The 57,456-nt window shown below is 68.9% G+C and carries 54 protein-coding genes (2 of these 54 running past the window's edge); 35 read left to right on the top strand and 19 right to left on the bottom strand.

What is annotated here, in order from left to right; genetic code table 11:
• Positions 1 to 328, top strand: the 3' portion of a protein-coding gene (gene nrdI / locus G6N49_RS14285) for a class Ib ribonucleoside-diphosphate reductase assembly flavoprotein NrdI (protein ID WP_011559216.1). Its footprint begins 131 nt before the window's first position; 328 of the gene's 459 nt are visible here — the last part of the coding sequence; its start codon lies off the left edge, out of view; its stop codon occupies positions 326 to 328.
• Positions 295 to 2,463: a class 1b ribonucleoside-diphosphate reductase subunit alpha gene (nrdE, locus tag G6N49_RS14280; protein WP_082947857.1), complete on the top strand. Its 2,169-nt coding sequence runs from the start codon at positions 295 to 297 to the stop codon at positions 2,461 to 2,463. The genes nrdI and nrdE overlap by 34 nt, the downstream gene beginning before the upstream one ends.
• 7 nt (positions 2,464 to 2,470) lie before the next feature.
• Here the strand turns inward: nrdE and G6N49_RS14275 are convergent, their stop codons facing one another.
• Positions 2,471 to 3,724 (bottom strand): MgtC/SapB family protein, encoded by a 1,254-nt coding sequence (locus G6N49_RS14275; protein ID WP_011855254.1) that lies wholly within the window; start codon positions 3,722 to 3,724, stop codon positions 2,471 to 2,473.
• 55 nt (positions 3,725 to 3,779) lie between these two features.
• Positions 3,780 to 4,166 (bottom strand): DUF5997 family protein, encoded by a 387-nt coding sequence (locus tag G6N49_RS14270; RefSeq protein ID WP_064875545.1) that lies wholly within the window; start codon positions 4,164 to 4,166, stop codon positions 3,780 to 3,782.
• Between the two features lie 28 nt (positions 4,167 to 4,194).
• Between G6N49_RS14270 and G6N49_RS14265 the strand changes: the two genes are divergently transcribed.
• Positions 4,195 to 4,908 (top strand): LysR substrate-binding domain-containing protein, encoded by a 714-nt coding sequence (locus tag G6N49_RS14265; RefSeq protein WP_011855256.1) that lies wholly within the window; start codon positions 4,195 to 4,197, stop codon positions 4,906 to 4,908.
• 3 nt (positions 4,909 to 4,911) lie between these two features.
• Here G6N49_RS14265 and G6N49_RS14260 read toward each other — a convergent pair whose 3' ends face one another.
• Both G6N49_RS14260 and G6N49_RS14255 read right to left on the bottom strand, forming a co-directional pair.
• A complete protein-coding gene (locus G6N49_RS14260) occupies positions 4,912 to 5,457 on the bottom strand; it encodes a hypothetical protein (protein WP_041925018.1) in 546 nt (181 codons plus the stop codon).
• A gap of 116 nt (positions 5,458 to 5,573) precedes the next feature.
• On the bottom strand, positions 5,574 to 6,371 hold the full coding sequence (locus G6N49_RS14255; RefSeq protein WP_011855258.1) for an SDR family NAD(P)-dependent oxidoreductase: 798 nt from the start codon (positions 6,369 to 6,371) through the stop codon (positions 5,574 to 5,576).
• Positions 6,372 to 6,549: 178 nt separating this feature from the next.
• Here G6N49_RS14255 and G6N49_RS14250 point away from each other — a divergent pair, with 178 nt between their 5' ends.
• From G6N49_RS14250 to speB, 3 genes are read left to right on the top strand one after another with little or no spacing between them, the layout of a single operon-like run.
• Entirely contained in the window at positions 6,550 to 8,112 is a 1,563-nt protein-coding gene (locus tag G6N49_RS14250) for an ABC transporter substrate-binding protein (protein ID WP_011559223.1), read from the top strand.
• Between the two features lie 5 nt (positions 8,113 to 8,117).
• A complete protein-coding gene (locus G6N49_RS14245; protein WP_011559224.1) occupies positions 8,118 to 8,729 on the top strand; it encodes a TetR/AcrR family transcriptional regulator in 612 nt (203 codons plus the stop codon).
• A 35-nt stretch (positions 8,730 to 8,764) separates the two neighbouring features.
• Complete coding sequence (gene speB / locus G6N49_RS14240) at positions 8,765 to 9,862, top strand: agmatinase (RefSeq protein WP_011855259.1); 1,098 nt, start codon at positions 8,765 to 8,767, stop codon at positions 9,860 to 9,862.
• A 74-nt stretch (positions 9,863 to 9,936) separates the two neighbouring features.
• Here speB and G6N49_RS14235 read toward each other — a convergent pair whose 3' ends face one another.
• Complete coding sequence (locus G6N49_RS14235; protein WP_011855260.1) at positions 9,937 to 11,118, bottom strand: NAD(P)/FAD-dependent oxidoreductase; 1,182 nt, start codon at positions 11,116 to 11,118, stop codon at positions 9,937 to 9,939.
• A gap of 142 nt (positions 11,119 to 11,260) precedes the next feature.
• Between G6N49_RS14235 and G6N49_RS14230 the strand changes: the two genes are divergently transcribed.
• The 4 genes from G6N49_RS14230 (at position 11,261) to G6N49_RS14215 (ending at position 14,130) form a co-directional block, all read left to right on the top strand.
• Positions 11,261 to 12,001, top strand: coding sequence for a TetR/AcrR family transcriptional regulator (locus G6N49_RS14230; protein WP_011559227.1), 741 nt, complete (start codon positions 11,261 to 11,263; stop codon positions 11,999 to 12,001).
• A 137-nt stretch (positions 12,002 to 12,138) separates the two neighbouring features.
• Entirely contained in the window at positions 12,139 to 13,101 is a 963-nt protein-coding gene (gene nrdF, locus G6N49_RS14225) for a class 1b ribonucleoside-diphosphate reductase subunit beta (RefSeq protein WP_011559228.1), read from the top strand.
• Positions 13,102 to 13,196: 95 nt separating this feature from the next.
• Positions 13,197 to 13,697, top strand: coding sequence for a nitroreductase/quinone reductase family protein (locus tag G6N49_RS14220; RefSeq protein WP_041309560.1), 501 nt, complete (start codon positions 13,197 to 13,199; stop codon positions 13,695 to 13,697).
• A gap of 103 nt (positions 13,698 to 13,800) precedes the next feature.
• Positions 13,801 to 14,130, top strand: coding sequence for a hypothetical protein (locus tag G6N49_RS14215; protein WP_011559230.1), 330 nt, complete (start codon positions 13,801 to 13,803; stop codon positions 14,128 to 14,130).
• Positions 14,131 to 14,174: 44 nt separating this feature from the next.
• Here the strand turns inward: G6N49_RS14215 and G6N49_RS14210 are convergent, their stop codons facing one another.
• Entirely contained in the window at positions 14,175 to 14,639 is a 465-nt protein-coding gene (locus G6N49_RS14210; RefSeq protein ID WP_225892008.1) for a hypothetical protein, read from the bottom strand.
• A 173-nt stretch (positions 14,640 to 14,812) separates the two neighbouring features.
• Here G6N49_RS14210 and G6N49_RS14205 point away from each other — a divergent pair, with 173 nt between their 5' ends.
• Positions 14,813 to 16,204, top strand: coding sequence for an MFS transporter (locus G6N49_RS14205; RefSeq protein WP_011559232.1), 1,392 nt, complete (start codon positions 14,813 to 14,815; stop codon positions 16,202 to 16,204).
• A gap of 10 nt (positions 16,205 to 16,214) precedes the next feature.
• Here G6N49_RS14205 and G6N49_RS14200 read toward each other — a convergent pair whose 3' ends face one another.
• Positions 16,215 to 16,700, bottom strand: a complete 486-nt coding sequence (locus G6N49_RS14200) for a hypothetical protein (protein WP_234786922.1) — start codon at positions 16,698 to 16,700, stop codon at positions 16,215 to 16,217.
• Positions 16,697 to 17,032: a hypothetical protein gene (locus tag G6N49_RS14195; RefSeq protein ID WP_225892007.1), complete on the bottom strand. Its 336-nt coding sequence runs from the start codon at positions 17,030 to 17,032 to the stop codon at positions 16,697 to 16,699. The genes G6N49_RS14200 and G6N49_RS14195 overlap by 4 nt, the downstream gene beginning before the upstream one ends.
• A gap of 296 nt (positions 17,033 to 17,328) precedes the next feature.
• Between G6N49_RS14195 and G6N49_RS14190 the strand changes: the two genes are divergently transcribed.
• Entirely contained in the window at positions 17,329 to 18,288 is a 960-nt protein-coding gene (locus G6N49_RS14190; RefSeq protein ID WP_011855261.1) for an alpha/beta hydrolase, read from the top strand.
• Between the two features lie 70 nt (positions 18,289 to 18,358).
• Here the strand turns inward: G6N49_RS14190 and G6N49_RS14185 are convergent, their stop codons facing one another.
• Positions 18,359 to 19,411 (bottom strand): NAD(P)-dependent alcohol dehydrogenase, encoded by a 1,053-nt coding sequence (locus tag G6N49_RS14185; RefSeq protein ID WP_011855262.1) that lies wholly within the window; start codon positions 19,409 to 19,411, stop codon positions 18,359 to 18,361.
• A 112-nt stretch (positions 19,412 to 19,523) separates the two neighbouring features.
• Positions 19,524 to 19,799, bottom strand: a complete 276-nt coding sequence (locus G6N49_RS14180; protein ID WP_041309562.1) for a YciI family protein — start codon at positions 19,797 to 19,799, stop codon at positions 19,524 to 19,526.
• Positions 19,800 to 19,950: 151 nt separating this feature from the next.
• Between G6N49_RS14180 and G6N49_RS14175 the strand changes: the two genes are divergently transcribed.
• The 4 genes from G6N49_RS14175 to atzF are packed head-to-tail and all read left to right on the top strand — an operon-like array spanning position 19,951 to position 26,862.
• Positions 19,951 to 20,874 (top strand): urea amidolyase associated protein UAAP1, encoded by a 924-nt coding sequence (locus tag G6N49_RS14175; RefSeq protein WP_011855263.1) that lies wholly within the window; start codon positions 19,951 to 19,953, stop codon positions 20,872 to 20,874.
• The gene (locus G6N49_RS14170) at positions 20,871 to 21,515 is read left to right on the top strand and encodes an urea amidolyase associated protein UAAP2 (RefSeq protein ID WP_011559239.1); all 645 of its coding nucleotides are present in this window, start codon (positions 20,871 to 20,873) and stop codon (positions 21,513 to 21,515) included. Before G6N49_RS14175 ends, G6N49_RS14170 begins: the two co-directional genes overlap by 4 nt.
• Positions 21,512 to 25,129: an urea carboxylase gene (gene uca / locus G6N49_RS14165; RefSeq protein ID WP_011855264.1), complete on the top strand. Its 3,618-nt coding sequence runs from the start codon at positions 21,512 to 21,514 to the stop codon at positions 25,127 to 25,129. The genes G6N49_RS14170 and uca overlap by 4 nt, the downstream gene beginning before the upstream one ends.
• Positions 25,126 to 26,862: an allophanate hydrolase gene (gene atzF / locus G6N49_RS14160; RefSeq protein ID WP_011559241.1), complete on the top strand. Its 1,737-nt coding sequence runs from the start codon at positions 25,126 to 25,128 to the stop codon at positions 26,860 to 26,862. The genes uca and atzF overlap by 4 nt, the downstream gene beginning before the upstream one ends.
• On the opposite strand, the gene G6N49_RS14155 is transcribed toward atzF, so the two are convergent.
• On the bottom strand, positions 26,841 to 27,521 hold the full coding sequence (locus G6N49_RS14155) for a TetR/AcrR family transcriptional regulator (RefSeq protein WP_011559242.1): 681 nt from the start codon (positions 27,519 to 27,521) through the stop codon (positions 26,841 to 26,843). The genes atzF and G6N49_RS14155 overlap by 22 nt on opposite strands.
• A gap of 242 nt (positions 27,522 to 27,763) precedes the next feature.
• Here G6N49_RS14155 and G6N49_RS14150 point away from each other — a divergent pair, with 242 nt between their 5' ends.
• The 8 genes from G6N49_RS14150 to G6N49_RS14115 are packed head-to-tail and all read left to right on the top strand — an operon-like array spanning position 27,764 to position 36,286.
• The gene (locus G6N49_RS14150) at positions 27,764 to 29,761 is read left to right on the top strand and encodes a dipeptide ABC transporter ATP-binding protein (RefSeq protein ID WP_011559243.1); all 1,998 of its coding nucleotides are present in this window, start codon (positions 27,764 to 27,766) and stop codon (positions 29,759 to 29,761) included.
• Positions 29,761 to 30,627, top strand: coding sequence for an ABC transporter permease (locus G6N49_RS14145; RefSeq protein ID WP_011559244.1), 867 nt, complete (start codon positions 29,761 to 29,763; stop codon positions 30,625 to 30,627). Before G6N49_RS14150 ends, G6N49_RS14145 begins: the two co-directional genes overlap by 1 nt.
• An 8-nt stretch (positions 30,628 to 30,635) precedes the next feature.
• Entirely contained in the window at positions 30,636 to 31,640 is a 1,005-nt protein-coding gene (locus G6N49_RS14140; RefSeq protein ID WP_011559245.1) for an ABC transporter permease, read from the top strand.
• A complete protein-coding gene (locus G6N49_RS14135) occupies positions 31,641 to 32,291 on the top strand; it encodes a cysteine hydrolase family protein (protein ID WP_011559246.1) in 651 nt (216 codons plus the stop codon).
• On the top strand, positions 32,288 to 33,868 hold the full coding sequence (locus G6N49_RS14130; RefSeq protein ID WP_011559247.1) for an ABC transporter substrate-binding protein: 1,581 nt from the start codon (positions 32,288 to 32,290) through the stop codon (positions 33,866 to 33,868). Before G6N49_RS14135 ends, G6N49_RS14130 begins: the two co-directional genes overlap by 4 nt.
• Positions 33,868 to 34,704: an N-acyl homoserine lactonase family protein gene (locus G6N49_RS14125; protein ID WP_011559248.1), complete on the top strand. Its 837-nt coding sequence runs from the start codon at positions 33,868 to 33,870 to the stop codon at positions 34,702 to 34,704. Before G6N49_RS14130 ends, G6N49_RS14125 begins: the two co-directional genes overlap by 1 nt.
• Positions 34,701 to 35,249: a hypothetical protein gene (locus G6N49_RS14120; RefSeq protein ID WP_011559249.1), complete on the top strand. Its 549-nt coding sequence runs from the start codon at positions 34,701 to 34,703 to the stop codon at positions 35,247 to 35,249. The genes G6N49_RS14125 and G6N49_RS14120 overlap by 4 nt, the downstream gene beginning before the upstream one ends.
• Positions 35,246 to 36,286 (top strand): isopenicillin N synthase family dioxygenase, encoded by a 1,041-nt coding sequence (locus G6N49_RS14115; protein ID WP_011559250.1) that lies wholly within the window; start codon positions 35,246 to 35,248, stop codon positions 36,284 to 36,286. Before G6N49_RS14120 ends, G6N49_RS14115 begins: the two co-directional genes overlap by 4 nt.
• Here the strand turns inward: G6N49_RS14115 and G6N49_RS14110 are convergent.
• A complete protein-coding gene (locus G6N49_RS14110) occupies positions 36,279 to 37,340 on the bottom strand; it encodes an ABC transporter substrate-binding protein (RefSeq protein WP_011855265.1) in 1,062 nt (353 codons plus the stop codon). The genes G6N49_RS14115 and G6N49_RS14110 overlap by 8 nt on opposite strands.
• A gap of 207 nt (positions 37,341 to 37,547) precedes the next feature.
• Between G6N49_RS14110 and ctaD the strand changes: the two genes are divergently transcribed.
• Both ctaD and serB read left to right on the top strand, forming a co-directional pair.
• Positions 37,548 to 39,278, top strand: a complete 1,731-nt coding sequence (gene ctaD, locus G6N49_RS14105; protein WP_011559252.1) for an aa3-type cytochrome oxidase subunit I — start codon at positions 37,548 to 37,550, stop codon at positions 39,276 to 39,278.
• Between the two features lie 37 nt (positions 39,279 to 39,315).
• Positions 39,316 to 40,569 carry a phosphoserine phosphatase SerB gene (serB, locus tag G6N49_RS14100; protein ID WP_011559253.1) on the top strand — a complete coding sequence of 418 codons (1,254 nt, stop codon included), beginning with the start codon at positions 39,316 to 39,318 and terminating at the stop codon, positions 40,567 to 40,569.
• Between the two features lie 69 nt (positions 40,570 to 40,638).
• On the opposite strand, the gene yczR is transcribed toward serB, so the two are convergent.
• Positions 40,639 to 42,087 (bottom strand): MocR-like transcription factor YczR, encoded by a 1,449-nt coding sequence (yczR, locus tag G6N49_RS14095; RefSeq protein ID WP_041925019.1) that lies wholly within the window; start codon positions 42,085 to 42,087, stop codon positions 40,639 to 40,641.
• Between the two features lie 216 nt (positions 42,088 to 42,303).
• Here yczR and yczE point away from each other — a divergent pair, with 216 nt between their 5' ends.
• From yczE to G6N49_RS14060, 7 genes are read left to right on the top strand one after another with little or no spacing between them, the layout of a single operon-like run.
• Positions 42,304 to 42,984, top strand: a complete 681-nt coding sequence (gene yczE, locus G6N49_RS14090) for a membrane protein YczE (protein ID WP_011559255.1) — start codon at positions 42,304 to 42,306, stop codon at positions 42,982 to 42,984.
• A complete protein-coding gene (locus tag G6N49_RS14085; RefSeq protein ID WP_011559256.1) occupies positions 42,954 to 43,826 on the top strand; it encodes an ABC transporter ATP-binding protein in 873 nt (290 codons plus the stop codon). The genes yczE and G6N49_RS14085 overlap by 31 nt, the downstream gene beginning before the upstream one ends.
• Positions 43,823 to 44,650, top strand: coding sequence for an NUDIX hydrolase (locus G6N49_RS14080; protein WP_011855267.1), 828 nt, complete (start codon positions 43,823 to 43,825; stop codon positions 44,648 to 44,650). The genes G6N49_RS14085 and G6N49_RS14080 overlap by 4 nt, the downstream gene beginning before the upstream one ends.
• Before the next feature lie 4 nt (positions 44,651 to 44,654).
• A complete protein-coding gene (locus tag G6N49_RS14075; protein ID WP_011559258.1) occupies positions 44,655 to 45,305 on the top strand; it encodes an enoyl-CoA hydratase in 651 nt (216 codons plus the stop codon).
• Between the two features lie 10 nt (positions 45,306 to 45,315).
• Positions 45,316 to 46,302: a class I SAM-dependent methyltransferase gene (locus tag G6N49_RS14070; protein ID WP_011559259.1), complete on the top strand. Its 987-nt coding sequence runs from the start codon at positions 45,316 to 45,318 to the stop codon at positions 46,300 to 46,302.
• Positions 46,260 to 47,474, top strand: a complete 1,215-nt coding sequence (locus G6N49_RS14065) for a THUMP-like domain-containing protein (protein ID WP_221222555.1) — start codon at positions 46,260 to 46,262, stop codon at positions 47,472 to 47,474. Before G6N49_RS14070 ends, G6N49_RS14065 begins: the two co-directional genes overlap by 43 nt.
• Before the next feature lie 22 nt (positions 47,475 to 47,496).
• Positions 47,497 to 48,195 (top strand): esterase, encoded by a 699-nt coding sequence (locus G6N49_RS14060; RefSeq protein WP_011855269.1) that lies wholly within the window; start codon positions 47,497 to 47,499, stop codon positions 48,193 to 48,195.
• Here the strand turns inward: G6N49_RS14060 and G6N49_RS14055 are convergent.
• Positions 48,192 to 49,730 (bottom strand): alanine/glycine:cation symporter family protein, encoded by a 1,539-nt coding sequence (locus tag G6N49_RS14055; protein WP_011559262.1) that lies wholly within the window; start codon positions 49,728 to 49,730, stop codon positions 48,192 to 48,194. The genes G6N49_RS14060 and G6N49_RS14055 overlap by 4 nt on opposite strands.
• Before the next feature lie 135 nt (positions 49,731 to 49,865).
• Positions 49,866 to 51,149, bottom strand: a complete 1,284-nt coding sequence (locus G6N49_RS14050; protein ID WP_011855270.1) for a BamB-related PQQ repeat family beta-propellar protein — start codon at positions 51,147 to 51,149, stop codon at positions 49,866 to 49,868.
• Positions 51,150 to 51,226: 77 nt separating this feature from the next.
• Between G6N49_RS14050 and G6N49_RS14045 the strand changes: the two genes are divergently transcribed.
• Positions 51,227 to 51,964 carry an acyltransferase gene (locus tag G6N49_RS14045; protein ID WP_011559264.1) on the top strand — a complete coding sequence of 246 codons (738 nt, stop codon included), beginning with the start codon at positions 51,227 to 51,229 and terminating at the stop codon, positions 51,962 to 51,964.
• 152 nt (positions 51,965 to 52,116) lie between these two features.
• On the opposite strand, the gene G6N49_RS14040 is transcribed toward G6N49_RS14045, so the two are convergent.
• The 4 genes from G6N49_RS14040 to G6N49_RS14025 are packed head-to-tail and all read right to left on the bottom strand — an operon-like array spanning position 52,117 to position 57,044.
• Positions 52,117 to 53,421: an HNH endonuclease signature motif containing protein gene (locus G6N49_RS14040; protein ID WP_011855271.1), complete on the bottom strand. Its 1,305-nt coding sequence runs from the start codon at positions 53,419 to 53,421 to the stop codon at positions 52,117 to 52,119.
• 32 nt (positions 53,422 to 53,453) lie between these two features.
• Positions 53,454 to 54,692, bottom strand: coding sequence for a glycosyltransferase family 4 protein (locus tag G6N49_RS14035; RefSeq protein WP_011559267.1), 1,239 nt, complete (start codon positions 54,690 to 54,692; stop codon positions 53,454 to 53,456).
• A 10-nt stretch (positions 54,693 to 54,702) separates the two neighbouring features.
• Entirely contained in the window at positions 54,703 to 56,268 is a 1,566-nt protein-coding gene (locus G6N49_RS14030; RefSeq protein ID WP_011855272.1) for a 1,4-alpha-glucan branching protein domain-containing protein, read from the bottom strand.
• Positions 56,265 to 57,044: a class I SAM-dependent methyltransferase gene (locus G6N49_RS14025; RefSeq protein WP_011855273.1), complete on the bottom strand. Its 780-nt coding sequence runs from the start codon at positions 57,042 to 57,044 to the stop codon at positions 56,265 to 56,267. Before G6N49_RS14025 ends, G6N49_RS14030 begins: the two co-directional genes overlap by 4 nt.
• Positions 57,045 to 57,250: 206 nt before the next feature.
• Between G6N49_RS14025 and G6N49_RS14020 the strand changes: the two genes are divergently transcribed.
• Positions 57,251 to 57,456, top strand: partial view of an electron transfer flavoprotein subunit beta/FixA family protein gene (locus G6N49_RS14020; RefSeq protein WP_011559270.1) — the 5' portion only. 595 nt of this gene lie beyond the right edge of the window; only the first 206 of its 801 coding nucleotides appear in the window; the start codon lies at positions 57,251 to 57,253; the stop codon falls past the right edge of the window.

Raw genomic sequence — 57,456 nt, 5'->3', positions numbered from 1 at the left:
CGTGCTCGTGCTGCCCACCTACGGCGGCGGCCACGCCAACGGGCCCGACCCCGATGCCGGGGGATACGTCCCCAAACAGGTCATCGCATTCCTCAACAACGAGCACAACCGGTCGTTGATCCGCGGCGTCATCGCCGCGGGCAACACCAACTTCGGCGCCGAATTCGGCTACGCGGGTGACGTGGTGTCCCGCAAATGCGGCGTCCCGTATCTGTATCGCTTCGAACTGATGGGGACGACCGACGACGTCCTCGCGGTCCGCGCCGGCCTTGAAAACTTCTGGAAGGAACAGACGTGCCACCCACCGTCACAGCTGCAGAGCCTGTAACCACCGGCGCGCACGCGCTTCCCGGGGAGACCGACTACCACGCGTTGAACGCGATGCTGAATCTGTACGACAAAGACGGAAAGATTCAGTTCGACAAGGACGTCCTCGCCGCTCGCGAGTACTTCCTGCAGCACGTCAACCAGAACACGGTCTTCTTCCACAATCAGGACGAGAAACTCGACTACCTGATCCAGAAGGATTACTACGAGCGCGAGGTGCTCGACCAGTACTCGCGCAACTTCGTCAAGACGCTGCTCGACCGCGCGTACGCCAAGAAGTTCCGCTTCCCGACCTTCCTCGGGGCGTTCAAGTACTACACCTCCTACACGCTCAAGACGTTCGACGGGAAGCGTTACCTCGAACGCTTCGAGGACCGCGTCGTGATGGTGGCGCTGACGCTGGCCGCCGGTGACACCACACTGGCAGAGAAGCTCGTCGACGAGATCATCGACGGGCGTTTCCAGCCGGCCACCCCGACGTTCCTCAACTCCGGCAAGAAGCAGCGCGGTGAACCGGTCAGCTGCTTCCTGCTTCGCATCGAGGACAACATGGAGTCCATCGGCCGCTCCATCAACTCGGCGCTGCAGCTGTCGAAGCGCGGCGGCGGAGTTGCGTTGCTGCTCAGCAACATCCGTGAACACGGCGCCCCGATCAAGAACATCGAGAACCAGTCCTCGGGCGTGATCCCGATCATGAAGCTGCTCGAGGACTCGTTCTCCTATGCCAACCAGCTGGGCGCGCGGCAGGGCGCCGGTGCGGTGTACCTGCACGCGCACCACCCGGACATCTACCGGTTCCTCGACACCAAGCGTGAGAACGCCGACGAGAAGATCCGCATCAAGACGCTGAGCCTCGGTGTGGTGATCCCCGACATCACCTTCGAGCTGGCGAAGAAGAACGAGGACATGTACCTGTTCTCGCCGTACGACGTCGAACGGGTCTACGGCGTGCCGTTCGCCGACATCTCGGTGACCGAGAAGTACTACGAGATGGTCGACGACAGCCGGATCCGCAAGACGAAGATCAAGGCGCGCGAGTTCTTCCAGACCCTCGCCGAGCTGCAGTTCGAGTCGGGTTACCCGTACATCATGTACGAGGACACCGTGAACCGGTCGAACCCGATCGAGGGCAAGATCACCCACTCCAACCTGTGCTCGGAGATCCTGCAGGTCTCCACGCCGTCGGAGTTCAACGACGATCTGTCCTATGCGAAGGTCGGCAAGGACATCTCGTGCAACCTGGGGTCGCTGAACATCGCCAAGGCGATGGACTCGCCGGACTTCGCGCAGACCATCGAGGTGGCGATCCGCGCGCTGACCGCGGTGAGCGATCAGACGCACATCACCTCCGTGCCGTCGATCGAGCAGGGCAACAACGACTCCCACGCGATCGGTCTCGGGCAGATGAACCTGCACGGGTACCTGGCCCGAGAGCGGATCTTCTACGGCTCCGACGAGGGTGTGGACTTCACCAACATCTACTTCTACACCGTGCTCTACCACGCGTTGCGGGCGTCGAATCGTATTGCGATCGAACGCGGTACGCACTTCAAGGGGTTCGAGCGCTCGAAGTACGCCTCGGGTGAGTTCTTCGACAAGTACACCGAGCAGCCCTGGGAGCCCAAGACCGAACGGGTCCGTCAGCTGTTCGCCGATGCGGGCATCCGCATCCCGAACCAGGACGACTGGCGGCGGTTGAAGGAGTCGGTGCAGCAGCACGGCATCTACAACCAGAATCTGCAGGCCGTACCGCCGACGGGGTCGATCTCCTACATCAACCACTCGACCAGCTCGATCCACCCGGTGGCGAGCAAGATCGAGATCCGCAAGGAAGGCAAGATCGGTCGCGTCTACTACCCGGCGCCGTACCTGACCAACGACAACCTGGAGTACTACCAGGACGCGTACGAGATCGGGTACGAGAAGATCATCGACACCTACGCCGCGGCGACCCAGCACGTCGACCAGGGGTTGAGCCTGACGCTGTTCTTCAAGGACACCGCCACCACACGCGACGTGAACAAGGCGCAGATCTACGCCTGGCGCAAGGGCATCAAGACGCTGTACTACATCCGGCTGCGCCAGATGGCCTTGGAGGGAACCGAAGTCGAGGGTTGCGTGTCCTGCATGCTGTAGGACGCGGTCACCCCACGGTCACGGCCAAGGTGATCGCGACGCCGAATGCCACGGTGGGAGCGGCCATTCCGGCGAGAAAAGCCAAGCCGAACCGCCGACCACCCGCGGTGAATGCCAGCAGAACCTTGACCACGAGGTTGGATCCCAGCGCGGCGGCGATAGCGATCAAGGCGGCATCGACGGTGACGTCGCCCTTGGCGGCCAGGCTGGCGGCCGCGACCCCGCCGGCGTGCGCATCGGCCAGCCCCGCGGCGAACGCCGCGAGGACGAGCCCGTTGGGGCCCAGCACGTCGGCCGCCCACCGGCTGACGAGCAATGCCAGGGTCAGCACTGTAGCCAGCACCAGAGCGGGCCGCAGTGCGAACGGTCGGCTTGTGGGCTCCGCCGGGGCCTCGTCGTCGTCCGCCGTGATGTGGTCTGTCCTGTTCGCGCCCCGGTACACGAACGCGGCGACGCCGACCAGCACCAGGGCGCCGATCACCACCGGAGGCCACAGGCGGCGGAGCACATCGATGTCGACCACGCCGATCACCAGGAGCAGCTGCAGGAACGTGGCCAGGCTGGCGACGAGCGCACTGGCCAGTGGGGCGCGCAGCCCCGTCTCGGTCCTGCTGAGCCGGCCCATCGACGCGGTCGTCGCACTCGCCGAAACGAACCCACCGGCCATACCCGTCACGAGCAACCCGCGTTGTGGGCCGAGCGCGCGAACGCCGATGTAGCCGACCCACCCGATACCCGTCAGCAACACCACCAGCAGCCATATCTTCGACGGGTTGAGCACGCCGTAAGGCCCCATCGGCCGGTCGGGCAGCAGAGGCAGAATCACGAATGCCACGACGAAGAATTTGATCGCGTCCTCGAGTTCGACCTCGCTGACGACCTCACGGGCGAAGCGGTGGATGCGGGACTTCGACACCAGCAGCACCACGACCACCACGGCGAGAGCGACCGCCTCGGCCGGCCGGTTGTAGGCGAGCGCGCCGAGGAGAAAGGCGACGAGGGCGGCGATCTCGGTGGTGGTGCCGGCATCATCCGTGCTGGTGCGGAAGTATGCGAGCGCCATCAGCACCGCGACACCGATCGAGCCTGCCGCCACGGCCGACGTGCCGATACTGGCGGCTACCGCGCCGGCCAGGGACAGCAGCGCGAATGAGCGTGAGCCGGCGGGCAGAGTGAGATTGTGACTGCGTTCCCGCTCCAGTCCGAGCAGCAACCCGATGGCCAGGGCCACCAGGAACGGCTCGAAGTGCTGCCAGTCCATGACGACTCCTGTTCGCCTTCACGGCCGATGAGCCGTCCGTCGCTGCGGTGGAGAATCAGCCCTCGCGTGCCTGGTCCGCGCGCAGCGCCTTGAGTCGTCGCTGCTCGCGCAGCACCTCCTGGTAGCTTTCGCGTTCGGCGACCAGCCACTCCGGTTTCTCCTCGAGCAGCGTATTGATCTGCTCGGTCGTGAGCGCATCCCCGACGCCGCCCCGCGCGAGACCCGCGATCGAGATGCCCAGCTTGGCTGCCACGAGGTTCTTCGGGTGCGGTCCGTTCTTGCGGAGGTCCTTGAGCCACTGCGGCGGATCTTCCTGCAGGGCGGCGAGTTCAGCGCGGGTGATCGAGCTCTCCTGGAACTCCGCCGGCGTCGCGGGCAGGTACACGTCCAGCTTCTTGGCCGCCGTGGCGGGCTTCATGGACTGCGCGTTGGGCCTGCTCATGGGATCAGCCTATCGGTAGCCTGAGGCGGTGAACCCGCCCTCGCTCACCCTCGGTTACGTCCCGGGTGGGACGCCCGCGAAGTGGGCCCGGAACTGGGCGGAACGCCACCCCGACGTGCCGCTGCAGTTGTGCACCGTCGCCGCGGCAGACGCCGCCGACGCCGTGCGGGCCGGCACCGTCGACGTGGCGTTGCTGCGGCTGCCTGCCGACACGTCCGGGCTGGCCGTCATACCGCTCTACGAGGAGACCACGGTGGTCGTCGTACCGGTCGACCACGTCCTCACTGCCGGCGACACGATCACCGCCGCGGACCTCGCCGGCGAGCCGGTGCTGATGCCGCTCGACCATGTGGTCGCCTGGGCAGAGGCTCCCGGCACCCTGGTCGATCACCGCCCCGAGACCACCGAGGACGCAATGGAACTCGTCGCCGCCGGGGTCGGCGCGCTCGTCGTTCCCCAGTCGTTGGCGCGGCTGTATCACCGCAAGGACCTCACGTACCGCCCGATCACCGACGCTCCCACCTGCCCGGTGGCGCTGGCCTTCCCGGACGGGCCCCAGTCGCCGCTGCTCGAGGAGTTCATCGGGATCGTGCGGGGCCGCAAACCCGGTTCGTCGCGGGGACAGGCTCAGCCGGCGCCCAAGCGCACCGCACGGGAGAAGACCCTCGCGAAGCAGGCCGCCCGCGCCGCGGCGGGTAAGGGCGCCCGCAAACCGGGCCGGGCGGGACGCGGTCGACGCTGACGCTCAGCGCACGTGATCGGACCAGAAGTCGACGGTCGCCACGGCTGACGGCTCGGCGGCTGGCGTGGTGAGCCTGTCGACGTAGTCGAACAGGTCGGCGGCGACCACGTGGATGTCGGCCTGGTAGATCGACAGCACCGGATGACCGGAGGAATCGTGGCCGGCGGGCAGATAGCAATTCGAGTGCACCGGCACCAGGCGCGGTACGCGGGCCAACTGGTAAGCCGCGCTGCGCAACGCATCCTTCATGCGGGCCGGTCGCCTGCCCCACGAGGCGTCCCAGAACTGCTTCCACTCCACGGCGAACAGGATGCCGTCCACCGGTAGCCGCAGAAGCGTCTCGAGGGTTCGGCGCCCGGCCTCGCGCCAGTTCGGCCACCCCTCGCCGACCGGCAGACATGCGGCGAGGAACTCCCGGTGATCGTCGGCGAACGTGAACGCGAACGACGATTCGATGCGGGCGACTTCGTCGTCGGACAAGCCGGGCGCCATCGGCACCACGCCGAGGGCCGCCAAGCGTTCCGCGGCGTCGGCGCCGGGTCGGGACATGGCTTCCACGCTATCGCCGGCATCGAGTGTGCGTTCCGATACGCGTGGCCCGGCGTGGCGCGGATGAAACCGCACAGTCGAGTGGGGCGGGATCCGATCGCCAGGCGCCGTCCGTGTCACTCGGCGGCGGTCGCCCCCGCGATCGAGTTGGCGCCGTCGATGGCCAACGTGGTGCCCGTGACGTAGGAGGCGCCCGGCGCCGCGAGGAACGCGATGCCTGCGGCGACCTCGGCCGCGGTGGCCGACCGGCCGATCGGCGTGGCGTTGCCGGCGACCACCTCGGAGGGGAGCTGCGCGGCGGTGGCGATCCAGCCGGGGACCACCACGTTGGCCGTCACGCCGTTGCGCGCATAGTCCACCGCCACCGACCGCGTCATCCCCAGCATCGCGGCCTTGGCCGTGTGGTAACCGACGTCGCCGGTGTAGGCGGTGAGGATCCCGGCCGTCGACGCCACGTTGACGATGCGGCCGTAGCCCCGTTCCACCATGCCGGGCAGCGCGGCCCGCGTGACGAAGAACGCGCTGTCCACGTTGCGTCGCAGCGCCAGGCGCCATTCCTCGTCGGACATCACCATCAACGGATTCGGACGCTCGGGGATGTGCACCGACGCCAGCCCGGCGTTGTTGACCACGATGTCGAGCCGGCCGAACGCCGCCTCGGTTGCCTCGACCAGTCCCCGGGCCGCCTCCGGATCCATCAGGTCCGCGACGTGCGAACGCGCCGCGATGCCCTCACTCTGCAGTTCCCGCGCGCGTTCGGCGGCGCGCTCGGTGGTCCCGGTGACCATCACCGACGCCCCGAACTGGCCGAGTAGACGTGCCGAGGCGAAGCCGATCCCGAGCTCGCTGCTCGACCCGGTGACCAGGGCCACCTGACCGGTCAGATCGAAAGCGTTCGGAACTGCTGTGGGCATTGTGTTGTTTCCCTTCGTCTTTCGCATGCTGTGCCAGAACACTAGAGCGCGTTGCGGGTCCCTGCTAGGTCAACCGACCAAAACTTGGACGTTCGTACAAAGTGGTAACCACTGCGTCACGCGGACGAAATGCACTGTGCCGACACTCATCGGTGAACCGAGGACAGGAGCCCTGCGCATGAGATGTACGCCCGCCGTTGTGACGCTGGCCGTGACCACCCTGGTGCTGGCCGCCACGGGCTGTTCCGGTTCCAGCAACAGCCCGACGGACACCGCGGCGTTGATGTCGTCGGTCCGCACCCCGCTGATGTCGGACCCGCCGCCCCTGGACCCGGACGTCTTCTATCAGCCCGAGGGTCTGCTGATCATGACGTCGGCCTATCAGGGTCTGCTCCGGTATGCGCCGGAGAGCACGGAGGTGGAGGGCCTGCTGGCGACGGAATGGACTGTCTCCGAGGACGGTCTGACCTACACGTTCACCCTGCGGGACGGCGTGAAGTTCTCCGATGGCACACCCTTCGACTCGGCCGCGGCCAAGGCCAGTTTCCAGCGGCGGATCGACATGGCCGCGGGGCCGTCCTACATGCTCGCCGACGTCCGTGACATGCAGACGCCCGATCCGCAGACGTTCGTCGTGACGCTCACCAAACCGGTCGCCCCCTTCCTGGACTACCTGGCCTCGCCCTACGGGCCACTGATGACGAGCCCGGCGGCGATCGCCGAACACGCCGTCGGTGACGACCGCGGCGCGGGCTGGTTGGCCGCGCACACCGCAGGCACCGGCCCGTACGAGCTCACCGCCGCGATCCCGGCGAACCGCTACACCCTCACCGCCAACGAGCACTACTGGGGCGAGGCGCCGCAGATCACCACCGTCGAACTGCCCGTGGTGGCGGCGACCGCGGTACAGCGGATGCAACTGGAGAACGGTCAGCTCGACATGATCCTGCACGGGCTGTCCAAAGGCGACTACGAGGCGTTGGGCGCAGGCCCCGACACCGAGGTCCGGCAGGAGACGGCGCTGGTGAAGGCGCTGGTGATGGTCGATCCGGACTCCGAGGTCTTCGGTCCTCCCGCGGCCAGGGCGGCCCTGAGCGCCGCGCTCGACCAAACCACGCTCACGACAACGGTGTTCGGCGACCAGGGCAGTCCGTCGACCCAGTTCTATCCCAGCGGGATGCTGCCCGACGGCGCGGTCCCCGACACGCACGACTTCGACCCGGCGAAGCTGGCCGAGACGGGACGCTCGGGCGGCGATGTGGAGATCGGTTACCCCACCGGGGACAGCAGCCTGCAGAACCTGGCGAACCAGATGCAGGTGATCCTGCAGCAGGCCGGCCTGACGGCGACGGTGCGGGACTTTCCGCTCGCGCAGTTCTTCGCGCTCGGCGAGAACCCCGGTCAGCGCCCCGATCTGCTGCTCGCCTCGTTCAATCCCGATGCGGCGCATCCCGATACGTGGTCGCGGATCTACCAGTACACCGATGCGCCGGTGAACCTGCAGGGCTGTTCGGTGCCGGCGGCGGACGCACTGCTCGACGCAGGCAGTGCCGAACCGGATCCGGCGAAGTCGCGGGCGCTTTACGTCGAGGCAGCCAAGGAGTACCGGGATTCGCTGTGCTGGATCAATCTCGCCGACCTGCACAACACGATCGCCGCACGCAAGGGCTATTCGGGGTGGAGCAGCCAGCCGGCCTGGATGTGGGACACCGACTTCTCGACGCTGGCCTACCGGGACTGACGCCGATGCCCACGCAAGCCGGCAACACCGCCCGCGCGGCGCAACGCCGGGTGGAGATCATCGATGCCGCGATCGAGGTCATGGCGCGTGTGGGGCTGGCCGGACTGTCGATGCGCGTGGTGGCCGCACAGGCGGGAATTCCGTTGGGGGCGTTGAGCTATTACTTCGACGACAAGTCGGACCTGGTCGCCCAGGCGTTCCAGCAGCTCTCCGACCGCGAGATCGAACGCGTGGTCCGCACCGCCGACCGGTTGGAGCCGACCATGTCCGCGGACCAACTCGCCGACGCGATGGCCGACATGATCATCGACGGTTTCACCTCACCGCAGGGGGCGATCGTCACCCGGTACGAACTGGTCACCGAGGCCAGCCGCGACGAACGTCTGCGCCCGATGTTCGAAGCGTGGTACACGGCGATGGTGCCCGCACTGAGTCGACTGTTCCGTGAACTCGGTTCCCGCCAGCCCGAACTGGACGCGCGAACCGTCATGGCGGTGATGGCCGGACTCGAGATCGACAACCTGTACCGGCCGCTCGGTCCGGTCGACAAGCGGCGCATCCGCGCCACCATCCGGCGCACGTTCCGTGCGCTGGCCGCGCTGCGCGAGCACACCTGAGCCCATTCCAGAAACTCAACGAAAGCAGAATTCCATTGGCAGCCAGTGCATTCGGACCCGACATCACTTTCCTCGGCGTCCCTCGATGCGACCTCTCCGATGCGTCGACGTACGCCGACGCCGACATCGTCATCCTCGGTGCACCCCTCGACGGCGGTACGACCTACCGCTCAGGTGCCCGGTTCGGGCCATCGGCGCTGCGCCAGGCGTGCTACCTGCCCCAGGACGGGTCGCGGCCCAGCCTGGCGCTGCGGGTCGACGGACTCAAGGATCTCCGGGTGTACGACGCCGGCGACGTCGCCCTCTACAGCGGCAACGTCGAACAGGCGGTGCAGTTGATCGAGGATGAGGTGTTCACGATCTCCGCCGCGGGCGCGATTCCCATCATCCTCGGGGGCGATCACACGATCGCCTGGCCGGACCATACCGGGGTGGCCCGCCAACACGGTTTCGGCAAGGTGTCGATGATCCACTTCGACGCCCACGCCGACACCGGCGACATCCACGCGGGTTCCCTTGTGGGTCATGGCACCCCGATGCGAAGGTTGATCGAGTCCGGGGCGCTGCGCGGTGACCGGTTCCTGCAGTTGGGGTTGCGCGGCTACTGGCCCGACGAGCCGGTGCTGCAGTGGATGGCCGCCCAGGGTCTGCGGTCCTACGAGATGACCGAGATCGTGGCACGCGGCCTCGAGACCTGTCTGACCGAGGCGTTCGAGATCGCCACCGACGACTGTGAGGGCGTGTTCCTGTCCGTCGACATCGACGTCTGCGATCCCGGGCATGCCCCCGGCACCGGAACCCCTGAGCCGGGCGGCTTCTCGGCGCGCCAACTGCTCGACGCGGTCCGCCGGATCTGCTACGAGCTTCCGGTGCTCGGCGTCGACGTCGTCGAGGTCGCCCCGCCCTACGACCATGCCGACATCACCGCACTGCTCGGCAACCGCGTGGTGCTGGAGGTCATCTCGGCGATCGCGCGGCGCCGGAAGGACGCCGCGGCCGGCACCACCTGGGATCCCAGCCAACCTCTGCTCGCGGGCCGGGAGGTCGACGAGCAGATGCGCCTGATCGCCGAGGGTGAGGACGCGCGCCGCCGCCGCGAGGGCGGTGGGCGGCCTCACCATCATCACCACTGACGCCGCCGACTGCACGGTTGTTGTACACGAATCGCGAGAAGCGGCGGCAACAACCGTGCAGTCGACGCACGAAATCAGTACTTGTGCTGTGGCCCTTGCTCTTTCTTGTACAGCGCCTTGAGCATGCGGTCACGGAAGAACGCGTTGTCGATCAACTTGATACCGGTGTTGGCGACGGCGGGGATGCCGGCCAGCTTGTGGAAATAGCGGCCGCGCTTGTACTCCCGGCCCCACGCGGCTTCCATCCGTTGCGCGTAGTTCGTGAAGTCGTCCGGCCCGCCGTTGGTCAGCGCCGCGATCGCGCATTCGCCTGCGGCCAGCCCGGACTCGAGCGCCTTGGAGATCCCCGCGCCCGACGCCGGCTTACCCGCACCGAGAGAGTCGCCGGTGAACAGCACACCCGGACGCCACGGCGGCCATGCGGTGAAGCCCATCGGCAATCGCCACGCCCGCACGCTCTTGTTCTTCTTCAGTTCCTCGATCGGCGGGAGATCCCAGTCCCGCGGCAGGGTGCGCAGGAACTCGCCGAGGAACTGCGTGGCGTTGATCGACTGCCAGTTCTTGTAGCTGTTGACGTAGCCCAGGCCGATGTTGAAGATTCCGTCGCCCATCGGGAACACCCAGCCGTAACCGGGCAGCTGATCGCCCTGGAACTGCAGCTTCAGATAGATGTCGAGGCTGTCGGAGTCGGGCCGGTTGGCGTGCATCTCCGAGCGGATCGCGATCGCCTGGTAGCCGTTGTACTGCGAATCGATCTTCAGTGCTCGCTTGATGGGGGAGTAGGCACCGTCGGCGGCGATCACCGCATCGCCGTAGACCTTCTCGCCCCCCTTGAGCGTCACGCCGATCACCCGGCCGTTGGCGTCGAGTTCGGGGCCGGCGACCTCCGCGCCCTGACGCACCTCCGCGCCCGCGGATTCGGCGTGCTTGAGCAGCACGGTGTCCAGGTGGGTGCGGCTGACGGTGTGGCCGTGATCGGGCATCCCGGGGCGCTTGGGGAAGGACAACTCCCACTGGCTGGGGCTGAAGACCGTCACGCGGTTGACCCGGTGGAAGGTGGCGACCTCGTCGGCGAGGCCCATCTTCTGCAGGTAGCTGACCGCCCGGGCGGTCAGGCCGTCACCGCACGGCTTGTCGCGCGGGAACACGGCCTTGTCCAGGACGACCACCTTGGCGCCGGTCTGCGCGGCCTGCCACGCCGCGGCCGCTCCCGAAGGGCCGCCACCTGCGATGACCAGGTCGTATCGCTGTGTCATGAATCTCGTCTCGTCGGTCGGGCTGTCGCGACAGATAGTACCCAAGGTACGTCCAGGCGGCTGCGCGGGCGAGCAGCCGTAATACGCGCACCGGCGGAGGTTCTGAGCAGGTCAGCGACCCTGGAGCGAGTACAGTGAGCGCGTGCGACGAGGGTCGAGAGCACGCACCGGTGCCGAACCGGGCGGCAAAGTGGACGCGCGCAGCGAACGCTGGCGCGAGCACCGCAAGAAGGTGCGCTCGGAAATCGTCGACGCCGCGTTCCGGGCCATCGACGGGCAGGGCCCCGACGTCAGCCTGCGGGAGATCGCCGAAGAGGCCGGCACCGCCAAACCCAAGATCTACCGCCATTTCACCGACAAATCCGACCTCTTCCAGGCCATCGGTCAGCGGCTGCGGGACATGTTGTGGTCGGCCATCTTCCCGTCGATCGACCTGTCCGTGGATTCCGGCCGCGAGGTCATCCGGCGCAGCGTCGAACAGTACGTACGGCTGGTCGACGAGCATCCCAACGTCATCCGGTTCCTGATCCAGGGCCGCTTCGCCGAGCAGAGCGAATCGACCATGCGGGCGCTCAACGAGAGCCGCGAGATCACGCTCGCGATGGCCGAACTGTTCGACAACGAGCTGCGCGAGATCGAACTGGACGCCGCCGCGCTCGAACTCGCCGCGTACGCCGCGTTCGGCTCGATCGCCTCGGCGACCGACTGGTGGCTGGGCGCCGAACCGGACAGCCCCCGACGGATGCCGTCGGAGGAGTTCGTCGCACACCTCACGACGATCATGATCGGGTCGATCAACGGCACGTGCGAACTGCTCGGGATCAAACTCGACCCCGACCTGCCGCTGCACGAGGGCGTCCGCCGCAACGAACACGTCGCCTGAGCGCACGACACGCCAAACCCAATATGTGGGGTTCACTCGAGCTGTCGGACACAACGAGTAGTGTCGGCAGTAGCTGCAGGGGATCTACAGCGACGACCGAAAATGCCTGGTGAAATGGGGTTCTGGTGAGCGATGGCATGAAGCTGATTGACCGCGTCTCGGCGATCAACTGGAACCGTCTGCAGGACGACAAGGACGCCGAGGTGTGGGACCGGCTCACGGGCAACTTCTGGCTGCCCGAGAAGGTGCCGGTGTCCAATGACATCCCGTCCTGGAACACGCTGACCGCCCACGAGAAGCAGCTCACGATGCGGGTGTTCACCGGTCTGACGCTGCTGGACACCATCCAGGGCACCGTCGGCGCGGTCAGCCTCATCCCCGACGCGCTCACCCCGCACGAGGAGGCGGTGTACACCAACATCGCGTTCATGGAGTCGGTGCACGCCCGCAGCTACAGCAACATCTTCTCCACGCTGTGCTCGACGGCCGAGATCGACGATGCGTTCCGCTGGTCGGAGGAGAACCCGAACCTGCAGCGCAAGGCCGAGATCGTCATGCAGTACTACAAGGGTGACGAACCGCTCAAGCGCAAGGTCGCCTCGACGCTGCTGGAGAGCTTCCTGTTCTACTCGGGTTTCTACCTGCCGATGTACTGGAGCAGCCGCGCCAAGCTGACCAACACCGCCGACATGATCCGGCTGATCATCCGCGACGAGGCCGTGCACGGCTACTACATCGGCTACAAGTTCCAGAAGGGACTGGCGCTGCAGGATCCCGCGACCCAGGCCGAGCTCAAGGACTACACCTACGAGCTGCTCTTCGAGCTGTACGACAACGAGGTCGAATACACCCAGGACCTCTACGACAGCGTCGGCCTGACCGAGGACGTCAAGAAGTTCCTGCGCTACAACGCCAACAAGGCCTTGATGAACCTCGGGTACGAGGCGCTGTTCCCGCGCGACGAGACCGACGTCAACCCGGCGATCCTGTCCGCACTGAGCCCCAACGCCGACGAGAATCACGACTTCTTCTCCGGTTCGGGGTCGAGCTACGTGATCGGCAAGGCCGTGGTCACCGAGGACGAGGACTGGGACTTCTAGACCGCTGGTCGTTGCTCGTTGCGTTTGCCACGAGCACGACCGTCGGCTGACCGGATCCCGTCCCCACGCCCCGCCGCGGAGTTACGGTGCGGTGCATGCCGTTGCGTTACGTCGATCCGCACAAGCGGCACAGTCGCCGGTATCGGGCCATCGAGGCCTTCAGCCGATCGGGCCCGGGGCAATTCCTGGCGCACCACCTCTGGTCTCGAGTCGACCCGTGGCTGTACCGCGCAACGGGCGGCCGTTATCCCTCGGTTTTCGGCGGGCCGTCGACCGCCCCTCTGATGACGACGGGCGCAAAGTCCGGACAACCCCGCGAGCACCAGATCACCTATTTCCACGAGGGATCCGATCCGATCGTGACGGCCTCGAACTACGGCGGGCCCAGACACCCGCAGTGGTACTACAACCTCAAGGCGCATCCGGAATGCGAACTGGGCGACGAGAAGTTCGTGGCGACCGAGATCACCGATCCGCAGGAGTATGCCCGCGTGTACGGGCTTGCCGAGCAGGTCTACGCCGGGTGGAGCGACTACCGACTCAAAACCGAACCGATCGGTCGTCACATCCCGGTTTTTCGGCTCAAACCGCGGTAGCAGGCGGCCCGCGATTCGAAACCGCCGAGTAAAAGCCCGATACGACACCACCGGCGCAGGCCAACCCGAACAATGGGATTGGTCCGCTACCGGAAGAGATCCCATGACCGACTCGCACGACGAACTGCCGTCGCCCGACGATTTCCGGCGCAAGCTCGCCCATGTCGACCGGGAGTTCGCCGATGCCCGCCGGTACCTGTCGGCGTTGCACGCCGAGGACAATGAGGCGCTCACCGCGCTGATGGCGGAGATCCACCACAGCGGCCGGGCCATGAAGGTGCTGGCGGCGATGGCCGTGCAGGCCCTCGACTTCGCCCGGCTGTCCGCGGATCGCCTCGGTGGCGATGTCCAGGCGTGGCTCGACGGGTCTGTGATGGCCCAGGACACCGCGGAGAACGAACGCGATCAGACTGAACTCGGCGGCGAGGGATGACTTTTCGCGTCTAGCCGACCGGCGGTCAGGCCGCGGTTCTCGAATCAGAACTGGCGGACATATCCCTCGGTGACGAGTAGGCCGTGACGGGTTGCGTCATTGGTGATGCGCGTGCGGAAGCCGTCGGAGTGAATCGTCCAGCCGTACAGATTGTAGGTTTGGCCGTCATTCACCGAGAGGCCCCCGGCAGCAGACGCATCCGAGCCGGTGATCCTGCCGCGATCCCAGTAGTGTTCGCCGGTGGCCCGCACAATCGCGAGGTTGAGGCGCGCGTTGTACTTCGACGTCTCCCAGGGCGACATACCCCACGGCTGTCCGTTCGACAGTTCGCAGACCACCATCGGCCCGCCGCCACGGTCCATGTTGTCCGCGCTGACCGCGCAGCGGACCTTCCCGGACTGAAGCATCACCACTTGACCATCGTCAGCCAGGGCGGTGGGGGCCAGGGGTGACGCGACTACTGCGATGAGCGCCCCCGAAGCGGCGATGAGCTGCCGAATCATTTCCATCCCGCCGACGATCGGATACTTCCCAGCGGATGTTCTCACGATGACGAATGGGAGTTGCCGGTTTTGACGTGAACCAGCGGACGGCTGCTGCTCGTCCGGCCGTAGCGAAACCGAGCGCCCGCGCTGGCATGATGTGCCGGTGCCACACACGGTGGCCGGGGAGGGGTGCGGTGATGACCAGCGACGCCGTGGACGTCGACCGCGCAGGGGGCGACCTCGTCGGCGGTGTTCCGCGCCGGCGCATCGTGATCGCATCGATGGTCGGCACCACCATCGAGTTCTACGACTTCTACATCTATGCGACTGCGGCCGTCTCGGTGTTCCCCCACCTGTTCTTTCCCAAGAGCGATTCGACGACGGCGCTGCTGGCGTCGCTGGCCACGTTCGGTCTCGCCTTCGTGGCCCGGCCGCTGGGATCGGTACTGTTCGGCCACTTCGGCGACCGCGCGGGCCGCAAGACCACGCTGGTCGCGTCGCTGCTGGTGATGGGTATCGCGACCTTCGCCATCGGCCTGCTGCCGACGTACTCGCAGGTGGGCATCATCGCCCCGGCGCTGTTGGCGATCATGCGCTTCTCACAGGGTCTGGCGCTCGGCGGGGAATGGAGCGGCGCGGCGCTGCTGGCCACCGAGACCGCCAAGCCGGGCAGGCGCGGGTGGGCCGCGATGTGGCCGCAACTGGGGGCGCCGTTGGGCTTCCTCCTGGCCAACGGCCTGTTCCTCGGCCTGATCCTCCTGCTCGGCCACAGCAACGTCACCCCGGACACGGACGGCGCGTTCCTCACCTGGGGGTGGCGGGTGCCGTTCCTGCTGAGCGCCGTGATGGTCGCGCTCGGGCTGTACGTGCGGCTGCGCATCATGGAGACCCCGGTCTTCACCCGGGCGGTCGCCCGCGGCGAGAAGGTGAAGGCTCCGGTCGCCGAGGTGTTCCGGACGAGCTGGCGACAGCTGATCATCGGCACGTTCGTGATGCTCGCGACCTACACGCTGTTCTACATCGTCACCACGTGGGCGCTGAGTTTCGGCACCGGCAAGAAGCCGCCGGACGGCGCCGGCCGCGGGTTCCCGTACGTCGACTTCCTGCAGATGCAGCTGATCGCGGTGTTGTTCTTCGCGGCGGTCCTGCCGTTGTCCGGCCTGTGCGCCGACCGCTTCGGCCGGCGCCGCACGCTGCTGGTGGTGACCGCCGGGATCATGGTCTACGGTTTGCTGTTCGCCCCGATGCTGGGGTCGGCAGACACCTCGTCGGCGACGATGCTGGTCTTCCTGATCATCGGAATGACCTTGATGGGCTTCACTTTCGGGCCGATGAGCGCCGTGCTACCGGAGTTGTTCCCGACCAACGTCCGCTACACGGGGTCCGGGATCGCCTACAACGTGTCGAGCATTCTCGGGGCCGCGGTGGCCCCGTTCATCGCCACCTGGCTCGCGACGACCTACGGGGTCGGATGGGTCGGGGTGTACCTGCTGATCGCAGGTTCGCTCACTTTCATCGCGGTCCTGGTCATGCGCGAGACGAAGGACGCCCCGCTCGACTCGGTGGACACCCTGCAGCAGGCTCGCTAGCTGTGCGGCGCTATGCCGCGACATCCTCGGGCCGCCGTGTCTGCAGCAGGCCGGCGAGGACGAGCAGCAGGGCCGTCTGCGCCAGGATGCCGGGTGCCAGCGTCGGCGCCGGCCCCACCGACTTCGTCACCGCGGCCCACCACTGCTCGGTCGCCGGCATGGTGGCCCAGGTGTCGGCGTAGCGCTGATCGAGCGGTCCGGCGTGGTGGTTGGCCGTCGCGTGGTCGATCACGCCGTAGATCGATGCGCACATCACCAGAACCGCCGCCGCCCGAGCCAGCAGTTGGGCCGTCCCGCTGCGCAGGCAGGCCAGGCCGAGCGCGACGGCGAGTACGGCCAGCGCGATCCAGGGGATGAGTTGTTCGAACCCGTTCCAGTGCCGCTCCGAGGCCAGTTCGAACGCGGTCGCGAGGATGCCGGCCAGCGTCAGCGCCAGCAGCGCCCGCCGCACGAGCGTCGTCCCCGTCGCGGACGGCCGGGTCCGGGTGATCGTCACGGCGTCAGCGCCGACACGATCTTGTCGACGGTGTCCTGACCCGGGTTGTACTTCGCGAGGTTGTCCCGCAGTTTCTGCAGGTTGGGATCGTCCGGGGGATACGGGCGGTACTCGACGACCTCTTCGGCCCACCGCTCCGCATTCGGGACGCCGGCCGACTCCAGGCCGGCGGTGATCTCCTCCGCCGACGCGGTGTTGGCGGACACCTTTTCGCCGACCGTGCCCGCCTGTGCGGAGGTCGTTGCTGGAGCCGCCGACTCGTTGTCCTCCGACGAGGTCGAGCCGCCGCAGCCGACGGCGACCACGGCGATGGCGGTGATCAGAGTGATCAAGGAAAGCCTAGCCTTAGCAGGCATTATCTTTCTCCCTTCGGTCTGCGGCCGAGTGTAGGACGGCGGCGTTGCGCGACGTCCGCATTCGGTCATCTCGGCGTCCGATGTTCGCTGAGAGTTCGCTGAGTACGCGGTCGGAGGGGTGCCGGTGTCTCAGCCCGTGTCTTGTGGGGCGACCCGCGACGTAACACCGGGGCCTCGCGGCGCGACGTATCAGAACAGCGGCACCGTCCGCTCACCTTTCCACGGAACGCACGCCACCACGGCGAGCCTCAAGAGGATGGCGAGATACGAAAATGAGTTTCATACAGAGTTTCCGGCGCAGGCTGTTGGCCGGCGCGTTGGCGGCGTTGCTGTTGCCGGGCCTGATCGCCGTCGCCGGCGGTACGGCGACGGCAGGTGCGTATTCGCGGCCGGGTCTGCCGGTCGAGACGCTCATGGTGCCGTCGGCCGCCATGGGCCGCGACATCCCGGTCAAGTTCCAGGGTGGCGGCACCAAGGCCGTCTACCTGCTCGACGGGCTGCGCGCGCGCGACGACAACAGCGGCTGGGACATCGAGACCGCGGCTTTCGAGAACTACTTCGAATCCGGCCTGTCGGTCGTGATGCCCGTCGGCGGCATGTCCAGCTTCTACACCAACTGGCAGGGCCCGGCCGTGGGTAACGGTCAGACCTACACCTACCAGTGGGAGACCTTCCTGACCGCCGAGTTGCCGGCCTACCTGGCCGCCAACAAGGGCATCTCGCCCAGCGGTAACGCGGTCGTCGGGCTGTCCATGTCGGGGAGCTCCGCGCTCATCCTGGCTGCCTACCATCCGGGTCAGTTCAGCTACGCGGGCTCGCTGTCGGGTTACCTCAACCTGTCCGACGGCCTCTGGCCGACGCTGGTCGGCTTCGCGATGCGCGACTCCGGTGGCTTCGACGCCACCGCGATGTGGGGCCCCGGTGGCGGCCCGGCGTGGAAGCGCAACGACCCGACGGTCAACGTCGGCAAGCTGGTGGCCAACGGCACCCGGATCTGGGTGTACTGCGGGACCGGCCGGCCCGGCGACCTCGGCGGCGGCGGCGACATCCCGGGTCAGCTCCTCGAGGCGATCACCCTCGACAGCAACCGCCAGTTCCAGAGCGAGTACCGGGCCGCAGGTGGCAGCAACGCCACCTTCAACTTCCCGGCCAACGGCACCCACGGGTGGGGTTACTGGGGTTCGCAGCTCAATGCCATGAAGGGCGACATCCAGCGCACGCTGGGCGTCTGAGCCGAAACGACAGCGGCCGGATTGCGGGGTAACCGCAATCCGGCCGCTGTCGTCGTAGGTCAGTCGTAGGTCAGTTGCGCAGTCCCGCGGTGTCGATGACGAATCGGTACCGCACATCGCTGGCGACCACGCGCTCGTACGCCTCGTTGATGTAGGTCGGTTCGATGATCTCGATCTCCGGACGCACCCCGTGTTCGGCGCAGAAGTCCAGCATCTCCTGGGTTTCGGCGATGCCACCGATCAGCGAGCCGGAGATGCTGCGGCGGCCGCCGATGAGTGCACCGGCCGGCACCGACATCGGGTGCTCGGGCATGCCGAGTTCGACCACCGTGCCGTCGACGCGCAGCAGGCTCAAGATCGCTGCGAGGTCGATATTGGCCGAGACGGTGTTCAGGATCAGGTCGAAGGTGCCCTTCAGCTCGGCGAAGGTGTCCGGATCCGAGGTGGCGTAGTAGGCGTCGGCGCCGAGCCGCAGCCCGTCCTCCATCTTCTTCAGCGACTGGCTGAGCACGGTGACCTCCGCGCCCATCGCCTTGGCGAGCTTGACGGCCAGGTGGCCCAGTCCGCCGAGCCCGATCACCGCCACGCGGCTGCCCGGCCCGGCGTTCCAGTGCCGCAGTGGCGAGTAGGTGGTGATGCCGGCGCACAGCAGCGGTGCCGCGGCGTCGAGGGGCAGCGCGTCGGGGATGCGCAGCACGTAGTTCTCGTCGACGACGATCGCGCCGCTGTACCCGCCCTGGGTGCGCTCGCCGTCGCGGCCGACGGCGTTGTAGGTGCCGACCATGCCGGAGCCGGTGCAGTACTGCTCGATGCCGGCGCGGCAGTTGTCGCACTCACGGCACGAGTCCACGAAACAGCCCACGCCGACACGGTCGCCGACCTTGTACTTCGTCACCTCGGCGCCGACCTCGGTCACCACGCCCGCGATCTCGTGACCCGGCACGATCGGGTACTGCGTGCGGCCCCACTCGCCCTTGACGGTGTGGATGTCGGAGTGGCAGATGCCGCTGAAGTGGATGTCGAAGGCGACGTCGTGCGGACCGACCTCGCGGCGCGTGATCGTGGTCTCGGTCAACGGTGCGGTCGCCGACGTGGCGGCATAAGCAGAAACAGTGATACCCATCAGTCCTCTTTGTCAGGAAAATCTCGCAATTCGGGCCGCGACATTGCGGCACCCCCATAAGGCAACGGGTCGCGGGAACCGATCGATCCCCGACCGGGATGTGAATTCGATCCTAGAGGCCCGGCGCCCGGAAGGCCCCGTTGAACGAAGTGCGTGCGTACGACACCACTCCGGCCTTCGAGTACGGGTCCGCGGCGGCCAGCGCGTCGGCCTCCTCGGCGCTCAGGTCGCCTGTGACGAGCACCGCACCGGTCTGGGCCTCGACGCGGCCGGCGAGCAGGATGCGCCCCGATTCGACCTCGCGGGCCAGCCAGTCCAGGTGGTCGGGCCTCGTCTCATCGATGACGTCGAGGGGTTGCAGATAGGTCAGCGTCAGCACGTGGAACACCGGCCGAAGGGTAGTCGACCGCGTCCACGGTCCGGAAAACCTGTCACATGACAGACACATCGGCCCTGCGTTCGTAACGCCGCCGCGACGATCAGTTACCTCACGGCAACCACCGCGCGGCCGTCGGCGCGAAAACTGTCAGGTGACAGAAATGCCGCCGTCGACGTCGGCCCCGCAAGCCACGGGAGCACACTTGACCAGCGATCTCCGCACGTCCGACGGCGCCGACGCGTCGTCGACCGCCACCACCGCCGGGGCCCGTGCCCACGCCCGCGCCCAGCACGGACGCACCGCCGAGCACATGCGCCACATCCCCGCGACGGCCGCCCCGGCCCCGCCCGAGGGCATACCGGCCGAACGTCTCGTGTGGTCGGAGGCCGTCGCCCCGGGCGGCTACACCGCCGCCGTGCTGGCCCGCGGCACCAGGATCCGCTTGACCGATGTCCACGGCGACGCCTGCGCGCACGTGCTGCTGCACCGCGCCGACGCGACGCACGAGCGGCTCAACGTCGCCGACACGGTCAAGGTGCCGTGGCAGGCCTACCTCGGGAAGGGGCATCCGCTCCTGAGCGGATTCGGCCGGGTGCTGGCGACGGTGGTGGCCGACACCTCCGGACACCACGACGCCCTGGCGGGCACGACGACGCGCGACGGCAACGATGCGAAGTACGGGGCGAGTGCCCCACAGTCCGCGACGCCGGCCGGACGTGAGCTTCTTCTGCTCGCCGCACTGAAAAACGGTATGGCACAACGTGATCTGGTGCCATCGGTGTCGTTCTTCCAGGGTGTCCGGGTCGATGCCGACGGGGTCCTGCAGTGGCGCGGCTCGGCGGGTCCCGGTACGACGGTCGACCTGCTGCTGCACGTCGACACCATCGTCTCGCTCGCCAACACCGCACACTTACTCGACCCGCGCCCGCAGTTCACCTGTTCCACGCTGCACCTCCACGCCTGGCCCGCCGCAACCGAACTCGACCTGCTGAGCGCCGGCGAACTGATCGGCCCGCTCGGTCCCGAGCATCGCCAGGCCATCGCCAACACCGACGCCGATCTCGCCGCCCGAGGAGCGCTGTGACCACCACTTCCGACACCGCCGAAGCCCTCGTGCCCGGCCACACCATCCTCGACGAGACGGTCGCCGCCAGGGCGCCGTGGTCGGCGGTGGTGGCCGCCGGCGACGTCCTCACCATCGTCGACCTCGACGGCAACCAGGCCGTCGACTGCCTGCTCTACTCCGCCGCCGACACCGCGATTCGGTACTCCGCCCCGGAAACCATTGCGCGGCAGGGCAGGATCGCGTTGACCACCGGATCGGTGCTGCGCGCCGACACCGGTGCGGCGCTGATGACCGTCGTCGCCGACGAGGTGGGCGTCCACGACACCCTCGGCGGCGCCTGCTCGAAGGAATCGAACACGCTGCGCTACGGGCAGCACACCCGCGCACAGCACGGCTGCATGGAGAACTTCCTGATCGAAGGCGCCCGCCACGGGCTGGATGCCCGCGACCTCGCCAGCAACATCAACTGGTTCATGAACGTCCCCGTCGACCCCGACGGTGCCCTCGGCATCGTCGACGGGCTGTCCGGTCCGGGTAAGCGGGTCGCGCTGCGCGCCGACATCGACACCCTGGTGCTCGTGTCGAACTGTCCGCAGATCAACAACCCCTGCAACGCCTTCGATCCCACGCCGGTCCGGATGATCGTGACGCGCCCGTGACGACCGCCCTGATCGCCAACCGCGGCGAGATCGCCGTCCGCCTGGTGCGGTCCGCACGCCTGCTCGGACTGCGCACGGTGGCCGTGTTCTCCGACGCCGACCGCGGGGCCCCGCACGTGCGGATGGCCGATCACGCCGTGCGGCTCGGCCCGTCGGCGCCGGCCGAGAGCTATCTGCGGATCGACGCCATCCTCGACGCCGCCCACGCGAGCGGCGCCGACATGATCCACCCCGGCTACGGATTCCTCTCCGAGGACGCCGATTTCGCCGCGGCGGTGGAGGCCGCGGGAATCGCGTTCGTGGGGCCGACGCCCGAGCAGCTGCGCGTGTTCGGCACCAAACACACCGCCCGCACCGCGGCCCGCTCCGCCGGGGTGCCGGTGTTCCCGGGCTCGGATCTGCTCGCCGACGCCGCCGCCGCGCTCGACGCGGCCGACTCCATCGGCTATCCGGTCATGCTGAAGGCGACCGGAGGTGGCGGCGGGATCGGTATGCAGGTGTGCCGCAACCCCGTCGAACTCCGGGCGGCTTTCGAACGGGTGGCGCGCCTCGCCGAACGCAGTTTCGGGACGGCGGGGGTCTTCGTGGAGCGGTTCGTCGACACCGCCCGCCACGTCGAGGTGCAGATCTTCGGCGACGGGCGCGGCGGCGTCGTCTCACTCGGCGACCGCGACTGCTCCCTGCAACGGCGCAACCAGAAGGTGATCGAGGAGGCGCCGGCCCCCGCGCTACCCGAGGCTGTGCGCTCGCTGCTGCACGAATCGTCGCGTGCCCTGGCGGCGTCGGTGGCCTACCGTTCCGCGGGCACCGTCGAGTTCGTCTACGACCCCGTCCGGGAGCAGGCGTCCTTCCTCGAGGTCAACGCCCGCCTGCAGGTCGAACACCCGGTGACCGAGGCCGTCACCGGAATCGACCTGCCCGCGTGGATGTTCCGTCTCGCCCGCGGCGAATCCGACGTGCTTGCCCCCCACCTGGCGACGGGCGCGGTGCCGGTGCGCGGCCATGCGGTCGAGGCCCGTGTGTACGCCGAGGACCCCGCACGCGACTACCGGCCGAGCACCGGAACCCTCACCGCGGTGGCGTTTCCCGACGACGTGCGGGTGGACACCTGGGTGGAGGACGGCACCGAGGTGTCGTCGTTCTACGATCCGCTGCTGGCCAAGGTGGTCGCCACCGGCCCGGAACGCGACGAGGCGTTCACACGGCTCGGCGACGCGCTGGACGATACGGCGCTGCACGGCATCGAGACCAACATCGGAGCGCTGCGGGCCGCGGTCGTCCACGCCGACGTCCGCGCCGCCCGGCACAGCACCGCGACGCTGGCCGACGTCGCGGACCCGCGCCCCCGGATCACCGTCGAGCGGCCCGGGCTGCTGACGACGGTGCAGGATCTACCCGGGCGGATCGGCCTGTGGCACATCGGGGTTCCGCCGAGCGGTCCGATGGACGACCTCTCTTTCCGGCTCGGTAACCGTGCGCTCGGAAACCCCGACGGCGCAGCGGGTCTGGAGTGCACCGCATCCGGGCCGGCCCTGCGTGTCAGCCATTCCACCACCGTGTGCGTGACCGGCGCGGAGTGCCCGGTCACCGTCGACGGACGGCCCGTGCCCATGTGGGAACCGGTCGACGTGCCGGCCGGGGGAGTGCTCGACATCGGCGCGGCGGAGACGGTGGGTCTGCGCACCTACGTCCTGGTCGCCGGCGGACTCGACATTCCCGAGTATCTGGGCAGCGCCTCGACGTTCACCCTCGGGCGGTTCGGCGGTCACGGCGGTCGGCAACTGGTGGTCGGCGACGTCCTGCGGGCGAACGCGTCGGCCGACACCGGGTGCGACCGTGCGCCCATCGACCCCGACGCGCGTCCCGCCCTGGTGTCCCAGTGGGAACTCGCCGTCACCGAGGGCCCCCACGCCGCCCCCGACTTCTTCACGCGCGCCGACATCGAGACCCTGTGCGCGGCGGAGTACCGCGTGCACTTCAACTCCGCGCGCACCGGGGTGCGCCTCGAAGGACCCAAACCGCGGTGGGCCCGACCCGACGGCGGCGAGGCCGGACTGCACCCGTCGAACATCCATGACACGCCGTATTCCGTTGGCGCACTGGACTTCACCGGGGACACCCCGATCCTGCTCGGCCCCGACGGCCCGAGCCTCGGCGGTTTCGTGTGCCCGGTGACGGTGGTGACCGCCGACCGGTGGAAGCTCGGGCAACTGCGCCCCGGCGACACGGTGCGGTTCGTGCCGATCCGCGTCGCCGACGCCCCGGCGCGCGATGATGTCGGCGCAACCCGCAGACCCTCGGCACCGACGGTCATCACCACCGGCGGCGACGCCGACGACGGCGTCCTGGCGCGGCGCGAGGGACAACCCGGCGTGACCTATCGCCGCAGCGGCGACGACAACGTGCTGATCGAATACGGGCCCATGGTCCTCGATCTCGCGCTACGCGCGCGGGTGCACGCGCTGCACACCCGACTCGCCGAGGCACGGGTGGGCGGGATCGTCGACCTCACCCCGGGTATCCGGTCGCTGCAGGTCCACGTCGACCCGCAGCGGCTGCCGATCGACCGGCTGCTCGGCCTGCTGACCGAGATCGAGGACGACCTGCCCGCGACATCCGAACTCGTGGTGCCCAGCCGGTCGGTGCGGCTGCCGCTGAGTTGGGACGATCCGGCGACCCGCGAGGCGATCGCCCGGTACATGTCCGGTGTGCGCGACGACGCCCCGTGGTGTCCGTCGAACATCGAGTTCATCCGGCGGGTCAACGGCCTGGGCTCGCAGGCCGACGTCGCCGACATCGTGTTCGCCGCCGAATACCTCACGCTCGGACTCGGCGACGTGTACCTCGGTGCGCCCGTGGCGACTCCGCTCGACCCGCGGCACCGGTTGGTCACCACGAAATACAATCCGGCGCGCACCTGGACCGCCGAGAACTCCGTCGGGATCGGCGGGGCGTACCTGTGCATCTACGGGATGGAGGGTCCCGGCGGATACCAGTTCGTCGGCCGGACGACGCAGGTGTGGCGCACCTACCGCCACACCGCACCCTTCGAGGCAGGCAGCCCGTGGCTGCTCAGGTTCTTCGACCGCATCTCCTGGTATCCGGTGTCGGCCGAGGAACTGCTCGACCTGCGCGCCGACCTGGCCGCGGGCCGGGGCACGGTCGAGATCACCGAGGGCACCTTCTCGCTCGCCGAACACGAACGCTTCCTGGCCCGCAACGCCGACTCCATCACCGAGTTCCGGGCCCGCCAGAGCGCCGCGTTCTCCGCGGAGCGGGCGGCATGGGCGGCGGCCGGGGAGTTCGACCGCGCCGAGCGGGCGCAGTCGCGGGCATCGGCCGACAACGCCGACCTCGTCCTCGACGACGGTGCCCAACGCGTCGACGCACCGTTCTCGTCGAACGTGTGGAAAGTCGATGTCGCCGTGGGGGAGAGGGTGGCCGCGGGTCAATCGTTACTGGCACTGGAGGCGATGAAGATGGAGACCGTCGTGACGGCCCCGGCCGACGGTGTGGTCACCCACGTACTCGTCGAGGCGGGCAACCAGGTGGAGCCCGGGACACCGTTGGTCATCCTCGGTGCCGAGAGCGATGTGTCGGGGATCCCGGCATGACGGCCGTCGAGCGGGTCCGCGCCGCCTACGCCACGATCGAGGCCGTCGCGCGGCCCGAGGTCTGGATCTTCCTGCGGCCGTTCGCCGATGCGCTCACCGACGCCGAGGCCGTCGACTCCGCCGTCGCGGCCGGGGCGGACCTGCCGCTGGCCGGGCTGACCGTCGCGGTCAAGAACAACGTCGACGTCGCGGGCCTGCCCACGACGGCGGGCTGCCCGGGATACGCAACCGACCCGGCCGAGGTGGACGCCCCGGTGGTCGCACGGCTGCGCGCCTCGGGTGCGGTGGTGCTCGGGGCGACCAATCTCGATCAGTTCGCGACCGGACTCGTCGGCACCCGCAGCCCACACGGCGCCGTGCGCGACGCCCGCCGCCCCGGCCACATCTCGGGCGGTTCGAGTTCGGGATCGGCGGTCGCGGTGGCACTCGGCATCGCCGACCTCGCCATCGGCACGGACACCGCCGGATCCGGCCGCGTGCCTGCGGCGCTGCAGGGCATCGTGGGCATCAAACCCACCTACGGTGTGGTGCCCACCGACGGGGTGGTGCCCGCCTGCCGAAGCTACGACTGCGTCACGGTGTTCGCGCGCGATCTCGACACCGCCGACGCCGCCATGGGGGTGATGGCGGGTGCGGACCCGTCGGCGGGCGTGCGGGCGCGGCCCTTCCCGCCCGACGCCCCGCTCGCGGCGCCGGCCGTGCCGCTGGTCGGCGTTCCGCGCGACCTCCCCGGCCTCTCACCGGCCTGGCGGCAGGCGTTCGGCGAGGCGAGGTCCCGCCTCGAAGGACAGGGTGCGGCCGTGCGCGAGATCGACATGCGCGCATTCCTCGAAGCGGCCAGGCTGCTCTACGACGGCGGGCTCGTCGCCGAACGGCACGAAGCCGTCGGCGATTTCGTCGACACACACCGCGACGAGGTCGACCCCACCGTCGGTGCGATCATCGCGGCGGCCGGTACGGTACCGGCCACCCGGCTGCTTCGGGACCGGGTACGGCTGGCCGAACTCACCGCCGCGGCGATGGCCGAACTCGGTGACTGCGACGCGCTGCTGATCCCGACGACCACCGACCACCCGACCATCGCCGAGGTCGAGGCCGAGCCGATCGCGGTCAACTCACGACTGGGCACGTACACGAACTTCTGCAATCTGCTCGACATGTGCGCGGTCGCCGTGCCGTCCGGAGCCGCCGACGGCGCCCAGTTCGGTGTCTCGATCGTCGCCCGGGCGGGCGCCGACGCGGTGGCGCTCGACCTGGCGCGCCGTGTCACATCCGGATCCTCGGATCCTGTTGTGTCGCAGGCACCGTGGCCGGTCCGCGCGGGTCTGTCCGCGACACCGCTGCTCGTGGTGGGCGCGCACCTGCGCGATCAGCCGCTGGCGTGGCAACTCGAAGAACGCGGGGCGCGGTGGCTCGGGCCGGCGGTCACCGCCCCGCTCTACCGGCTCGCGCGCCTGCACACCACGCCGGCCAAACCGGGTCTGGTCCGGGTGGGCGCCGAGAGCGGTACGGCGATCGGCGGTGAGCTGTGGCTGGTCGGGACCGCGATGCTGGGCGACTTCCTCGCCGCGCTGCCGTCACCGATGATGCTCGGCCGGGTGACGCTGTCCGACGGCACCGAGGTCGTCGGGTTCGGATGCGCACTCGACGCGTGGCAGAGCGGTGAGGACATCTCGTCCTACGGCGACTGGCGGAACTACCTGGGCTCCGGTCAGCTCAGCGAGCGCGTGTAACTCGCCACCGCGTCGCTGCTGCGAACCCGCAGCGCGGCGATGGCGCCGTCGGGGATCCCGAGCACCCGCAGGCAGGCGTCGGCGACGTGCACCGGCAGTTCGTCGCGCTGTGGACCCGGCGGCGTCGACCACATGTTGACCAGCGACTCCACCAGCCGGAACGGCAGATCCGCGGCCGCCTCGTGGACGCCGGTCTGTTCGACGACGGCGCGGCTGAGCGCGAGGTAGTGCAGACGCAGCCGCTCGCGGTCGGACCAGAACGGTTCCAGCCGCGCATCCCTCAGCTCGGGCAGCAGGTACAGCGCACCCAGATTCCACGGCCCGCTGAGCAGTTGGTCACCGTCGAACGTGGCCAGCGCGTGCAGGTGCTCGGCGGCCGTCAACGCCGGCTGCGCACCGAGCAGGCTGGGGATGAACCCCAGCGTGGGGCTGACCGTCTGGCTCAGCAGAGCGCACAGGATGTCGTCCTTGGTCCTGAAGTAGTGGTACAGCGAGGCCTGCCGGATGCCGACCAGTTCGGCGATGTGGCGCGTCGAGGTGCTCGCGTATCCCAGGGTGGTGAAGAGTTCGCCTGCGGCGTCGAGTATTTCGTCGCGGGCGGTCATGCCCGGACGGCGTGCGGTGTTCAGGCGGGGACGACCGGCCCGGGTGAGCGGCATGGTTCCATCGTGGACCACGAAGCCGCCGATGGGTACACCCCCTGGTTTCTGTCACACGACAGAAACGCGCGATACGCATCAGTTACGTGTGCCGTCGATTGGTTACCCGCGCGACACCCACCACGTCGACGACCGGACAAAACTGTCAAGTGACAGGCGGGCGGTTCACCGATGTGCCGCCCCGATCCCCACGTCGAGCCGGCCGCTTCGGCCCCGTCGACCACAGCCGCAGGAGCGTATGGATGGGCACTGCTGTCTCCGAAGCCGACGCGCCCGCCGCGGCGCCGCCCACGCCGGACCCGGTCGCCACCGTCGGTGACCTGGCTGTGAAGTTCCGCCGCAACGGCCGCGCGATCCACGCCCTGCGCGGGGTGTCGCTGGCCGTCGCGCCCGGCGAGATCCTCGGCCTCGTCGGCGAATCCGGTTCCGGGAAAAGCGTTCTCGGCTTCAGCCTGCTGGGCCTGCTACCCGACAACGCGACCGTCTCCGGCACGGTCCGCGTCGCCGGCTCCGACATGGTCCGCGGAGATCCCAAGGCGCTGCGCAAGGTGCGCCGCCTCGATCTGGGTGCGGTGTTCCAGGACCCGATGACATCGCTGAACCCGACCATGCGCATCGGCAGACAGGTCGCCGAGGCCGCGGGCAGCGACGAGGAGGCTTTGCGGCTGCTGACCGCCGTCGGCATCCCCGAACCCGCCCGGCGGATGCGGGCATACCCGCACGAACTGTCCGGCGGGCTACGGCAACGAGTGATGATCGCGATCGCGATCGCCGGCGACCCGGATCTGATCGTCGCCGACGAACCGACCACCGCCCTCGACGTCACCGTGCAGGCGCAGGTGTTGCGTCTGCTGCGGCGGCTGCGTGACGAGATCGGCTGCAGCATCGTGCTGATCACCCACGACCTCGGGGTGGCGGCCCAGATCTCCGACCGGATCGCGGTGCTCTACGCCGGGCGCATCGCCGAGATCGGCCCCAGCGCCGAGGTTCTCGCCGCCCCGGCCCACCCCTATACCCACGGACTGCTGCGCTCGCGTCTGACGCTGGACACCGCGCGGGACCGGCCCCTGGCCGCGCTCGCCGGATCGGTGCCCAGCCCGGTGACCCCACTTCCCGGGTGCGCGTTCGTCCCCCGGTGCGCGCTGGCCACCGACGAATGCACCACGGCTCCGCCGGAGCCGCTCGCGGTGGCGCCCGGTCGGGTCAGCGCGTGCATCCGCCCGCAGGGTGAGGTCGCCGAGCACCTGGGCGCCGCGGAGACCAACACCGACGACGCGTTCCCGGCGACCACCGCGGACCGGGCGGAGATGCCGCCGTCGGTGGTCCTGCGCGACGTCACGAAGTCCTTCTCGGTCGCGCGCCGATGGTTCGACCGGTCGGCCGATGGCGACGGGAAGCTCCATGCCCTGCGCGGCGTCTCGCTCCGGGTCGGACACGGGGAATCGGTCGCGCTGGTCGGTGAGAGCGGTTCGGGCAAGTCGACACTGCTGCGTGTCATCGCGGGCCTGGAGCCGCCGACGTCCGGATTCGTCGACCTCGCGGGAGGCCAACGGCCGCAGATGGTGTTCCAGGATGCGGGTGCGTCGCTCACCCCGTGGCTGTCGGTCGGTGAGCTCATCGCCGAACGGCTGCGCGGCACGGGTCTGTCGCGGGCACGGCGCCGGGAGCGGGTCGCCGAGGTGCTGGAGCGGGTGGGGCTGCCCGCCGAGGTCGCGAAGTCGCGCGCGGGTCAACTCTCCGGTGGTCAGCGCCAACGGGTTTCACTCGCCCGCGCGACGGTGGTGCCGCCCTCGGTGCTGCTGTGCGACGAGCCGACCAGCGCGCTCGACGTCTCGCTGGCCGCCTCGGTGCTCAACCTGATCGGAGACCTGCGCCGCAGCCTCGACATGTCCGTGGTGTTCGTGACCCACGACCTTTCCGTGGCGCGGGTGGTCGCCGACCGGATCGCGGTGATGTACCTCGGGCGCATCGTCGAGATCGGACCGGCCGACCAGGTGATCGCCGAACCCGCGCATCCCTACACCCAGGCCCTCGTCGACTCCATCCCGGACCTGGGCCGCGAACCGCGTTCTCTCGCCGGTGAACCCGCGAGCCCCCTCTCGCCGCCCACGGGGTGCGCGTTTCATCCGCGGTGCCCGCTCGCGATCGACGCCTGCGACGACACCGGACTCGACGTCCGCCTCGAAGGGTTCCCCGGCAACCCGCACCAGGTCGCCTGCATCGAGCGGAAGGCGGGCTGATGGCGGTCGCGCTGCCGGCACCGGCCATGGTGCGCACCCGGCGGCGGGGGCTGACGCTGCCGCAGTCGCGGTCCGCGGTGGTGAACTGGATCGGCTTCTCGCTCATCGGCATCGTCACCCTGGTCGCGGTCGCGGTGCCGGTGCTCGCGCCCTACGATCCGCTGTTGCCGGTGGGCCTGCCGCTGCAGGCGCCCGGCGTGGACGGATTCCTGCTCGGGACCGACAGCATCGGCCGCGACATCTTGTCGCGCGTGCTCTACGGCGCAAGGTCGAGCTGGTTCGCGGCGCTGGCCGTGGTGGCCCTCGGGCTGTTCATCGGCGGTCTGGTCGGGCTCATCGCCGGGACGGCGGGCGGCTGGATCGACTCGGTGCTCATGAGGATCACCGACGCCTTCCTGTCGCTGCCCGCGCCGGTGCTGGCGATCGCGGTGGTCGCCGCGCTCGGCCCGGGGTTCCTGCACACGCTCATTGCGGTGTCGATCGTGTGGTGGCCGTTCTACGCGCGGCTGGTCCGCGGTGAGATCACCCGGCTCGCCGCCAGACCGCACGTCGAGGCGGCCAAACTCGCCGGCGTGGGGCCGCTTCGGCTGGCGCGTCGTCACCTGCTGCCCGGTGCGGTGCCCAACGCGGTCGTCGCGGCCAGCCTGGACATCGGCACCCTGATCCTCACCCTGGCCGCACTGTCGTTCCTGGGCCTCGGTCAGTCCGCGCCCGCACCCGAGCTCGGCGCCGACTCGGCACGCAACCTGAGCTACTTCCTGCAGCAGTGGTGGATACCCGTGATGCCCGGACTCGGGGTCCTGGTACTCGCGTTGGTCGGCAACGTCGCCGGGGACAGCCTGCGCAACCTGATGAAGACGAAATAAGGAGCCGCATGCGGACCTTCGTCACGACCCGGATCGCCGCGATGTTCGCGATCCTCGTCGCGCTGACCGGGGTGATGTTCGTGCTCGCCCACATCTCGCCGCTCGACCCCGTCAAAGCCCAGCTGGGTGCCCAGGCCTCCCAGGCGGCGGTCGCCGCGCGCCGCGAAGCGCTCGGCCTCAACGAACCGATGCTGGTGCAGTTCTGGAACTACCTCACCGGCGCGGTCACCGGTGACCTCGGCACCTCGTACCGCACCCGCCACCCGGTGGCGTCCGACCTCGGTGACTTCCTCCCCGCCACACTGGAACTCGCGGTGTTCGGGATGGTGATCGCGCTGGTGCTCGCCGCGCTGCTGGCGTTCAGCACCACGCTGAAGTGGCGTGGCTCGGCGGTCCTGCGTGCGGTGCTGTTCACCGGGTCCTCGGCGCCGATGTTCCTGCTCGGCATCCTCGGTCTCATCGTCTTCTACCAACAACTCGGCTGGGTGCCGGCCAACGGCCGCATCGGAATCGCGAACCCACCGACCGGCCCCACCGGCCTGCTGACCGTCGACGGTCTGCTGCACGCGCGGTTCGACGTCGTCGGCGACGCGCTGCAGCACCTGATCCTGCCCGCCGTGGTGATCGCGATCGGGCCTGCGGTGGCCATCGGCCGGGTGCTGAGATCGAGCCTGCTCGGGGACACCGACAGCGACTACGCCAGAACCGCACGCGCGAAAGGTCTTTCGGAGGGCCGGATCATGGTCGGCCACGTCCTGCGCAACTCCATCGGCGCCGCCCTGTCGATGACGGGTCTGCAGATCGGGCTGATGTTCTCCGGTGTCCTCGTCGTCGAGCAGGTGTTCGGCTGGCCGGGGATCGGCCAGTACATCGCCCAGAGCATCCCGGTCGCCGACTTCCCGGCAATCGCCGGCGTGACGCTGATGCTCGGCGCGCTCTACGTCTTCATCAACACCATGGTGGACCTCCTGCAGGCGGCCGCCGACCCCCGTATCACCGTCAGAGGAGGATAAGTGCCCGAACAACCACTCATCGTGGGCAATCCCGTGCTCGTGGTCGTCGACATCCAGCAGGGCGGTGGGATGCCGGTCGACGAGGTGGGCATCCCGCACATGTCCGGGCACGCCGAACGCGTCGCCCGCGCCGAACAACTGGTGGCCGCGGCGCGCGCCGCCGAGGTGCCGATCGTCTTCTTCCAGGAGGTGCACCGGCCCAGCGGCGTCGACTTCGGCCGCGAACTCGACGGTGTCGAGGGACCCCACTGCATCGACGGACGTGCCGGCACCGACCTCGAACCGTCACTGCGCCCGCGCCCGGAACGCGACGACAAGGAGTTCCACATCGTCAAACGCCGCTACTCGGGGTTCATCGGCACCGAATTCGACATCGTGCTGCGCGGTTTGAACGCCTCCACGCTGATCCTGATCGGCGGCCTGACCGACGTGTGCGTGCACTACACGTTCGCCGACGCACATCAGCGTGACTACTACGTGCGGGTGGTGACCGACTGTGTCGGTGGCTCGTCGCAGTACCGCCACGACGCCGCCCTCGACGCGATGGAGTACCTGCAGACCGGGGCCATGCGCACCACCGAAGAGATCCTCACCGCATTCGGGGCCATCGCGCCCGCCGACGCACTCGTCCTCGAAGGGGCCGTCCGATGATCCGCCGCCTGAAGACCGTCGCCGCACTCGCGGCGGCCGCCGCACTGACCCTGAGCGCCTGTGGCGGTTCGGATTCCGGTGGCGGCGCCCCCAGTGCCGCACCCACCGACAAGGTGCTGCACCTGTCGTTCCTGCAGGACCCGGGGCAGCCACCGGACCCGGACGTCTTCTACGCCGGACAGGGTCTACTGCTCACCACCAACGTGTACGAAGGCCTGATGCAGTACAAGGGTGGCACCGAGAAGGCGGAGATCGAACCGCTGCTGGCCACGGAGTGGACCGAATCACCGGACCACCGCGTGTTCACCTTCAAGCTGCGGGAGGGGGTGACGTTCCACGACGGGACACCGTTCACCGCCGAGGCGGTCAAGGCGTCCTTCGACCGGAGGCTGGCCGTCGACCAGGGCCCCGCGTACATGGTCGCCGACGTGGAATCGATCACCACCCAGGGCGACCATGCCGTCACGATCACCCTCAAGGCACCGAACGCGGCGTTCCTGGACTACCTCGCCTGCCCGTACGGTCCGCGCATGCTCAGCCCGAAGGGGTTGGCCGACAACGCCGGTGACGACCACGCCCAGAACTACCTGACCACCCACGATCTCGGCACCGGACCGTACACGCTGACCGCGGCCGAAGTGGGATCGCGCTACGCACTGGCCGCCTACCCCGGATACTGGGGCGAGAAGCCGTATTTCGAGCAGGTGGAGATCCCGGTCATCACCGACGTGTCCGCCCAGCAGCTTCAGTTCAACAACGGTCAGATCGCCGCGATCCTGCACGATCTGCCGTCGTCGGCGGTCGAGTCGTATCTCAACAACGACAAGTACGCCCACTTCTCGCTGCCGACGATGATGTCGAACTACCTCTACCTCAACCCGCGCCGCGGCATGCTCACCGACCCGAAGAACCGCGCCGCCGTGCTCGCCGCCATCGACGTCGACGCGCTGGTCAAACAGACCTACTTCGGACGCGGCAAGAAGGCAGAACAGCTCTACCCGCCGAACATGATCGCCCCGGAGTTGGCCAAGCAGAACGTCACCCACGACCCCTCGCTGCTCACCGAGATCGCGGCCGGACTGCCCGCCGACCAGAAGGCCGTCACCATCGGATACGACTCCTCCAACCCCGACAACCAGCTGATCAACAACCTGATCCAGACTCAGCTGGCCGCAGCCGGGCTCAACGCCAAGGTGCAGAGCTACCCGACCTCGGAGATCTACGGCTGGATCGGCAACGACGCCCCCAACGCGCCGGACATCCTGACCGGTACGGCGTGGCCGGATGCGCCGTCGCCCTACACCTGGGGTCATATCTCCTGGGACGCCGACGGCGGGTTGAACTACCTGGGCTGCTCGGCGCCCCCGGTGACCAGCGCACTGGCTCGTGGTCTGGAAACCGGTGACCCGCAGGTGTTCTCGGAGGCCGCCAAGGCCGCCGCCGACACCGGCTGCTGGCTCAACATCGCCGACGTCGACGACTTCGTAGTCGCCCAGCCGTGGCTCGCAGGGGTCGAGGAGGCGCACGTGGTGACCAACCCGAACTCGCTTCGGCTCTTCGAACTCTCGGTCGCCTGATGGCGACCCTGGTCGGACCGAGCGGTGTCCGCCGCATCATCCTGCTGACCCTGGGCTGGGAGGAACTGCCCAAATCGGTGTCGGTGCACGGGGCGCCTGCGGAGGAGCGGATGCGGGAGCCGGTGCCGGGTGTGCTGTTGCAGACCGACGGCGGCTGGGTGCTGTTGGACACCGGGTTCAACACCGCGCTGGTGCGTGACCCGTACCTGTACCGCCGGTTCTTCCCGACTGTCGAATACCGGCCGGTGCTGCCGGGACCCGGTGAGCCGATCGAACAGCGGCTGGCGGAGGTGGGCGTCGACATCGACCAGATCCACACCGTCGCGGTGAGCCACCTGCACCACGACCATGCCGGTGGGCTCAAGTTGTTCGCAGGCAAGGTCCCGGTGCACGCGCAGCGCCGTGAGCTCGAGTACGGCCTGTCGAATCACCCTGAGCCGGAACACAATGCGATCGTGCGGGTCGACTTCGACGATCCGCGGATCGACTGGCGGCTGGCCGACGGGGAAGCCGAGATCGCGCCCGGGGTCACCGCGGTGCCGACCTACGGTCACACGCCCGGCCACCAGAGTTTCGTGGTGCAGCTGGACCACAGTGTCGGCGGCGACGGCTTCGTGTTCGCGTTCGACGCCGCCGACCTCACCGAGAACATCGAGCACGAGTTGGCGATCGGTGGCTTCATCGACGTCGAACCGGAGGAGACGGTCGAACCGATCCGCCGGCTCAAGAAGTTGGCCGCCGACAAGGGCTTTCCGCTCATCCCCGGCCACGACCCGCACGTGTGGCCGGAGCTGACCCAGCACTTCCACGAACGGTTCGGCGCGGTGAGCCCGTGACCGACGTCGCGGTGGTGATGCGGGAGTGCGCCGGGTTGTGGCGGCGCACCCTGCTGATCGAGGCCGACGGGTCACGCGACACGGGCACCGACGTGCTGTGGCTGCAGGGTGCCACGGCCTACGTCGACTCACGGGGGTTCGCCGGGGTGCTCACCCAGCGCCCCGCCCAGGGCGGGGACGTCTTCGAGTGGCGCCGCGACATCGACCTGCAGCCCCCGGGTGAGTTCCCGGATGCGGGTCTCATGCGGTGGGACGGCGACACCCTGGTCGAAGAAGGTGTGTATGCCGACTACGTCGAGCACTGGGTGCGCGACGCCGGTCCGGCAGCTCCGTGCTGGGCGCTGTCGCTCACCTCGGGCGCCGGCCGCGCGATGCTGCTGCGGGTCGGGGACCGATTCGGCTGGGCCGGGGGAGATCTCGTCCTGATCGGCACGGTCGGCGATGACCGGTGGGATGCGCTCGGCATCGCGATGGCCGGAACCCGGCTGCGCGCCGGCGGTGTGGGCTGGGATGTTCAGCGAACCGAAGGAGAAGTGGAACTGTGAACGGGGCAACGTCATTCACCTCCGTGCCGACCGTCGATATCAGTGGGCTGCAGTCGGACGACCGTGCCGAGCACGAACGCGTCGCGGCCGACCTCGGCGCCGCGGCCCGTGACGTCGGCTTCTTCTACATCAGCGGATCGGGTATCGACGAATCGTTGTTCGACCGGATGCTGGCCGCGACGAAGGAGTTCTTCGCGCTGCCGCTCGAGGAGAAGATGCGCACCTACATCGGTCTGTCCCGCTGCCACCGCGGGTACGTGCCGGTCGGCGAGGAGGGCGTCGAGCAGGACACGCCGGACTTCAAGGAGGCGTTCGACACCGCGCTGGACCTGCCGGGCGACGACCCCGACTATCTGGCGGGCAACCCCATGCTCGGTCCGAACGCCTGGCCCGATCTGCCCGGCTTCGCCGAATCGGTGACCGCCTACTACACCGCGGTGCTCGAAGTGGGGCAGCGGCTGCTGTGGGCGTTCGCGATCGCGCTGGGGGAGGACCCCGACGTCTTCACCAGGCACGCGACGAAGACGCCGAGCCAACTGCGGCTGGTGCACTACCCCCACAACCCGGATGCCGAGGACCGCATGGGCATCGGCGCGCACACCGACTACGAATGCTTCACGCTGCTCAAACCCACCGCACCGGGGCTCGAGGTGCTCAACGGCGCCGGCGAGTGGATCGACGTGCCCCCGGTGCCGGGCACATTCGTCGTCAACATCGGCGACATGCTCGAACTGTGGACCAACGGCGCGTTCGTCGCCACCAGCCACCGGGTGCGCAAGGTCAAGGAGGAGCGGTACTCGTTTCCGTTGTTCTTCAACGTCGACTACCACACCGAGGTCAAACCGCTGCCGCAGTTCGCCCCCCGCGACGACCGGCCGCGTCCGGCGCTGCGGGCCGGTGAGCACCTGTTCGCCCAGACCGCGCAGTCCTTCGCCTATCTGCGCCGCCGGCTCGACAGCGGGGAACTGGTCCTGCCCGAGGGGTCGCTGGCGCCCGGCCAGTTCGGCCAGCAGGCGCTGCAGGGCACGACTAGTTGATCGGCGCGTTGACCCAGCGCAGGTCCGACAGGACGCCGCGGGCGGCCACGACACCCTGACCCGTCTGCCACACCTCGTTGTTGACCACGTAGACCCGGTCGTCCTGGGCGGCCGACAACGCACGCCAGGCGTCGCTGTCGAGGATCGTCGCCGCGTTCTCGCGCGCGGCCGCCGAGGCGAACGACACGTACACGATGTCGGCGTCGGCGATCCCGTAGTCCGGTGAGTCGCCGGTGCCGATCTCGACGAACGGTTCATCGGTGAAGCGCTGGGCGGCAGGCCGGTCCAGGCCCACCTCGGCCAGCACGCTGCCCGCGAAGTTGCGGGCCCCGTAGACCCGCACGGTGTCCTCGGTCAGCTGGACCACCGACACCTGGTAATGGGCGGCGTCGTTGTCCAGCCCGGTCCTGCGGGCGGCGTCGGCGAATCCGTCGAGCAGCCCGCCCGTGGCGTCGAAGCGCCCGGTGGCGGCCCCGACCGTGCGCAGGTTCGCCTGCCAGTCGGCGCCCGGCGGGCCGGTGAACACCGTCGGCGCGATCTGGCCGAGGGCATCGAACAACTCCGGTGTCAGGGCCTGTGACCCGAGGATGAGGTCCGGCGCGGCGGCGCGGATCGCGTCGACATCCGGCGCCGAACGGGTTCCCGCCGGCGCGACGTCGTGGATCACGGACCCGAGGTACGACGGTTGTTCGTCGCGTCCGTCGGGCAGTGCGGCGGCGACGATGCGCGACTGCAGCCCCAGCGCGCACAGCGCGTCGAGCTGATCACCGGAGAGCACCACGATGCGCCGCGGATCGGCGGTCACCCGGGTCTCCCCGGCCGCGTGGCGCACCTCGCGCTCCGGTGGCCCGGGGTCGACCGGAGCCGGTCCCGCCGCGCACGATTCGTCCGGTCGGCGCTGGTTACCGAGCACCCCCGCGCCCGCGACACTGGTCGTGCTGGTGATCACCGAGCTCATCGGCGCCGAGGCGGCGGGGTCGGCGTCGGTCGACCCGCACCCCGCCAGGACGGCCACGAGTGCCGCGACCAGCGTCGCCGAAACCGTCGGCCCCACCCCTGTCCGGGCCCTCGTCTGCGGTCGGCCGATCAGCACGGGCCCGACGGTAACATCCTGGTCGCGACCACCGCCCCGGCCGAGGCGCGTGGCCGCCGAACCGCAATTACGACACTATGTAGGACCCAGGCTGAGCCGGTCTGCCTAGGACGATAGGATTCGTGGCAGCAAGGCGGGGAATCGCCGATAGAACTTTTGGAGGACCTCTTGGTAGCGGAAGCGCCCCCAATCGGAGAACTCGAGGCACGTCGTCCGTTCCCGGAGCGTCTGGGTCCCAAGGGCAACCTGTTCTACAAGGTCATCACGACCACCGATCACAAGCTGATCGGGATCATGTACTGCATCGCCTGTTTCGCGTTCTTCCTCGTGGGCGGGTTGATGGCGCTGTTCATGCGCACCGAACTCGCGGTCCCCGGGCTGCAGTTCCTGTCCAATGAGCAGTACAACCAGCTGTTCACCATGCACGGCACGGTGATGTTGCTGTTCTACGCGACCCCGATCGTGTTCGGGTTCGCGAACCTGGTGCTGCCGCTGCAGATCGGCGCCCCGGACGTGGCGTTCCCGCGCCTCAACGCGTTCTCGTTCTGGCTGTTCCTGTTCGGTGCGCTGATCGCGCTGGCCGGGTTCATCACCCCCGGTGGTGCCGCGGACTTCGGCTGGACCGCCTACTCGCCGCTGACCGACGCCATCCACTCGCCCGGCGCGGGTGGTGACCTGTGGATCATGGGTCTGGCCGTCGGTGGTCTTGGCACCATCCTCGGTGGCGTCAACATGGTCACCACCGTGGTGTGCATGCGCGCCCCCGGCATGACGATGTTCCGGATGCCGATCTTCACCTGGAACATCCTGGTGACCTCGATCCTGGTGCTGCTGGCCTTCCCGCTGCTGACCGCGGCGCTGTTCGGCCTGGCTGCCGACCGCCACCTCGGAGCGCACATCTACGACCCGGCCAACGGCGGTGTGCTGCTGTGGCAGCACCTGTTCTGGTTCTTCGGCCACCCCGAGGTGTACATCATCGCGTTGCCGTTCTTCGGCATCGTCAGTGAGATCTTCCCGGTGTTCTCCCGCAAGCCGATCTTCGGCTACACCACCCTGATCTACGCGACCATCGCGATCGCCGCGCTGTCGGTGGCGGTGTGGGCGCACCACATGTACGCGACCGGTGCGGTGCTGCTGCCGTTCTTCTCGTTCATGACATTCCTGATCGCGGTGCCGACGGGGATCAAGTTCTTCAACTGGATCGGCACGATGTGGAAGGGCCAGTTGACGTTCGAGACACCGATGCTGTTCTCGGTGGGCTTCCTGTTGACGTTCCTGCTCGGTGGTCTGTCGGGGGTGCTGCTGGCCAGCCCGCCGCTGGACTTCCACGTCACCGACAGCTACTTCGTCATCGCGCACTTCCACTACGTGCTGTTCGGCACCATCGTGTTCGCCACCTATGCCGGGATCTACTTCTGGTTCCCGAAGATGACCGGCCGACTGCTCGACGAGAAGCTGGGCAAGCTGCACTTCTGGTTGACCTTCATCGGCTTCCACACCACGTTCCTGGTGCAGCACTGGGTCGGTGACGAGGGTATGCCGCGCCGCTACGCCGACTACCTGCCGTCGGACGGGTTCACCACGCTCAACATCGTCTCGACCATCGGGGCGTTCATCCTGGGCATCTCGACGCTGCCGTTCCTGTGGAACATCTTCCGCAGCTGGCGCTACGGCGAGCCGGTCACCGTCGACGATCCGTGGGGTTACGGAAACTCGCTGGAGTGGGCCACCAGCTGCCCGCCGCCGCGGCACAACTTCACCGAACTGCCCCGCATCCGGTCCGAGCGCCCCGCGTTCGAGCTGCACTACCCGCACATGGTCGAGCGGATGCGCGCCGAGGCGCACGTCGGCCGCGACCACCACGCCGACGAGCCCAAGCCGATCGACGCGTCGAGCTGATGGGCTGCGGCGGAATCCTGGGGTGAGTGGTCGGAAGGTGACCTCACCTGTCGGCTCTTCGCGCAAGCGCTCATCGCTGCTGATCACCGTCACCGGAGTCGACCAGCCGGGTGTCACCTCGGCGCTGTTCGAGGTGCTGTCGCGGCATCGGGTCGAGCTGCTCAACGTCGAACAGGTCGTCATCCGGGGCCGCCTCACACTCGGTGTGCTGGTGGCCGCCGCGCCGGAGGTCGCCGACGGTGACGGGTTGCGCACCGACGTCGAGGAGGCGATTCACGACGTCGGCCTCGATGTGACGATCGAGCGCAGCGCCGACACCCCGGTGATGCGGGAGCCGTCGACGCACACGATCGTCGTGCTGGGCCGGCCGATCACCGCCGAGGCGTTCGGTGTGGTGGCCCGCGAGGTCGCGGCGCTCGGGGTCAACATCGACACCATCCGCGGGGTCTCCGACTACCCGGTCACGGGTCTGGAACTGCGGGTGTCGGTGCCTGCCGGCGCCGCGTACGGCCAGCTGCAGAAGGCGATGGCACGGGTCGCCGTCGCCGAGGGTGTCGACATCGCGCTGGAGGACTACAGCCTGTCCCGTCGGGCGAAGCGACTCATCGTGTTCGACGTCGACTCGACCCTGATCCAGGGCGAGGTGATCGAGATGCTGGCCGCGCGTGCGGGGGCGGAGGCCGCCGTCGCCGAGGTCACCGAGGCCGCCATGCGCGGTGAACTCGACTTCGCCGAATCGCTGCACCGCCGCGTCGCGACGCTGGCGGGTCTGCCGGCATCCGTGCTCGACGACGTGGCCGACCAGATCGAACTCACCGCGGGCGCGCGCACGACCCTGCGCACCCTGCGCCGCCTCGGATTCCACTGCGGCATCGTCTCCGGCGGCTTCCGGCAGGTGATCGAACCGCTGGCGCACGAGCTGATGATGGACTTCGTCGCCGCCAACGAACTCGAGATCGTCGACGGGAAGCTGACCGGCCGCGTCGTCGGTGAGGTCATCGACCGGCCCGGTAAGGCCAAGGCGCTGCGCGACTTCGCCCAGCAGGCCGGCGTCCCCATGGAGCAGACCGTGGCGGTCGGTGACGGCGCCAACGACATCGACATGCTGTCGGCGGCCGGGCTCGGCGTGGCGTTCAACGCCAAACCCGCGCTGCGCGAGGTCGCCGACGCCTCGTTGAGCCACCCCTACCTGGACACCGTGCTGTTCATCCTCGGCGTCACCCGCGGGGAAATCGAAGCCGCCGATGCTGTCGACGGCCTGCTGCGCCGCGTCGAGATCCCCGAGGACTGACCCGCTGCACCCGGTGGTCAGACCACTCGATCAAACCACTCGGTCATACCACTCGGTCATACCACTCGGTCATACCACTACGACACGCTGCTGCGGAGCCGTCGCACCGGTCACCGCATGCCAGGCGCGCGCCAGCAGGGTGACGGCCTCGGTCATCTGCTCGGGCGGCAGCGTGTATGGAATCCGGATGAACCGCTCCAGCGAGCCGTCCACACCGAAGCGCGGGCCGGGCGGCACGTCCAGCCCCATCCGTGACGCCGCGGCCGAGAGGGCCGAACTCATCGGTGTCGGCAGTCGCACCCACAGCGCCAGACCGCCACCACCCGGGCAGGGCTGCCAATCCGGCAGATGTTCGTCGAGCAGCGACAACATCAGTGCCCGGCGGGTGCGCAGGATCTCGCGTCGCTCCGGCAACACGTCGTCGGCGACGCGCATCAACTCCGCGGCGGCGAGCTGTTCGAGGATCGGCGTGCCCATGTCGATGGACGGGCGGAGCGCGGCGATCGAGGCCAACGTCGACGGGTCGGCGCGGATCCAGCCGATCCGCAGACCACCCCAGAACGACTTGGACATCGACCCGATGGTCAGCAGCAGATCGCGGCGGCGGGTCATCGCCGTGGCGACCGGAGGGGGGACCGGCTCGTCCAGCCACACCTCGGTCATCGTCTCGTCGACGATGGTGCGGGTGCGGGTGTCGGCGATCATCGCGGCCAACTCCTCGCGCTGGGGCTGCGGCATCGTCAGACCGGTGGGGTTGTGGTTGTCGGGCACCACGTAGGCGAGACTGGGCGCGAGCTGGCGGACCGCGTTGTGCAGGGCCCCGAGATCCCAGCCGTCCTCACCGATCGCGACGGGGACCGCCCGGGCGCCCGCGGTGGAGATCGCGGCGAGTGCGCCGTGGTAGGTCGGCTGCTCGACGAGGACACGATCTCCCGGCTGGGTGTACGTCGCCAGGATCAACCCGATGGCGTGCAGCGCCCCAGTGGTGATCATGATGTCGTCGGCTTCGGTGGGAAGCCCACGCTCACAATATCTTTCGGCGACGGCCCGGCGAAGCGAGGGGACACCGGTGAGTTCGATGCCGGTGTCGTGCAGGTAGGGCGCCATCTGACCGGTGGCGGCGGTGAGGGCGGCGAGCACCGCGGGTACAGGGGCGGCCAGCGCGGCATTGGCCAGGTTGACCGCACCGCGGGAAACGGCCGGGGGTGTGTCGGCGTTCGGTGTGGCCGGCAGGGCCGTGGTGCTGCGCGCCCCGCGGCGGGCGAGCAGGTAGCCGTCCTCGCGGAGTTGGGCGTAGGCGCTGGTGACGGTGGTGCGCGAAACCCGCAGGCACTCCGCGAGTGCGCGTTCACTGGGTAGGCGGGCGCCGACCGGTAACCGCCCGTCGACGATCAGCATCCGGATTCCGTCGGCCAGACCCTGGTAGACCGGGCCACTCGAACTGGCCGTACGCCAGTTGCCCAACTCACGTGCCAGTCGCTCGACGTCGAGCACTCGGGTCGGCATTTCCAGCGTCATTGCAGCCAGTATGCGCCAACTGGCTATTGAAGAGCAAGCCAGTCGTACGAAGAATGGCCACATGGCAACAAACTGGATATCTCGACTCGGAACTGGCCTCTCTTCTTTGTTCAGTTTCCGGCCGGGAGAGTTCACCTCTCCCGAACTGGACGCCGATCTGCGCCGGATGCGTAGCGAACTGGACGCCATCAGGATCCGTTTCCCGGACCACTCCTAGTGGCGGTTCGGCTGACCCGGGCGTCCGCCCGGGCCGCGGTACTGCTCGTCGGACTGCTCCTCTACGGCTTTTCCATGGCGCTCATGGTGCGCGCCGGACTCGGCCTGGATCCGTGGGACGTGTTCCACCAGGGGCTGGCGCGGCGCACCGGCATGACGATCGGGACCGCGACGGCGGTGGTCGGTGTGGCGGTTCTGCTGGCGTGGATACCGCTGCGCAACCGGCCCGGGGTGGGGACGGTGGCCAACGTCGTGGTGATCGCGGTGTCCGTCGACGCGAGCCTGGCCGTCCTGCCCGGCGCGTCGACGCTGCCGGTGCAGGTGGCGTGGATGCTCACCGCGGTCGTGCTCAACGCACTGGCCACCGTCCTCTACATCGGCGCGGGGCTGGGGCCCGGACCCCGCGACGGGTTGATGACGGGCCTGGTGGCCAGAACCGGCCGGTCGGTCCGCCTGGTGCGCACCGCGATCGAGGCGACCGTGCTCACCGCCGGGTGGCTGCTGGGCGGGACGGTTGGCGTCGGCACCGTGGTCTACGCCTTCGGGATCGGCCCACTGGTGCAGCTGTTCATGCGGGTCGGCGATTTCGCCGCCCGCCGCCGGGGTGCCCCGCAGGTTGCCGATGACCTCGAGTACGGCACGATGGTCGGGTGCCCGGAGAAGACACGGCCGAGGGTCTGACCGACGGTGCTGCCGACGAGGCCACCGATGACGATCTGCTGATCGACTTCGCCAAAGTCAGCCTGCGCCGAGGGGGCCGCACGCTGGTCGGCCCGCTCACCTGGGCGGTCGAGCTCGACGAGCGGTGGGTGGTCATCGGGCCCAACGGGGCGGGGAAGACGTCACTGCTGCGCATCGCCGCCGCGATGGAGCATCCGTCGTCCGGGGTCGCCTACGTGCTGGGCGAGCGACTCGGCCGCACCAACATGGCCGAGCTGCGGGCCCGGGTCGGGTTGTCCAGTTCGGCTCTGGCGCAACGGGTTCCACCGGGGGAGGTGGTTCGGGACCTGGTCGTCTCGGCCGGCTACGCCGTGCTCGGGCGGTGGCGGGAACGCTACGACGACGTCGACTACGAACAGGCCGTCGACATGCTGGAGAGCGTCGGCGCCGAACACCTGGCCGAACGCGTCTACGACACCCTGTCCGAGGGTGAACGCAAGCGGGTGCTCATCGCCCGATCGCTGATGACCGATCCGGAACTGCTGCTGCTCGACGAACCGGCCGCCGGCCTCGACCTCGGTGGGCGCGAGGAACTCGTCGCGCGCCTGGCCGACCTCGCCGCCGACCCCGATGCCCCGGCGATGGTGCTCGTCACCCACCACGTCGAGGAGATCCCGCAGGGATTCAGCCACTGCCTGATCCTCTCGGAAGGCAAGGTCGTCGCCGCCGGTCTGCTCCCCGACGTGCTGACCGCCGAGAACCTGTCCAAAGCCTTCGGTCAGCAGATCGCCCTCGACGTCATCGACGGCCGCTACTTCGCCCGTCGCACCCGCACCAGGGCCGCCCACAGGAGACGCTCGTGACCGAACCCGCGCAGAAGTCGACGCCCGATCCGCTCGTGCCGCGGCCCGCCGCCACCGTGATGCTGATCCGCTCCGCTCGTGGCGTCCCCGAAACAAATGAAGTGTTCCTGATGCGCCGCCACGCCGGTATGGACTTCGTCGCCGGGGTGATGGTGTTCCCCGGTGGCGGCGTCGACGACCGTGACCGCAAGGCCGACATCGCATGGGCCGGGCCCGGCCCGCAGTGGTGGGCCGAACGGCTGGGCGTCGACGAGCACCTGGCCGAGGCGCTGGTCTGCGCCGCCGCCCGCGAGACGTTCGAGGAGTGCGGTGTGCTGTTCGCCGGCGCCGCCGACGATCCCGACGTGCTCGTCGACGACGCGTCGGTCTATCGCGAGTCGCGGCTGGCGCTGGCCAACCGGTCGCTGTCGTTCGCCGACTTCCTGCGCACCGAGAAGCTGGTGCTGCGGGCCGACCTGCTGCGGCCGTGGGCGAACTGGGTGACCCCCGAAGAGGAGCGCACCCGCCGCTACGACACGTACTTCTTCGTCGGAGCCCTGCCCGACGGTCAGCTCGCCGACGGTGAGAACACCGAGACCGACCAGGCCGGCTGGGTCACCCCCGAGGAGGCCCTCCGGGACTTCGCCGACGGGCGGTCGTTCCTGCTGCCCCCGACGTGGACGCAACTCGATGCGCTGGCCGGCCGGACCGTGGCCGAGGTGCTCGCCGTCGAACGCCGCATCGAGCCGGTGCAGCCGACGCTGGCCGCGCACAACGGCAACTGGGAGATCGAGTTCTTCGACAGCGACCGCTACAACGCGGCGCGCAACCACCGGGCGCCGTGACGCGGTGAGGGAGTTCGTCGGCGTCCACACCAGCGGCGAGCAGCCCGGCATCGCCACGCTGCTGCTGTCGCGTCCGCCGACCAATGCGCTCACCCGCCAGGTGTACCGCGAATTGGCTTCGGCGGCAGACGAACTCACCGGGCGCGATGATGTCGCCGCGGTCATCCTGTTCGGCGGTCACGAGATCTTCTCGGCCGGCGACGACGTCCCCGCATTGCGCACACTGAGCCCGCAGGAGACCGTCACCGCGGCCGAGGTGGCCCGCCGGGCGCTTTCCGCGGTCGCCGCCATCCCGAAACCGACCGTCGCCGCGGTGACCGGTTACGCCCTCGGCAGTGGTCTGACGCTGGCGCTGGCCGCCGACTGGCGCATCAGCGGGGACAACGTGAAGGTGGGTTCCACCGAGATCCTCGCCGGCCTGGCCCCAAGACCGGACGCCACCGCGCGGCTGACACAGGCCATCGGTCCGAGTAAGGCCAAGGACCTGGTGTTCTCCGGCCGCTTCGTCGGCGCCGAGGAGGCCCATACGCTGGGATTGCTCGACGAACTGGCCGCGCCCGACGGTGTCTACGACGCCGCGGTGGCCTGGGCGCGACGCTTCACCGACTACCCACCGCAGGTGCTGGCTGCCGCCAAGGCGGCCTTCGCCGGTTAGGCTGCCCTCCATGACGAGTATCGACCACACGTCCACCGACCTGCCCGCGTCCAATCCGCACGCGACCGCCGAACAGGTCGAGGCCGCGATGACCGACTCGAAGCTCGCCCAGGTGCTCTATCACGACTGGGAGGCCGAGACCTACGACGAGAAATGGTCGATCTCCTACGACCAGCGGTGCGTCGACTACGCCCGCGGCCGGTTCGACGCCGCGGTGCCCGAGGAGGTGCAGCGTGAACTGCCCTACGACCGGGCGCTGGAGCTCGGCTGCGGTACCGGGTTCTTCCTGCTCAACCTGATCCAGGCGGGCGTGGCCCGGCGTGGATCGGTGACCGACCTGTCGCCGGGCATGGTGAAGGTGGCCACCCGCAACGGCCAGTCCCTGGGACTCGACATCGACGGCCGCGTGGCCGACGCCGAGGGCATCCCGTACGACGACGACACCTTCGACCTGGTGGTCGGGCATGCGGTGTTGCACCACATCCCCGACGTCGAACTGTCGCTGCGTGAGGTGATCCGGGTGCTCAAACCCGGCGGGCGGTTCGTGTTCGCCGGGGAGCCGACCACGGTCGGCAACCGCTACGCACGCGAACTGTCGACGCTGACATGGCGGATCGCCACCAACGTCACGAAGCTGCCGATGCTGTCGGACTGGCGCCGCCCGCAGACCGAACTCGACGAATCGTCGCGTGCGGCGGCCCTGGAGGCCGTCGTCGACCTGCACACCTTCGACCCGGCCGACCTCGAACGCATGGCACGCTCGGCCGGCGCCGTCGACATTCGCACCGCCAGTGAGGAATTCACCGCCGCCATGCTGGGCTGGCCGGTGCGGACGTTCGAGGCCGCCGTGCCCCCCGGCCGGTTGGGTTGGAACTGGGCGAAATTCGCGTTCGGCAGTTGGACGACGCTGAGCTGGGTGGACGCCAACGTGTGGCGCCGGATCGTCCCGAAGGGCTGGTTCTACAACGTGATGGTCACAGGGGTCAAGCCGTCCTAGCGTTCGACCTGGAGTCGGTCGCCTATCTGCGCAGCGACGAGGGTCGCGGCGCACTGGCCGACGTGGCCGGGCGGCCGCTGACCCCCGCCAGTCTGGTGGCCGATATCGCTTGGGCGCGAACACGTTTCGCCGAACGCGCCGGCATCCTGGTCGAAACGGTGCGGTTGCGTCGAAAGGCTGCGGACAAACTGCCCGGCACCGCCGACTGGCTGTTCACCGACGAGGCGCTGCAACAGGCCACCGCCGGGGTAGTGGCGTCACACCGGGCGGGCCGGTTGACCGGGGCCCGGGTCCATGACGCGACGTGCTCGATCGGCACCGAGCTTGCGGCGCTTGCCGATCGGGCCGGCTACGTGGTGGGCAGCGACCTCGATCCGGTCCGCCTGGCGATGGCCCGCAACAACCTCGATACCGGTGGCCGCGCTGTGCCCCTCCTGCGGGCCGACGCGCTGCGGCCGGTGACCCGCGACACCGTCGTCCTGCTCGATCCGGCCCGCAGGCGCGGCGGCCGGCGCACGTTCGATCCGCGCGAGTACACCCCACCCCTGGACGTGGCGCTCGACGTCTATGCCGGGCGGGATCTCGTCGTCAAATGCGCTCCCGGAGTCGATTTCGGCGCGCTGCGCCGCCTCGGCTTCACCGGCGAGATCGAGATCACGTCACATGCGGGCAGCGTCCGCGAGGCCTGCCTGTGGTCGGCCGGGCTGACGCCGGCCGGGGTCACCCGCCGGGCGAGCGTCCTGGACCGCGGCGAAGAACTCACCGATGCCGAACCCGACGAGTGCCCGGTCGCACCCGCGGGACGCTGGATCGTCGATCCGGACGGTGCGATCGTGCGCGCCGGACTGGTCCGTCACTACGCGGCACGGCACGGTCTGTGGCAGCTGGACCCCGAGATCGCCTACCTGTCGGGCGATCGGCTCCCCGACGGCGTACGCGGTTTCGAGGTGCTCGACCAGGTCGCCTACCAGGAGAAGCGGCTGCGGCAGGCGCTGGCAGCCCACGACGCCGGATCCGTCGAGATCCTGGTCCGCGGTGTCGACGTCGACCCCGACGCGCTGCGTCGCCGGCTCAAACCCCGCGGCGCGGCGGCGGTGTCGGTGGTCGTGACCCGCCTCGGCAGCGGGACCGCAAGTCGGGCAACGGCCTTCATATGTCGGCCGTCACACTGATCGGCAACGTACGCTGGCGGTGATGACACGAGCCCTTTCGATCGCGGCGCTGCTGACCGCCACCGTGCTGACCGGCTGGACCGGTACACCGGTGGCGTCGGCGCAGACCGCCTGCGCCGACCTCGGCGGCGCCCTGAATTCCGAGCAGTCCTGTCAGGTGCACGCCGCGGCCGCGGAGTACACCGTCGAGTTCAGCTTCCCGGCCGGCTACCCCGACGAGCAGGCGGTCTCGGCGTACCTGACCCAGACTCGCGACGGATTCGTCAACGTCTCCGAGATGCCGGGTGCGCGCGGCCTGCCGTACGTACTCGACGCCAAGGGCACCGCGTACCACTCGGGGCTGGCTCCGCGCGGCACCCAGAGCCTCGTCCTGGAGGTCTACCAGAACGTCGGTGGCGCGCACCCGCAGACGTGGTTCAAGGCGTTCAACTACGACCTCGGCGCCCGTACGCCGATCACGTTCGACACGCTGTTCCGGCCGGGCACCCGTCCGCTCGACGTCGTGTACCCCGCGGTGCAGCGAGATCTGCAGGCCAAGACCGGAATCGACCAACCCGTGCTGCCCGCCGACGGGCTGGACCCGCAGAACTACCAGAACTTCGCGGTCACCGACGAAGCGGTGATCTTCTTCTTCGGCCAGGGCGAACTGCTGCCCGAGGCCGCGGGCGCCATCCAGGCGTCGGTGCCGCGGGCAGCGCTCGCTCCCATCCTGGCGGTCTAGACAGCGGACTTCTGGCTTCTCGGCGTCGGTTCGTACGTCTCCCAGAACGAGGCGTTCGAGATCTGCAGCGCCACCGGGTCGAACAGCGGATCCAGCCCGGCCTTCTTCTGCTTCTCGTAGTCCCACAGCGCCTTGTAGGCGGGCTGCTGCAGGATGATGATGCCGATGATGTTCAGCCAGGCCATCAGCCCGACGCCGATGTCGCCGAGAACCCAGGCCTCGGTGGCCGTCGACACCGCCCCGATCACCACCGACACCAGGATCAGCGCCTGCAGCAGCATGGTGGCGGTCCCGCCGACGGTGCCGCGGATGAACGGGATCTCCACGGTCGAGGACTTCCCGAGGATGAACCGCAGGTTCGTCTCCGCCATGTAGTAGTAGGCGACCAACGTGGTGAAACAGAAGAACGCCAACGAGATCGCCACGAACGACGCGCCCGCCCCGCTCCACAGCGTGTCGAAACCGACCTGCGCGAAGCCCGGCCCCACCGGGGTGTCGGCGGGCAGCATGCCGCCCTCGGCGAGCACCGCACCGGTTTCGCTCTCGCCCTCGAACACCCGGTAGGCGCCGGTCGACAGGATCAGGAAGCCGGTGGCCGAGCAGACGAACAACGTGTCGACGTAGACCGCGAACGCCTGGACCAGACCCTGTTTGGCGGGGTGGGACACCTCCGCGGCGGCGGCCGCATGCGGACCGGTGCCCTGTCCGGCCTCGTTGGAGTAGATGCCGCGTTTGACACCCCACATCACCGCGGAACCGATGATCGCACCGAACGCGGAGTCGAGACCGAAGGCGCTGGCGAAGATCATCTGCAGGATCCCGGGCACCTCACCGGCGTTGAGAAGGACGATGATCAGCGCGAGCACGATGTAGACGACCGCCATGAACGGCACCACGATCGACGCGAACGCCGCGATGCGCTTGACGCCGCCGATGATGACGAACGCCAGCACGATGACCGTGCCGACCGCGACCCACCAGGTCGAGAAGCCCCACGCCGAGTTCATCGCCGACGCCATCGAGTTGGACTGCACGCTGGGCAGCAGCAGCCCGCACGCCAGGACGGTGACGGCGGCGAAGATCGCGCCGTAGACCTTGAAGAGCCCCGCCGCGCCGGTGTGCGAGAGCGCCCGGCTCAGGTAGTAGGCCGGCCCGCCGCGGTATTCACCGGTCAACGGGTCGCGGGTCTTGTAGATCTGCCCCAGCGTGCACTCGACGAAGGACGTCGAGGCGCCGAGGAACGCGACCGCCCACATCCAGAACAGGGCGCCGGGTCCACCGAACGCGATCGCCGTCGCCACGCCGGCGATGTTGCCGGTGCCGACCCGGCCGGCCAGCGACATCGTCAGCGCCTGGAACGACGAGACCCCGGAGGGCGACTTCTCGCCGCGCAACATCAACCGCACCATCTCGGGCACCTGGCGCACCTGGACGAAGCGCGACCGGATCGAGAAGTACACACCTGCACCCAGGCACAGATAGACCAGGGCGTTGCTCCACACGAAGCCGTTCACCGTGTCGAGGAATTCGGACACCACACACTCCCACGCGTCGTACGTCGGCCGCCGTTGTGCGGCCCCCGGGCATGATTCCACGCCTCACGGTCGATATTTGTTAAATCAGGGTCACCGCGGCGTTAGTTTTGGCGAGCAAATGCTCACGGGCCATACCTATTCCGGCGCGAACCCGTAGACCTGGCCATCGCTGGTGGCGGCGACGACGCGGCCGTCGTGTCCGAGTGAGACCCCGACCGGCCACCCGGTCGCCTCGGGCAGGGGATAGCTGTTGACGGTTCGGCCGTCGGCGGTGTCGAACACGGTCAGATCCTGACCACCGTCCGGTGCCTCGACCACCGCGTAGCCGAGGCGGCCGGCGCGGCTGGAAGTGGTCAGCGGGACGACGTCCTCACGCGTCCACACCACCTCGCCTCGGTCGCCGCTGTCGCGGATCGCCGTCAGCTTCGCCCCCGGCCCGCCGCCGGCGATGATCGAACCGTCCGGGGATACCGACGGCGGGGTCTGCGGCAGATAGTCCAGGGGGACCGACCATTTGGCGGCGCCGTCGGCGGTGTCGAGCGCCCACAGTCGTTCGTCGCGGCCGTTGACGTACACCGTCGACCCGTCGGCCGAGATCACCGGACTGGCCAGTGGCCCTTTCTCCACCGCGTCACTGGTCCATTCACGAGCCAGCAGCGGCGTCTGGCCCGGGCGGTAGCGCAGCCCGACCAGGACCGGCTTGTCGGCGCCTGGCTCCCACAGGCTCAGCACCACGATGGCGCCGGCGGCCGAGAAGGCCGGGGCCGCCGCCACCGGGCATTCGGGACGGGAGAGCCTGCAGTCCGCCAGACCCCGCTCGGAGTTCCTGGGGTCGACACCGCTCACCAGGTCGATCGGGGTGCCCTCGACGGTGCCGCGGTGGGCGTCGAAGACGAGGACCTGACCCAGGTGTGTGATCACCAGCAACTGGCCGGGCGCCATGATCCGGGGTGTGGTCGGCGCGCCGATCACCGGTTTGCGCCAGCGGATCCACTGCGTCCGCGGAAATGCCAGGATCGCGCCCGGTTGCCCGACGTAGAGGTTGTCGAAACCGTCGAGCAACGGGCTGGCGCCGCCGCCGCCCTGTACGAGCCGCGAACACCACCGCTGGCGGGCGTCGTTGTCGGCCTCCCAGACCATCAGCGAGCACCCCGCCGGGCTCTGTGCGTTGGCCGCGAGATAGCCGCCGGTGCCCAGCGCCACCGCGGCGCCCAGGTCGCCCTTGACCGACCGGCTCCATTCCAGCGTCAGGGAATCGGCGCCGTCGGCGGCGACGAAGCTGCTGTTGGCGGCGTCACCGTACTGAGCGGGCCACCCCGGCGCGGACTTGGCCTCCACCCAGGACGACGCGTCACCGCACCCGGCAGACGCACCCACCAGCAGCGCTGAAACCGCCAGCACGAGGAATCGCCGGAACACGGTGTCCTTTCAGTCGCTGATGAGCCCACGTGAGGGTAACCCGGACGCCCTCACGTCCTCGCGTAGGCTTTGCGGCCATGACGACGATGTGGGGCGCTCCGCTGCACAAGCGTTGGCGGGGCTCGCGACTGCGTGACCCGCGCCAGGCCAGGTTCCTGACGGTCGCTTCGGCGCGCTGGGTGCTGGCCAACCGCGCCTACACCCCCTGGTACCTGGTCCGGTACTGGCGGCTGCTCAAGTTCAAGCTGACCAATCCACACGTGATCACCCGGGGCATGGTGTTCCTCGGCAAGAACGTGGAGATCCAGGCGACGCCCGAACTGGCGCAGCTGGAGATCGGGCGCTGGGTGCACATCGGTGACAAGAACACGATCCGGGCCCACGAGGGGTCGCTGCGCATCGGCGACAAGGTGGTGCTGGGCCGCGACAACGTCATCAACACCTACCTCGACATCGAACTCGGTGACTCCGTCCTGATGGCCGACTGGTGCTACGTCTGCGATTTCGATCACAAGATGGACAGCATCGAGATGCCGATCAAGGATCAGGGCATCGTCAAGAGCCCGGTGCGGATCGGCCCGGACACCTGGGTGGCGACGAAGGTCACCGTGCTGCGCGGCACCACTGTCGGCCGGGGCTGCGTGCTGGCCGCCCACGCCGTCGTCAAGGGCGAGATCCCGGACTTCTCGATCGCCGTGGGCGCGCCCGCCAAGGTGGTCAAGAACCGCAAACTCGCGTGGGAGACATCGGCGGCCCAGCGCGCGGAACTGGCTGCGGCGCTGGCCGACATCGAGCGCAAGAAGGCTTCGCGCTAACACCGCCGCGTCTCGGCCGAAGAGCGCCGCGGCGCTGCCGGTGGCACCACCACGGGCGGGGACGGGATCACCACAGCGCGAGAACAGCTGACTCGCACCGACTTCTACACCAGGGTCGTGCGCGGCGACTTCGGACGACCCTCACGTAGGACTCAGTTGGCCACTTGGGGTGGGGGTTGGAATGGTGTGTACCACCACCAGTCGGCGCGCTCGCCGGATGGTCCGCGGTAGGGCGGCACCTGGGGTGGGGGTTGGTTGGGTTGGCGGGCCAGCGATCCTGAGTGCAGTCGTCGGCCGGTGGCGTCGGTGACGGTGAGCTTCGATGCGGGTCCGGTGATGGTGATGATGCCGCGGTGGTGCAGGCGGTGGTGGTAGGGGCAGACCAGGACGAGGTTGTCGAGGTCGGTGGGTCCGCCGTTCTCCCAGTGCTGGATGTGGTGGGCGTGCAGTCCGCGGGTGGATTCGCAGCCGGGGACCACGCAGGTGCGGTCGCGGTGTTCGAGGGCGCGCCGTAGGCGGCGGTTGATCAGCCTCGTGGTGCGTCCGGCGCCGATGAGTTGGCCGTCGCGTTCGAACCACACTTCGCAGGTGGCGTCGCAGCCCAGGTAGCGCCGATCGGCATCCGACAGCAATGGGCCGAGGTGTAGGGCGGCGATGCGGTCGTCGACGTCGAGGTGCATGACCACGGTGGTGCGGTCTGCGTGCGGGCGGCGGGCGGCCTCGGTGTCCCAGGCGGTGTCGATGAGGTCCATGAACGCGTCAGCCAGCCGGGGCATCGGTGGCCGGCCGACACCCGAGGAATCGTCGGTGTCATCGGTGTCGCCGTGGTCGCGTTTCCATTGGGCGATGAGCCCGTCGAGGCGGGAGTGCAGGGCGGCGTCGACTTTCGCCGCGTCGACGTGGGGCACCTTGATGTGCCAGTAGGTGTACTGCTCGTCGGAGGTTGTGGTGATCGAGGGCTGTAGGTCCGCCGGATCGGGGAGGGGTTTCGGTTCGACGTCGGCATCGCTGTCGGCGTCCGGTTCGGGTTGGGGTGGGGGTTCGAGTTTGATGGCGGTGCGGAGTTGGCTGACTGAGGCGTGGGTGGCCAGTTCGGCGTAGTGGTCATCGGATCCGGTGGTGGCCCGTTCGGCGATGGCGCCGACTTGATCCAGTGACAGTCGGCCCTCGCGGAGGGCTTGGGTGCAGCGGGGGAACTCGGTGAGCCGGTGGGCGATGGCGGCGATGGTCTTCGCGTTCGCCGGGGACACACCGGTTTTCCACGCCACCAACGCCGTGACGGAGCGGGCACCGGTGGCGCCCCACAGTTGGTCACCGTCGATCTCGGCCACGATCTCCACGATGCGCCCGTCGATGGCGTTGCGCTGGCCCGTCAGTTCCGCGAGTTCCTCGAAGCACGCCTCCAGCTGCGCAGCGCGAGGCGCGCTGGGAACGAAACCCGGTGCGCTCGAGGGCATGACACCATCATGACAGGAGGGTCTGACACGAATCAGCGGTCGGGCAGCGCCCGCTCGACAATCGGGAGTCGCGGAAGCGGTTCGCGCTCACGGCGTTTGGCGGCGATGTAGACCTGTGAGGTCTCCTCTGCGATGGTGTGCCATTCGAATTCGGAGGTGAGCCGGTCACGTGCCGCGACCGCGCGCCGCTGGGCCGCGGCCGGGTCGTCGAGCACGGTGCGGACCGCAGCAGCGAGTCCCGTGACATCCCGGGGCGGGAACGACACCCCCGTCACCCCGTCGATGACCGCCTCACCGAGGCCGCCCGCGGTGGAGGTCACCAGCGGTGTTCCCGTCGCGGCCGCCTCGAGGGCGACGATGCCGAACGGTTCGTAGTGGCTGGGCAGCACGGCCGCGTCCGCGGTGTGCAGCATGTCGACGAGACCGTCGTGGTCGAGCCGACCGGCGAACGACACCGCCTTGCGCACCTTGTGCCTACGTGCCTGTTCGATCAGCCAGTCCAGCTGGGTGCCGTCGCCTGCGATGGTCAGCGTCGTGCCGGGATGGGTGCGGCGGATCCGCGGGAGCGCGGCGATCAGGTCGTGCACACCCTTCTCGTATTCGAGACGGCCGAGGTATAGCAGCTGGGCGGGACCGCTGCGGGGGCGGCGCTGTGCGAAAGGCCAACGCTGCGCTTCGATTCCGTTGCGGATCACCCGGATCTCCGGCAGGCCCGGCCCGAACAGTTCGGTGATCTCCTCGCGCATCGACGACGAACAGGTGATCAGCGAATCGGATTCGCGCGCCAGCCACGACTCGACCGCGTGCACCTGGCGGCTGATGGGGCCGGCCACCCAACCGGAGTGCCTACCCGCCTCGGTGGCGTGCATGGTGGAAACCAGTGGCACGTCGAAGAATTCGGCGAGCGTGATCGCCGGATGGGCGACCAGCCAGTCGTGGGCGTGCACGACCTCGGGGCGCCACGGCCGGCCGTGGTCCTTGATCGCCAGACCGGCCCGGATCATCGCGTGCCCCATGGCCAGCGTCCAGGCCATCATGTCGGGTCCGAACGCGAACTCGTGGGGGTCGTGGGCGGCGGCGACCACTCGCACGCCCTCGCTGACCTCGTCGGTGGTGGGGTGTGTGCTGGGGTCGGTGTCGGCCGGTCGACGGCTGAGCACGACGACCTCGTGTCCGGCCGCGGCCAGCGCCGTCGCGAGGTGGTGCACATGCCTTCCGAGCCCCCCGATGACCACCGGTGGGTACTCCCAGGAGACCAGAAGAATTCTCACGCAACGGCTTTCATCGCGGTAACCGGCGGGCGTCGAGGGCGCCGAACAGGCCGTCGGCGCGGTTCCAGCCGTCGGCGAGGCGCTGGGCCTGCTCCCGCCGGCCGGCCGCGAGTGCGTCGGCGATCTCGCGGGTCGCGTGGGCGTGCAGGTGGGCGCGGTAGCGGGCGTAGTCGGCCGCGGAGTCCTTGCTCACCATGAACGGCCAGTCGCTCGAGACGGTCAGCAGGGTCTCGCGCAGGATCTGGTCGGCGACGGTGTCCCGCGGTGTCGGGCTGCCCACCGACGCGCGCTGGGTGAGCGCCTTGTCGACGGTGCTGAGCGCGGTGTCGACGACCTCGGCGTTGAGTCGGACGAAGTCGGTCACCTGGTCTCCGGCCCAGACCTGCCAGTCCTTACCCGAACCCCACGAACTGGGCGGCAGATCGACTGGGGCGCCGACGAATCCGCCGTCGACGGCATCGCTGAGCGTGCCCACCCGCACACCGGCTTCCGGCAGCGCCCGCAGTACGCGGGCCAGCCACTCCGGCCCCTCGTACCACCAGTGGCCGAACAGTTCGGTGTCGAAGGCGGCGACCACGTGCGCCGGGCGGCCGATCCGCTCGCTCTCGTCCGTCAGCCGCCGCCGCACCACCTGCACGAAGTCGGCGACGTGGGCGTCGATGGCGGCGTCGGCGCGGTCCGGTTCGTATGGGGCTTTGGCCGACGACGGCACGTTGCGCCCGGTGACCCGCGCCGGCTTCAACCCGGTGACGTGGTCGTAGGTGTGGAAGTCGCGGTAGGCGGCGTGGCCGGGATAGCCGGACTTGGGCGACCACACGCGGTAGCTGACCTGCAGGTCGCGACCGAACGCGACGACGCCGGAGTGGCCGACGGGGCGGCCGAGCGCGGTGTCGCCGTGCAGCGACGGGCCGTCGACCATGAAGTGGCCGACGCCCGCCGCGGCATAGTCGGCCTCCATGCCCGGGGCGTACGCGCACTCCGGGGCCCAGATGCCGCGCGGGGTGTGCGCGAAGCGCTGTCCGGCGTCGGCGAGCCCTTCGCGCAGCGCGAACTCCCGCAGTCGGGGGTTGAGCAACGGCTGGAACGGATGCGCCAGCGGCCCGCCCAGCAGTTCGACGGTGCCCGCGTCGACGAGCTCACGCAGCAGCGGACTGCCGCCGTGGCGCCACAGTGTGGCGAACTCCTCGAGCGCCAGCTCCGCCTCGCCCTGCTCGCGAACACCGAAGGCGCGCAACGCTTCCGGTGTGCACGCCGGTGTGGTGTCCGAGGAGGCGCGCAGGGTGGCGGCCTCCAGTGCCCGCAGCTGCCAGTTCGCCAGCCAGCTGTGCATCCCGGTCAGGCAGTAGGGGTCGTCGAGCTGAGCGGTCACCACCGGTGTCATCCCGAGGGTGAGCAGATGGTCGCGGCCCTCGCCGGCCAGCCTGCGCAGCACGCGCGTCAGCGGCAGGTACGACGCCGACCACGACTGGTAGAGCCACTCCTCGCCGACCGGCCAGCGGCCGTGGTGCGCCAGCCACGGCAGATGCGTGTGCAGGACGAGGGTGAACAGCCCCGGTACCCGAGCGTCGTCGCTCACGGTCGCACCGCGATCGCGACCAGGTCGAGGCTGTCGTCGATGTCTTCTCCGGAGGTCAGGTCGAAGTCGTCGATGCGCACCGCGGCGACGTCGTCGAGGAGGTCCTGCGGCCACGGCGCATCGGCCACCGCGCGGGCGATCTGCGCGTCGATGATGGACCCGCCGTGGCGGGCGTCCAGTTCACGCAGGCGTGGCCCGTGATAGACCCCGAGCATCGCTTCCATCTCGAATCCGGCCGTGGTGAGCAATTCGGTCAGTTCGGCCGCGTTGAGTTCGCGGGTGTGGAACGGGTTGACCGGGGTGTCCCGGCCGGGGGAGAAGGTGATCCGGTTCGGGGTCGACATCAGCAGCAACCCCCCGGGCCGCAGCACCCGCAGGCATTCGCCGACGAATTGTGGCTGATCCCACAAATGTTCGATCACCTGGAAATTCACCACCACGTCGACCGACGCGTCGACCAGTGGCAAAGCGGCGAGGTTGCCGTGGTGGATCTCCACCCGCGGGTAGCGGGCGCGCACGTGCGCGACGGTCGCCTCGTCGTAGTCCAGCGCGATCACCCGTCGTGCGACCCCGGCGATCAGATCCGCCCCGTAGCCCTCACCGCATCCGGCCTCGAGCACGTCGCGGCCGGCGCACCGGTCCGCGAGGCGGGCGTAGACGACCTCGTGGCGGCGGAACCAGTAGTTCTCCTCCGCCAGCCCGGGGATCGTCCGCTCGCCGGTGAGGGGGAGGGTCTCGTCGCCGCCCCCACGCGGCCCGGTAACGAATGCGCTCATCGCAGGCAGGCTAACCCAGGCGACGCCGTCGTGGCCGGTTCGTGAACGGTTCACGGTGGTAGGGGAGGCGGGCGCATGAACTTCGACCAGCTATGGTGTTCCTGCAAACCACCTGTTGTTACTGACGAGTAACATGGTGCCAGTTTCACAAAACGTGGTAACGGGCCGACCGCCGGCCGGCCTCATCGAGGAGGACGATCCATCTCATGACGAACATCGTGGTCCTGATCAAACAGGTCCCTGACACCTGGTCCGAGCGCAAGCTCTCCGAGAGCGATTGGACGTTGGACCGGGAAGCCGCTGACGCCGTGCTCGACGAGATCAACGAGCGTGCCGTCGAAGAGGCGCTCCTCATCAAGGAGAAGGAAGCCGCCAACGGGGTCGAGGGCACCGTCACCGTGCTGACCGCCGG

It is taken from the genome of Mycolicibacterium monacense (genome assembly GCF_010731575.1).
Lineage (GTDB): Bacteria > Actinomycetota > Actinomycetes > Mycobacteriales > Mycobacteriaceae > Mycobacterium > Mycobacterium monacense.
This window is presented reverse-complemented; position numbering and strand designations above follow the sequence as displayed.

Bases quoted from the DNA above. Each gene is read 5' to 3' on its own strand.
- nrdF (WP_011559228.1), top strand. From the start codon at position 12,139: ATGAAGCTGATTGACCGCGTCTCGGCGATCAACTGGAACCGTCTGCAG.
- G6N49_RS14260 (WP_041925018.1), bottom strand. From the start codon at position 5,457: ATGTCCCGACCCGGCGCCGACGCCGCGGAACGCTTGGCGGCCCTCGGC.
- atzF (WP_011559241.1), top strand. From the start codon at position 25,126: ATGACGGCCGTCGAGCGGGTCCGCGCCGCCTACGCCACGATCGAGGCC.
- G6N49_RS14125 (WP_011559248.1), top strand. From the start codon at position 33,868: ATGGCGACCCTGGTCGGACCGAGCGGTGTCCGCCGCATCATCCTGCTG.
- G6N49_RS14215 (WP_011559230.1), top strand. From the start codon at position 13,801: ATGACCGACTCGCACGACGAACTGCCGTCGCCCGACGATTTCCGGCGC.
- G6N49_RS14235 (WP_011855260.1), bottom strand. From the start codon at position 11,118: ATGACACAGCGATACGACCTGGTCATCGCAGGTGGCGGCCCTTCGGGA.
- G6N49_RS14175 (WP_011855263.1), top strand. From the start codon at position 19,951: ATGCCGCCGTCGACGTCGGCCCCGCAAGCCACGGGAGCACACTTGACC.
- G6N49_RS14025 (WP_011855273.1), bottom strand. From the start codon at position 57,044: ATGAGCGCATTCGTTACCGGGCCGCGTGGGGGCGGCGACGAGACCCTC.
- G6N49_RS14255 (WP_011855258.1), bottom strand. From the start codon at position 6,371: ATGCCCACAGCAGTTCCGAACGCTTTCGATCTGACCGGTCAGGTGGCC.
- G6N49_RS14190 (WP_011855261.1), top strand. From the start codon at position 17,329: ATGAGTTTCATACAGAGTTTCCGGCGCAGGCTGTTGGCCGGCGCGTTG.
- G6N49_RS14210 (WP_225892008.1), bottom strand. From the start codon at position 14,639: ATGGAAATGATTCGGCAGCTCATCGCCGCTTCGGGGGCGCTCATCGCA.
- G6N49_RS14250 (WP_011559223.1), top strand. From the start codon at position 6,550: ATGAGATGTACGCCCGCCGTTGTGACGCTGGCCGTGACCACCCTGGTG.
- G6N49_RS14070 (WP_011559259.1), top strand. From the start codon at position 45,316: ATGACGAGTATCGACCACACGTCCACCGACCTGCCCGCGTCCAATCCG.
- G6N49_RS14270 (WP_064875545.1), bottom strand. From the start codon at position 4,166: ATGAGCAGGCCCAACGCGCAGTCCATGAAGCCCGCCACGGCGGCCAAG.
- G6N49_RS14060 (WP_011855269.1), top strand. From the start codon at position 47,497: ATGACACGAGCCCTTTCGATCGCGGCGCTGCTGACCGCCACCGTGCTG.
- G6N49_RS14045 (WP_011559264.1), top strand. From the start codon at position 51,227: ATGACGACGATGTGGGGCGCTCCGCTGCACAAGCGTTGGCGGGGCTCG.
- G6N49_RS14130 (WP_011559247.1), top strand. From the start codon at position 32,288: ATGATCCGCCGCCTGAAGACCGTCGCCGCACTCGCGGCGGCCGCCGCA.
- G6N49_RS14040 (WP_011855271.1), bottom strand. From the start codon at position 53,421: ATGCCCTCGAGCGCACCGGGTTTCGTTCCCAGCGCGCCTCGCGCTGCG.
- G6N49_RS14145 (WP_011559244.1), top strand. From the start codon at position 29,761: ATGGCGGTCGCGCTGCCGGCACCGGCCATGGTGCGCACCCGGCGGCGG.
- G6N49_RS14205 (WP_011559232.1), top strand. From the start codon at position 14,813: ATGACCAGCGACGCCGTGGACGTCGACCGCGCAGGGGGCGACCTCGTC.
- G6N49_RS14220 (WP_041309560.1), top strand. From the start codon at position 13,197: ATGCCGTTGCGTTACGTCGATCCGCACAAGCGGCACAGTCGCCGGTAT.
- G6N49_RS14275 (WP_011855254.1), bottom strand. From the start codon at position 3,724: ATGGACTGGCAGCACTTCGAGCCGTTCCTGGTGGCCCTGGCCATCGGG.
- G6N49_RS14245 (WP_011559224.1), top strand. From the start codon at position 8,118: ATGCCCACGCAAGCCGGCAACACCGCCCGCGCGGCGCAACGCCGGGTG.
- yczR (WP_041925019.1), bottom strand. From the start codon at position 42,087: ATGACGCTGGAAATGCCGACCCGAGTGCTCGACGTCGAGCGACTGGCA.
- G6N49_RS14150 (WP_011559243.1), top strand. From the start codon at position 27,764: ATGGGCACTGCTGTCTCCGAAGCCGACGCGCCCGCCGCGGCGCCGCCC.
- G6N49_RS14140 (WP_011559245.1), top strand. From the start codon at position 30,636: ATGCGGACCTTCGTCACGACCCGGATCGCCGCGATGTTCGCGATCCTC.
- G6N49_RS14155 (WP_011559242.1), bottom strand. From the start codon at position 27,521: ATGCCGCTCACCCGGGCCGGTCGTCCCCGCCTGAACACCGCACGCCGT.
- G6N49_RS14185 (WP_011855262.1), bottom strand. From the start codon at position 19,411: ATGGGTATCACTGTTTCTGCTTATGCCGCCACGTCGGCGACCGCACCG.